36 protein-coding genes (1 of these 36 cut by a window edge) are annotated in these 41319 nt (G+C 37.6%); 28 read left to right on the forward strand and 8 right to left on the reverse strand.

Going from position 1 to position 41319, the window contains the following annotated elements:
* Nucleotides 1–424, forward strand: the 3' portion of a protein-coding gene (sdhA, locus tag NZ923_08690) for a succinate dehydrogenase flavoprotein subunit (protein MCS7230094.1). Its footprint begins 1334 nt before the window's first position; the window shows 424 of its 1758 coding nt (coding positions 1335–1758); its start codon lies off the left edge, out of view; its stop codon occupies nucleotides 422–424.
* Between the two features lie 20 nt (nucleotides 425–444).
* On the forward strand, nucleotides 445–1170 hold the full coding sequence (locus NZ923_08695) for a succinate dehydrogenase iron-sulfur subunit (GenBank protein MCS7230095.1): 726 nt from the start codon (nucleotides 445–447) through the stop codon (nucleotides 1168–1170).
* A 31-nt stretch (nucleotides 1171–1201) separates the two neighbouring features.
* Here NZ923_08695 and NZ923_08700 read toward each other — a convergent pair whose 3' ends face one another.
* Nucleotides 1202–1489: a DUF971 domain-containing protein gene (locus tag NZ923_08700; protein ID MCS7230096.1), complete on the reverse strand. Its 288-nt coding sequence runs from the start codon at nucleotides 1487–1489 to the stop codon at nucleotides 1202–1204.
* 72 nt (nucleotides 1490–1561) lie between these two features.
* Here NZ923_08700 and NZ923_08705 point away from each other — a divergent pair, with 72 nt between their 5' ends.
* The 8 genes from NZ923_08705 to nikR all read left to right on the forward strand — a co-directional run bounded on the left by NZ923_08705 (nucleotide 1562) and on the right by nikR (nucleotide 9647).
* Nucleotides 1562–2794: a radical SAM protein gene (locus NZ923_08705; protein MCS7230097.1), complete on the forward strand. Its 1233-nt coding sequence runs from the start codon at nucleotides 1562–1564 to the stop codon at nucleotides 2792–2794.
* A 14-nt stretch (nucleotides 2795–2808) separates the two neighbouring features.
* Nucleotides 2809–4362 (forward strand): DASS family sodium-coupled anion symporter, encoded by a 1554-nt coding sequence (locus tag NZ923_08710; GenBank protein ID MCS7230098.1) that lies wholly within the window; start codon nucleotides 2809–2811, stop codon nucleotides 4360–4362.
* Nucleotides 4363–4445: 83 nt separating this feature from the next.
* Nucleotides 4446–6449, forward strand: coding sequence for a sodium-translocating pyrophosphatase (locus tag NZ923_08715; GenBank protein ID MCS7230099.1), 2004 nt, complete (start codon nucleotides 4446–4448; stop codon nucleotides 6447–6449).
* 67 nt (nucleotides 6450–6516) lie between these two features.
* On the forward strand, nucleotides 6517–6966 hold the full coding sequence (gene dut / locus NZ923_08720) for a dUTP diphosphatase (protein ID MCS7230100.1): 450 nt from the start codon (nucleotides 6517–6519) through the stop codon (nucleotides 6964–6966).
* Nucleotides 6963–7724 carry a polysaccharide deacetylase family protein gene (locus NZ923_08725; protein ID MCS7230101.1) on the forward strand — a complete coding sequence of 254 codons (762 nt, stop codon included), beginning with the start codon at nucleotides 6963–6965 and terminating at the stop codon, nucleotides 7722–7724. Before dut ends, NZ923_08725 begins: the two co-directional genes overlap by 4 nt.
* The gene (gene rsmI, locus NZ923_08730) at nucleotides 7724–8437 is read left to right on the forward strand and encodes a 16S rRNA (cytidine(1402)-2'-O)-methyltransferase (GenBank protein ID MCS7230102.1); all 714 of its coding nucleotides are present in this window, start codon (nucleotides 7724–7726) and stop codon (nucleotides 8435–8437) included. Before NZ923_08725 ends, rsmI begins: the two co-directional genes overlap by 1 nt.
* 15 nt (nucleotides 8438–8452) lie before the next feature.
* Complete coding sequence (locus NZ923_08735; GenBank protein ID MCS7230103.1) at nucleotides 8453–9250, forward strand: inositol monophosphatase; 798 nt, start codon at nucleotides 8453–8455, stop codon at nucleotides 9248–9250.
* Nucleotides 9237–9647, forward strand: coding sequence for a nickel-responsive transcriptional regulator NikR (nikR, locus tag NZ923_08740; GenBank protein MCS7230104.1), 411 nt, complete (start codon nucleotides 9237–9239; stop codon nucleotides 9645–9647). Before NZ923_08735 ends, nikR begins: the two co-directional genes overlap by 14 nt.
* A 163-nt stretch (nucleotides 9648–9810) precedes the next feature.
* Here the strand turns inward: nikR and queF are convergent, their stop codons facing one another.
* Nucleotides 9811–10206, reverse strand: coding sequence for a preQ(1) synthase (gene queF, locus NZ923_08745; protein ID MCS7230105.1), 396 nt, complete (start codon nucleotides 10204–10206; stop codon nucleotides 9811–9813).
* Nucleotides 10207–10331: 125 nt separating this feature from the next.
* Between queF and sppA the strand changes: the two genes are divergently transcribed.
* From sppA to NZ923_08760, 3 genes are read left to right on the forward strand one after another with little or no spacing between them, the layout of a single operon-like run.
* Nucleotides 10332–12698: a signal peptide peptidase SppA gene (gene sppA / locus NZ923_08750; GenBank protein MCS7230106.1), complete on the forward strand. Its 2367-nt coding sequence runs from the start codon at nucleotides 10332–10334 to the stop codon at nucleotides 12696–12698.
* A gap of 2 nt (nucleotides 12699–12700) precedes the next feature.
* A complete protein-coding gene (locus NZ923_08755; protein MCS7230107.1) occupies nucleotides 12701–14290 on the forward strand; it encodes a Gfo/Idh/MocA family oxidoreductase in 1590 nt (529 codons plus the stop codon).
* Nucleotides 14291–14323: 33 nt separating this feature from the next.
* Nucleotides 14324–15163 carry an NAD+ synthase gene (locus tag NZ923_08760; GenBank protein MCS7230108.1) on the forward strand — a complete coding sequence of 280 codons (840 nt, stop codon included), beginning with the start codon at nucleotides 14324–14326 and terminating at the stop codon, nucleotides 15161–15163.
* Here NZ923_08760 and NZ923_08765 read toward each other — a convergent pair.
* The 6 genes from NZ923_08765 to NZ923_08790 form a co-directional block, all read right to left on the reverse strand.
* Nucleotides 15135–16085: a hypothetical protein gene (locus tag NZ923_08765; protein ID MCS7230109.1), complete on the reverse strand. Its 951-nt coding sequence runs from the start codon at nucleotides 16083–16085 to the stop codon at nucleotides 15135–15137. The two genes, NZ923_08760 and NZ923_08765, sit on opposite strands and share 29 nt — an antisense overlap.
* A complete protein-coding gene (locus NZ923_08770; GenBank protein ID MCS7230110.1) occupies nucleotides 16082–16591 on the reverse strand; it encodes an FMN-binding protein in 510 nt (169 codons plus the stop codon). The genes NZ923_08765 and NZ923_08770 overlap by 4 nt, the downstream gene beginning before the upstream one ends.
* A 67-nt stretch (nucleotides 16592–16658) precedes the next feature.
* Nucleotides 16659–18023 carry a hypothetical protein gene (locus tag NZ923_08775; GenBank protein ID MCS7230111.1) on the reverse strand — a complete coding sequence of 455 codons (1365 nt, stop codon included), beginning with the start codon at nucleotides 18021–18023 and terminating at the stop codon, nucleotides 16659–16661.
* Nucleotides 18020–18958 carry an FAD:protein FMN transferase gene (locus tag NZ923_08780; protein ID MCS7230112.1) on the reverse strand — a complete coding sequence of 313 codons (939 nt, stop codon included), beginning with the start codon at nucleotides 18956–18958 and terminating at the stop codon, nucleotides 18020–18022. Before NZ923_08780 ends, NZ923_08775 begins: the two co-directional genes overlap by 4 nt.
* Nucleotides 18959–19133: 175 nt before the next feature.
* Complete coding sequence (locus tag NZ923_08785) at nucleotides 19134–20261, reverse strand: c-type cytochrome (protein ID MCS7230113.1); 1128 nt, start codon at nucleotides 20259–20261, stop codon at nucleotides 19134–19136.
* A gap of 20 nt (nucleotides 20262–20281) precedes the next feature.
* The gene (locus tag NZ923_08790) at nucleotides 20282–20707 is read right to left on the reverse strand and encodes a hypothetical protein (GenBank protein MCS7230114.1); all 426 of its coding nucleotides are present in this window, start codon (nucleotides 20705–20707) and stop codon (nucleotides 20282–20284) included.
* A gap of 153 nt (nucleotides 20708–20860) precedes the next feature.
* Here NZ923_08790 and NZ923_08795 point away from each other — a divergent pair, with 153 nt between their 5' ends.
* From NZ923_08795 to NZ923_08865, 15 genes are all read left to right on the forward strand, one after another.
* Complete coding sequence (locus tag NZ923_08795) at nucleotides 20861–21529, forward strand: response regulator transcription factor (protein MCS7230115.1); 669 nt, start codon at nucleotides 20861–20863, stop codon at nucleotides 21527–21529.
* A 15-nt stretch (nucleotides 21530–21544) separates the two neighbouring features.
* Nucleotides 21545–22945: an ATP-binding protein gene (locus NZ923_08800; protein ID MCS7230116.1), complete on the forward strand. Its 1401-nt coding sequence runs from the start codon at nucleotides 21545–21547 to the stop codon at nucleotides 22943–22945.
* A gap of 140 nt (nucleotides 22946–23085) precedes the next feature.
* The gene (gene larC, locus NZ923_08805; protein ID MCS7230117.1) at nucleotides 23086–24252 is read left to right on the forward strand and encodes a nickel pincer cofactor biosynthesis protein LarC; all 1167 of its coding nucleotides are present in this window, start codon (nucleotides 23086–23088) and stop codon (nucleotides 24250–24252) included.
* A 144-nt stretch (nucleotides 24253–24396) separates the two neighbouring features.
* Nucleotides 24397–26895, forward strand: coding sequence for a primosomal protein N' (priA, locus tag NZ923_08810; GenBank protein MCS7230118.1), 2499 nt, complete (start codon nucleotides 24397–24399; stop codon nucleotides 26893–26895).
* Entirely contained in the window at nucleotides 26873–28621 is a 1749-nt protein-coding gene (locus NZ923_08815; GenBank protein ID MCS7230119.1) for a BamA/TamA family outer membrane protein, read from the forward strand. The genes priA and NZ923_08815 overlap by 23 nt, the downstream gene beginning before the upstream one ends.
* Nucleotides 28611–29456 (forward strand): geranylgeranylglycerol-phosphate geranylgeranyltransferase, encoded by an 846-nt coding sequence (locus tag NZ923_08820; GenBank protein ID MCS7230120.1) that lies wholly within the window; start codon nucleotides 28611–28613, stop codon nucleotides 29454–29456. The genes NZ923_08815 and NZ923_08820 overlap by 11 nt, the downstream gene beginning before the upstream one ends.
* Complete coding sequence (locus NZ923_08825; protein MCS7230121.1) at nucleotides 29456–30160, forward strand: ribonuclease HII; 705 nt, start codon at nucleotides 29456–29458, stop codon at nucleotides 30158–30160. Before NZ923_08820 ends, NZ923_08825 begins: the two co-directional genes overlap by 1 nt.
* On the forward strand, nucleotides 30129–30482 hold the full coding sequence (locus NZ923_08830; GenBank protein ID MCS7230122.1) for a YraN family protein: 354 nt from the start codon (nucleotides 30129–30131) through the stop codon (nucleotides 30480–30482). Before NZ923_08825 ends, NZ923_08830 begins: the two co-directional genes overlap by 32 nt.
* Before the next feature lie 18 nt (nucleotides 30483–30500).
* On the forward strand, nucleotides 30501–32273 hold the full coding sequence (locus NZ923_08835; GenBank protein ID MCS7230123.1) for a carbon starvation protein A: 1773 nt from the start codon (nucleotides 30501–30503) through the stop codon (nucleotides 32271–32273).
* 100 nt (nucleotides 32274–32373) lie between these two features.
* Nucleotides 32374–36171: a hypothetical protein gene (locus NZ923_08840; GenBank protein ID MCS7230124.1), complete on the forward strand. Its 3798-nt coding sequence runs from the start codon at nucleotides 32374–32376 to the stop codon at nucleotides 36169–36171.
* Between the two features lie 90 nt (nucleotides 36172–36261).
* Nucleotides 36262–36906 (forward strand): glycerol-3-phosphate acyltransferase, encoded by a 645-nt coding sequence (locus NZ923_08845; GenBank protein MCS7230125.1) that lies wholly within the window; start codon nucleotides 36262–36264, stop codon nucleotides 36904–36906.
* A gap of 4 nt (nucleotides 36907–36910) precedes the next feature.
* On the forward strand, nucleotides 36911–38119 hold the full coding sequence (locus NZ923_08850; GenBank protein MCS7230126.1) for a trypsin-like peptidase domain-containing protein: 1209 nt from the start codon (nucleotides 36911–36913) through the stop codon (nucleotides 38117–38119).
* A gap of 14 nt (nucleotides 38120–38133) precedes the next feature.
* A complete protein-coding gene (gene purB / locus NZ923_08855) occupies nucleotides 38134–39453 on the forward strand; it encodes an adenylosuccinate lyase (GenBank protein MCS7230127.1) in 1320 nt (439 codons plus the stop codon).
* A 37-nt stretch (nucleotides 39454–39490) separates the two neighbouring features.
* Nucleotides 39491–40462 (forward strand): DNA adenine methylase, encoded by a 972-nt coding sequence (locus tag NZ923_08860; protein MCS7230128.1) that lies wholly within the window; start codon nucleotides 39491–39493, stop codon nucleotides 40460–40462.
* Between the two features lie 4 nt (nucleotides 40463–40466).
* Nucleotides 40467–41243 (forward strand): hypothetical protein, encoded by a 777-nt coding sequence (locus NZ923_08865; protein MCS7230129.1) that lies wholly within the window; start codon nucleotides 40467–40469, stop codon nucleotides 41241–41243.
* Nucleotides 41244–41319: the final 76 nt, after the last annotated feature.

A 41319-nucleotide genomic window follows, 5' to 3' on the forward strand; every position in this document is an offset into this window, starting at 1 on the left:
GATCTTGAACAGCAACGGAAAGGAGCGCGTTTCAAGGATAAGAAAGGAACTTCAAGATGTGATGATGGATAAGGTCTCCGTCTTTAGAACAGGCGAAAGCATAAAAGAAGCAATTGAGAAAATAAAAGAGTTAAAGGAACGATACAACGAAATTAGAATTGATGACAAGGGTAAAAAATTTAACACTGATTTAATTGAAGCAATTGAACTTGGCAATTTGCTTGATACAGCTGAGACAATCGCTTACAGCGCCTTGAACAGAACCGAAAGCAGAGGTGCACACTACCGCGAAGATTATCCAAATCGCGATGACCAGAACTGGTTAAAGCATACGCTTATTTACAAAAATGGCGAAAAAGAGCCAATTATAAAATACAAGCCCGTCGTAATAACGAAAATTCCACCTATGGAGAGAAAATATTAAAATCATAACGAGGTTTAAAAATGAAGGTAACCTTCAGAATTTTCAGATTTAATCCTGAAACGGACGAAAAACCTTATTACAAAGATTATGAAGTTGAAGCGGATCCCAAAGATCGCGTCGTTGATGTCCTCCACTACATAAAAAATGAAATTGATGGAACTTTGACATTTCGTCGCTCTTGTCTTCATGGGATTTGTGGTTCAGATGGGATGAGGATAAACGGGAAAAATATGCTTGCTTGTTCAATTCTTTTACAAGACCTTGGTTATTCAGACAAGGATAAAACTTATAAAAAGCCGATAGTCGTTGAACCATTGCCAGGAATGCCAATTATAAAGGATCTCGTTACTGATTTTACAGATTTCTGGAAAAAATACGAAGCTGTTAAACCGTATCTTATTACCAAAACTCCTCCACCTGAAAGAGAGCGATTGCAAAGGCCTGAAGATGCTGAGCTTCTTATGGAAGCATCAAAATGTATTCTTTGCGCTTGTTGCACTACAAGCTGTCCGTCAACTTGGTCAAACGATAATTATCTTGGACCTGCTGCGCTCCTGAAAGCATATAGATTTATCTTTGATACAAGAGATGAAGCAACTGATGAACGACTTGACATAATTGACACTCCTGATGGCATATGGCGCTGTCATACTATCTTTCATTGCGTTCAAGCATGTCCAAAAGAGATTAACATCACTTGGCACATTTCTCAACTTAAGAAAAAGCTTGTGGAAAGGGAAATTTGAAATTCTTGGGGGCGGTCTCAACCGCCCTTTTTTATTCCTCTTTTAACTCTCGCAAATAATCAAAACTATAAATTCCTGTGTTGTGCCCATCTCCCCAAGTTATTTGAATTGCGTAGTTTCCAACTTGATTTATCTCTTTGATTTCATACTGCCCTGAGACAGGTAACTTGAAAAATGTTTCTTCCTCTCTTTCTGTTGAGCAAGTGGCGCAAGGACAACTATCGCGCAAAAATTTTAACGACAAGACATTTTCATAGCCATCGTTCCATGTGAATTTAAGTTTGTCCTCTATTCTTTCAATCTTAACCGGATAAAGCATTTGGCGAAAAGTTGAATTTGTTTTTAAATTTCAAGTGAAAAATACCAATTAAAAACTCAATTTTCAACACGAGTGGAAAAGATAGGCGAAAATGTTGTCAAAACATACATCAGGGATGTTGGGGATGTTTACTTTAACCTACAAAAGTATTCAACTACGATTTCGGAGGAGCACAAGTTTATCTATTATTTTGATGCGGAAGGCAGGTTTATGGGTGGATTTTTTGATGGCATAAGCTACAGACGAGGGCTTGACAATAGATTGATGAAAAAATTTTTTGATAAGGACGGATTTAAAGTAAAGGTTTTTGCCGATAAGGTTGAAAAAAGAAAAGTCATTGAAGATGTAATTCAAAGAGTTAACAAAATAAGATCTGGACTGAGCGAGTGCGAAAGAATGGATGAGATTTTGGAAAGGATAGATGGAATTTTGCGATGGAATTTTGATGAGCTTGAAAAAGATGGGGTTAGATTTTTAACAGTTTATAAACCGATCAGCATTCTCCCGCCCGATCAGTATTTTTCGCTCGTGATTCAACTTGCGGAGGGTTGTTCATGGAATAGATGCACATTTTGCAGTTTTTATCAAGATAGAAAGTTTAGGGTGAAATCGCCAGATGAGCTCGTGGGGCACATCGTAAAAATTAAAGAATTCTTCGGTAAATCAATTGGCTTGAGGAAATCAATCTTTCTTGGGGATGCGAACGCTCTTGTGATCCCGCAGAAGCGACTGGTTGAGTTAATAAAAATCGTCCACGATGAGTTTCCGATCGGGCAATTTAAGAAAGAGCATGGCTATGTTTTTGATGGAATCTATTCTTTTCTTGATATTTTCGGGGCGGAAAGAAAAAGCTATGACGAATATATTGAACTTAAAGAGTTGCTTGTTAAAAGAATTTACATTGGGCTTGAGACGGGGGATGAAACTTTATTTAAATATCTTAACAAGCCAGGATCGCCGAGCGAATGTATTGATGTCGTTTCAACGATAAAAAAAGCTGGGATAAATGTCGGCATCATAATTCTTGCAGGCGCTGGTGGTAAAAAATTTTATAATCAACATGTCAAAAACACTGTTGAAACAATTGTTAAAATGCCGATCGGAAATGGGGATATAATTTATCTTTCTCCGCTTGTGCTTGACGAAGCAGATGAATATGTGAAAATAATGGCAGAGATTGGTTCAGAGATGCTGAACAAGTTTGAGATATCAAACCAAATTCGGGAGATCAAAGAAGGGCTCAAGGGTTTAAACAAGATTGGAGTTAGAGTGACGCTTTATGACATTCAGGAATTTATTTACTAAAAATGGAGGCAAAAATGGATTTTGACAAAATAAGGGGGAATGTTGGATTTTTTCTCGGATTGTTCGTCTTTATATTAATTTTGCTTATGCCAGTTCCGCAGACATTTATTCATTATGCAAGTAATAAACTTAACACTTCCGATTTGACTCCGGAAGTTCTAAAAGTTTCATATAGCATGAAAGTCACTCTTGCGCTTTTGTTTCTGATGATAATTTGGTGGATAACCGAGGCGGTTCCGATCCCTATCACAGCTCTTTTGCCAGGGATCATTTTACCGATTTTTCAAACTTACGGTGTTCAAGATGGGAAGCTAATTGAGCTTAACGGAAAGAATGTTTTTCTAAATTACGCAAATCCTGTGATCTTTCTTTTTCTTGCTGGATTTCTAATAGCTGGTGCTTTGCAGAAGTGGGGGATTGATAGAAGAATTGCGCTTTGGATTTTAACGCGCGGAGACATCGCAAAAAGCCCAAACAAAATTTTATTCGGATTGATATTAGCAAGTGCTCTTGTTTCAATGTGGGTTTCCAATACAGCAACGACAGCAATGATGTTGCCAATCGGTTTAGGTATATTGAGCAAGCTAAATGTTGATCTCGGTTCAAATTTTGGGAAAACAATTATGTTTGGAATAGCTTACGCTTCTTCAATCGGCGGTGTTGGGACGATAGTTGGGACGCCACCGAATGGAATCGCCGTGTCAATACTTGCAAATGAAAAAGTAGCACGGATAAGCTTTCTTGATTGGATGATTTTCGGTGTGCCATTTGTCATATTTGCGTTGCCTGTTTTATGGTTCGTGCTGAAAATAGTTTTTAAGTTTGATATTTCAATAAGTGGCGAGGTGAAGAAAAGTTTAATTAGCGAGAGAAATAAACTTGGAAACTTGACCAAAGCTGAAAAATTGACACTTTTTGGTTTTTTGTTTACAGTTTTACTTTGGGTGACGAATCCATTTTGGCGTTTCATACCTTTCTTTGGAGATAAGCTTAGATGGTTTGATGAGTATTTAATTGCAGTTTTCGGTAGCGTTCTATTATTTGTTTTGCCTGTTGATCTATCAAAGAGAAAATTTGTTCTTGATTGGGGCGATTCAAAATATGTTGAATGGGGGACTTTGCTTTTGTTCGGCGGTGGGATCGCTTTGTCCGATGCTATGTTTAAAACTGGCCTCGCAACTGTGATATCTACTGAATTTGTGAAGCTTTTTGGACATCCATCACCAGTTTTACTCGTTCCGATTGTTGTCATTTTGGTTGATTTTTTAACCGAGGTGACATCAAATACAGCGGTGACATCAATGATGGTCCCGATATTGATTTCAATATGTTCCGAACTTAATGTGAATCCTTTAATTCTTGTCTTACCTGCGACTGTTGCGTCATCTATGGCTTTCATGCTTCCGGTCGCAACTCCTCCAAATGCAATAGTTTATGGTACAAGATATGTTTCTTTGAAAGATATGCTAAAGGTCGGGTTTATACTTGATTTAGTTATGTGGTTCTACATTACGGTTTTTTTCTATGTTGCTGGCGCGATCGGTTTGGTTAACATTCGTTTGGGATGATTTGAAAATTTGTGAAGTTATTTTTAAATTTGTTTCAGTTTTTTCCTCAGGATTTCCCAAAACAAAAATGGAGGTCTATTTTCATGATTTCTACAAGCTTAGCGATTTTTGTCCCTGTTGTTGGATTTTTAGGAGTTTTATACGCTCTTTATCTATTTTTCTACATCAAGAGGCAGCCAGCAGGGAATCAAACGATGCAGGACATCGCTGAGTTGATTCAAAAGGGCGCTTCCGCTTTTCTTAAAAGAGAATATTCTACTTTGGCAATTTTCATATTGATTATGTTTGTCATTTTGTGGGCTGTGATAAAACTTGAAACAGCGATCGCTTTCGTAAGTGGTGCAATTTGTTCAATGCTTGCTGGATTTATCGGTATGACAGCAGCAACAAGGGCAAATGTAAGAACTGCTCAAGCTGCGACTCAAGGACAGAATAAAGCTCTTGTTGTCTCGTTTACCGGCGGTGCTGTTATGGGATTAACAGTTGCAAGCATTGGACTTCTTGGGCTTGGGATTTTCTATCTTTTGTATAAAGATCCGACGATAATAAGTGGTTTCGGAATGGGTGCAAGCTCAATAGCACTTTTCGCAAGGGTCGGCGGTGGAATCTACACAAAAAGCGCTGATGTCGGAGCAGATCTTGTTGGAAAAGTTGAAGTCGGAATCCCTGAAGATGATCCGAGAAATCCAGCTGTGATCGCAGATAATGTCGGTGATAATGTTGGCGATGTTGCTGGAATGGGTGCTGACTTGTTTGAATCTTATGTTGGTTCAGTTATAGCGACGATCGCAATCGGTGCCACGCTTGCAGTGCCAGATAAGGAAAGCTGGATGATATTACCGCTTCTTGTTATAATGTTTGGAACAATTGCTTCTTTCCTTGCTTCGCTTTCAATTAGAGTTTTTCAGAACATTGATCCTCAAAAAGCATTGAGATATTCAACATTTGTTGCAGAAGGCTTGCTTATTGTGTTTTCGTATTTCATCGTTAAAAATCTCGTCGGGACATTAAATCCTTTCTGGGCGATCCTCTCAGGTGTATTTGCTGGAATTGCCATTGGACTTTTAAGTGAATACTATACTTCGGGCTCACCTATAAAATCAATTGCTCAATCAGCTACAACCGGTGCAGCAACGAATATAATTACTGGAATAGCTGTTGGTTTCAAGAGCACAACCTATCCAGTTCTTGCAATTGCAATCGCAATTCTTATCTCGTATGTATCTGCGGGAATTTACGGAATAGCGATTTCAGCTGTTGGAATGTTGGCAACGATTGGAATAACTATGTCGGTTGATGCTTATGGTCCGATAGCGGACAACGCTGGTGGAATTGCGGAAATGTCCCATCTTGGTCCTGAAGTGAGAAAGATAACAGATAAGCTTGATGCGCTCGGAAATACAACTGCTGCAATTGGAAAAGGTTTCGCAATTGGTTCAGCTGCTTTGACAGCGCTTGCTCTTTTCACTGCTTATTCTCAAACAGTTGGACTTGAGAAGATTGATTTAACACATGCGAACACTGTTATTGGTCTTTTAATCGGAGCAGGGATGCCATTTCTATTTGCTGCTTTGACGATGGAAGCCGTCGGAAAAGCCGCTTTTAAAATAGTTGAGGAAGTAAGAAGGCAATTTCGTGAAATCCCTGGGCTTCTTGAAGGAAAAGCAAAGCCAGATACAGCTACCTGTGTTGACATAGCAACTGCTGGCGCACTGAAGGAGATGATTTTGCCTGGAATCCTTGCGATTATTGTCCCAGTTTTAACTGGCATAATTCTTGGACCAGAAGCACTTGGTGGATTGCTCGCTGGAGCAATTGCAAGTGGTGTAATGGTTGCGCTCTTTATGGCAAATGGAGGTGGAGCATGGGATAACGCAAAGAAATACATTGAAGCTGGAAACTTCGGAGGCAAAGGTTCACCAGCACATAAAGCAGCTGTCGTTGGTGATACGGTTGGAGATCCATTCAAAGATACAAGCGGTCCGTCAATGAACATACTCATAAAACTTATGTCAATCGTTTCGCTTGTCTTCGGTGTTTATCTCAAGGGATTGCATGAAAATTGGTTCGCTCAACTATTTAAGTAAAAATCAACAAGGGACGCTTTCAGGCGTCCCTTTTTAAATTTTTATGTGAATTTTTATGTGATAAAAAATGGAAACGGTGAAAATCAAAATAACGCGCCTTCGCCAAAACCACGATTTACCTTTACCTAAATACGCAACCGAAGGTTCCGCAGGAATGGATCTTTACGCAGATGTTGACTCTGAAGTTGTGCTTAAACCTGGAGAAATAGCACTCATCCCAACTGGAATTGCGATTGAGCTTCCGTTTGGATATGAAGCCCAAATAAGACCAAGAAGTGGGCTTGCAATAAACCATGGAATAACTCTACTTAATACGCCAGGGACAATTGATTCGGACTATCGCGGTGAGATAAAAATAATTCTTGTAAATCTCGGAAAAAAAGAGTTCACCATCAAGCGTGGCGATAGAATCGCTCAAATGGTCATCTCAAAATATGCTAAGGTTGAATGGGAAGAGGTAAGAGAACTTAACTCAACAAAAAGAGGCGCTGGTGGCTTCGGTCATACGGGAATATGAACATACCGATTTTAACATACCATAAAGTTGATACAAAGTTTGAACTCGGCATAACGAGAGTCACTCCAAAGCAGTTTGAAAAACACATAAAATTTCTATACGAAAGAGGTTATAAATCCCTCACCGTCTCCGAAGCGAGAAATTTAAAAACAAACGATGAAAAATTCATCTGCATAACTTTTGATGATGGTTATAAAAATGTCTTTGACTTTGCATTTCCAATTTTGAAGAAATACGACTTTAAGGCGACCGTTTTTGTAATTTCAAACTTCGTTGGAAAGATTAACACTTGGGATTTCGGTTTCGGGATAAGATTTGAACATCTTAACTGGGATGAGCTTAAAATTTTATCCGAACATGGTTGGGAAATAGGCTCACATTCCGCAAGCCATATATCTTTAAATCTCGTTGATGATGAGAGGATTAAACTTGAGCTTGAATCCTCAAAATATGAGATTGAGAAAAATCTCGGGATAGTTGTTAAATCTTTCGCTCCGCCGTTTAGCAGATACAACAAGAGGATAGTGGATCTTGCGTTAAAGTGTGGTTATGAAGGTGTTTACGCTTTAACGAACGGAGAAAAACTTGACGGTGTTTATCACCGATTTGCGGTTTACGCAATTGATTCAATTTCATCTATCATCCGAAAGATTAATTCTTCGGAATTTGAGCGATTTAAGTTAAATTTGATCAATTCATTTGCCGAGATCACTTTGACGATAAATTACATGAAAAACAAAATCAAGAAACTGATCTAATGGAAGTACCTTTGAAAGGAACGCTTTACCTTGTGGCGACGCCGATAGGAAACCCGGAAGATATAACGCTTAGAGCATTGAAAGTGTTGAAGGAAGTTGACATCATCGTTTGCGAAGAATTGAAGGAGGGAAGAAAGATCTTGGCTAATTATCAAATAGAGCCAAAAGAACTTGATACATTGAACGAACACAACGAGGCAACGAAGGTTGATAAAATCATAAACGATTTAAATTCTGGTAAAAATGTCGCTTTGATTTCGGATGCCGGGACGCCTGTATTTTCAGATCCCGGTTCGCTTCTCGTGAAGAAAGCAATCAAAGAAGGTATCAAAATTGTTCCAATTCCCGGCGCATCTGCGCTTCTTCTTGCTTTAATTGTATCCGGCTTTAACATTGAAAAATTTATCTATTATGGATGGTTATCACAAAAAAGGGAAAGAAGAAGGGAAGAGCTGCGAAAATTGAAAGGTGAGCAAAGAACCGTTGTTATATTTGAAACACCTTACAGAATCATACCTGTGCTTGAGGACATCGGAGCAGTCCTCGGAGTTGAAAGAAAAATTTGCGTCGCTTATAATTTAACAATGCCAGATGAGGAAATAATCAGAGGCAATGTTATTGAGGTTATGAACTATTTCGCAGAGAGGAAGAAAAAGGGCGAGTGTGTGATCGTAATAGCTGGATCTGAAGAGAGCAAGAAAATTGATTTTTAAAACAAAATTCAAATTATGATGAATTACCTAAGTAGCGCAATAGAGATCGCAAAGGAAGCTGGGAAGTTTTTAAAAATGAACATCGGAAAGGTCAAAAACATTGAAAGAAAAAAAGAAGAAATAAACCTCGTCACGGAGATTGATAAAGCGTCGGAAAGAAAAATAATTCAATACATCAAGAGCAAGTTTCCACATCATGATATACTTTCGGAGGAAAGCGGTGCATCAGTTGAAAAATCTGATTACAAATGGATAATTGACCCTCTTGACGGGACGACGAATTACACTCACTCTTTCCCCGTCTTCTGTGTGTCAATTGCGCTTGAATATAAAGGTGAAGTCATACTTGGAGTTGTTTATGACCCGAACTTTGATGAACTCTTTTACGCTGAAAAAGGTAAGGGTGCGTTTTTAAATGGAAAGAGAATCTCCGTTTCTAAAACCGATGTTCTGATAAAAAGTATGCTTGCAACTGGATTTCCCTACAATGTCAAGGAAAATCCAGATAATTGTATTGAACATTTTGTTAACTTCTTAATGAGTGCGCAAGCGATAAGACGACTTGGTTCAGCTGCTCTTGACCTTGTCTATGTTGCTTGCGGGCGACTTGATGGATTTTGGGAAGTTGATCTGAATCCGTGGGATGTCGCAGCTGGAAAAATAATAGTTGAAGAAGCTGGGGGCAAGGTGACAGATTTCTATGGAAATAAGTTCAACATCTATACTAAGGGGATTGTTGCAAGCAATGGAATAATACACGAACAAATGCTTGAAGTCATAAAAAAAGGACTTAACAAAAATGAAAGAAAATAAGTATGTCGTTAGGTTTGGGGTCTCAATGGAAAACGAACTTCTTGAAAAGTTTGATAAACTAATCCAACAGAAAGGATACACCAATAGATCAGAAGCAATAAGAGACCTCATAAGGGAAAAGCTCGTTGAGCAAGCAATTGAGAAAAACAAAATTTGCTTTGGAATTTTCTCTTTTGTGTATGATCACAGAAAGCGAGAGCTTGAGGAAAAGTTGACCGATTTTCAGCACGAACATTTCAATATGATAATTTCAACAACTCACATTCACATTGACCAAAACCATTGCCTTGAGGTTGTGATAATGAAAGGGAAGTCAGAAGACCTGAAGAAGATAACGGATAAAGTGTTGAGTTTTAAAGGAGTTGAAAATGGCAAGCTCGTTTTAACAACGGTCTAAAGAACAGCGTTGTAAAAGGATCCATCCAATTGAGAAAGTTCGTGGCGAAATCTTATTTAAATAAAACGCTCCTTTGCCCTTATCTCTTTTTCGCCTTACATTATCTTTTGCACGTCATTTGATAAAAGAGCGTAGCATTTTTTTAAATCCGTTGGCGGAGAAATTACTTGACTAATTCTTTATCTTTTGATGAAACTGTAATTATCGTCTTGACATTTCCTCTCACATTCCAATCACCGATAACTTCAAGAAACCTTGGCTTTAGAAGCTTCTCAAGGTCATCGTAAATTTTGTTCGTTGCTGATTCGTGCGAGATGTATTCGTTTCTGTATTTGTTCAGATAAAGTTTGAGAGAGCGAAGCTCAACTATGTATTTGTCGGGTATGTATGTTATCTTTATCGTTGCGAAATCTGGATAGCCAGATCTTGGGCAAAGACAGGTGAATTCAGGGAATGTTATCTCAATTTTGTAATCTCTATCGGGGTAGGGATTTTCCCAAGTTTCAAGTTGTGCGTTTAGAATCGCTTCCTCGCCGTATTTGAGTTTCTTGTCCTCCATGGTTCATGCAAGTTTGTTTTTTATTCCCGTAAAATCTAATCAAAAATTTGCGCATTTAAAAAATTGAATATCTTTTTTTCTTTGCTTAATTTTGAATTAACAAAAATAAAAAAACGGATTCCGAAATGAAAGCCAAACTTTTCGCCCTTCTAATTTTAACCACCGCGATCTCACTTGCCCAGAGTTTATATGTTCCAAGTTTTGAAAGATATCTTTTCACAGCGACGGCTGATGGTTCCGAATTCCTGCGTATGAACCCAGCAAGCATGGGTTTTCCGCATAAGGCAAATTTCTCACTTTATCTTTCTTCTGGTGAAAAATTCTCCTTCAAAAACTATGATGCTGGATTTTTCTTTCAATCAATGCGTTTTGGATTTGCTCTTAAAAGAGCGAAAATTCAAAATCAAACATCAACTTTGATCTCAACATCAACTGGGTTCGGACAAGAGAATTTCACTGTTGGAGTTGGACTTGACTATTTCAAGATAAACGATCAAAAATTTAGATCTTCAATAAATGTTGGAGCCATAGCCCGACCTTTTAATTTTATTTCGTTATCTTTTGTCGCTTACAACTTAACAGGAAGATATTTTCAAGACACGCCACTTGAAAAGTCATATACCGCTGGCATCGGGGTTCGCCCGCTTGGAACTGATTTCCTTACGATCTCATCCGATGTTTTCATCAAGGAAAAACAAAGAGTTAAAAACTTTAAAGTTGGAGCTGAACTTAAAATAATCAATGGTTTCAATCTCTTCGGCATTCTTGATAATTCAAAAATTTACTCAGATAAGCAAACCTTCATCGTCGGTTTTTCTTTAAATCTTCAAAACGCTGGAATTAAAATCTTTACTGACTTTGATAATTCAAAAACGAAAGCAACTGGTTCAACTTTTTATTCTACCGAAGTTATGCCGACCTTCACATATCCTGTAAAGAAAATTGCAGAGGTTGAGATCCGTGGCGTCATACCTGATTATAAAGAACAACGCTCAATTTTATCAAGGCCGAGAAAAAATGTGCACGACATCATTGAAGAAATTGAAAAGGCAGAAAAAGATAGAGACATAAACGGGCTTTTGCTTAAAATTTATCAGTTCAGTGGCGAAGTTAAACTTTATGAGCTTGAAGGATTAACTCAAGAAATTGTCCAAGCGGTTATAAAAGTCAAAAAGGCAGGCAAACCTGTTGTCGCTTATCTCGGTGGTGAAATGGCTGGTGTAAATGAACTTTATTTAGCAAGTGTTGCAGATAAAATCGTCATTGCCCCTGAATGTATGATCGTTGGCTACGGAGCAGTGATTGATGTCTCAAGATTGAAAAGTTTCTTTGAAAGGTTTGGCGTTGAATGGGATGCCATGACAGCAGGCGAATATAAATCAACTTTTCACTCAATCTATACTGATTCAGCGACCCCAAATCAAGCTGAACTAATTAAAGGGCTTGTTGATGAAATTCATAAACAAATGATAGAGCAAATTTCAAAGTCAAGAAATATAAATTTCACCGAAGATCTCGTAAATGAAATTTCTGGTGGTTTGATACCGCCGAGGGCTAAGGAGATCGGGATCGTTGATGAGATCGGCTTTTATAATGAGGCGAAAAAATTGATAAATAAACTTGCCAACAACCGAGATGATGAAAAAGTTAATTTGACAAAGCTTGACAAAAGGAAATACTGGGATAGAACTTGGGGCATTACGCCGAAAATCGCAGTGATTGGTGTCCACGGCGCAATTATAACTGGTGAAAGTCAACCTCCTTTGCCTTTGCCATTTTTTGGCGAAAGAGCGACGGGATCTGAAACAGTTGTCAAACAAATTAATTCAGCTGCGAAAGATAAAAGCGTAAAAGCGATAATTTTAAGAGTTAATAGCGGTGGTGGCTCTGCGCTCGCTTCAAACGAAATTTACACCGCACTTAAAGAGGCAAGGAAAAAGAAACCTGTCGTTGTATCATTTGGAAATGTCGCAGCAAGCGGTGGTTATTATGTCGCTTGTAGCTCGGACAAGATCTTCGCAAATCCAGCAACATTGACAGGAAGCATCGGCGTTGTCTATTCAAAACCAGTTCTTGAGAAACTTTATGAAAATTTGAAGATAAAAATTGAGACATATAAAAAAGGCGACTACGCAGATATGTTCTCTACGACAAGGCATTGGACCGAAATTGAAAGAAAGGGCATTGAAAACGCACTTCAATATACTTATCTTGGTTTCAAGCAAAAGGTCGCAGAAAATAGAAATATGACTCTTGACGAAGTTGAAAAGTTAGCACAAGGTAAAGTTTACACTGGAACTCAAGCGCTGAATCTTAAGCTCGTTGATGAACTTGGCGGTTTGAGAAACGCGATTGACTTCTCAAGGGAAAAAGCAAATATAAAAGGAAAATACGAGGTCAAGTTTTATCCAGTCCCGACGCTTTTCGGAATGCAAGAAGGATTTATCAGTTTGATGTTAAGAAATTTGTTTTTAAATAAATTATTTGAGTGACGATGGAAAAATTTGTCGCGGTTATCGGCTCAGGAAGTTGGGGAAAAAACCTTGTGCGAAATTTTTTTGAAATTGGAGTTTTAAAAACCGTCTGCGACATAAACGAGTCAAATTTTGACGATCTAAAAAATAAGTTCCCAGCTAATTATACCAACTCAATTGATGATGTTATAAATGATCCAGAGATCAAAGCAGTTGCGATAGCAACACCTTCGGAGACACATTTTGAACTTGCAAAGTTGTTTCTACTTTCTGGACGAGATGTTTTCATTGAAAAACCACTTGCCTTGAGAATTGAGGACGCAGTTGAGCTCGTGAAAATTTCTGAAGAGAGAAACTTAATTTTGATGGTTGATCATGTCCTTCAGTATCATCCCGCAGTTGAAAAGTTGAAAGATTTAATTCGCCTTGGTGAAATAGGCGAGATAAAATATATTTACTCAAACAGATTGAATTTCGGTAAGTTTAGAAAAGAAGAAAATACGCTATGGAGCTTTGCACCGCATGATGTCTCGCTTATACTTTCAATCATCGGAGAAATGCCAGAAAAAATTTCGGCAGTTGGAAAAAATTATCTTTTCCCCGACATCTCTGATAAAGAACTTAACTCAAAAATTCCCTGCGATGTCACTTTAACGCATCTTGAATTTAAAAATGGTGTAAAAGTTCATATCTTTGTAAGTTGGCTTCATCCATACAAGGAACAGAAGCTCGTTGTAATTGGGACTAAAAAGATGGCTGTCTTTGACGATACAGAGCCGGAAAACAAACTTACACTTTATTCACATAAAATTGAATGGCAAGGTGCTCTACCGATCGCAAGAAAAGCGAACGCTGAAATAGTCCAAATTCCAAATGAAGAACCTTTGAAAAAAGCTTGTCTTCATTTCGTTGAATGTTTTAAAAAAAGGACCAAACCTTTAACAGATGGTTATGAGTCATTGCGTGTTCTCAAAGTCCTTGATCTTGCAAGCAAATCATTAAAAAATAATGGAGTTTTTTTAAAAGTGAATGAAAAATTTTATGCGCACGAAACCGCAGTAATTGACGAACCTTGTGAAATTGGAGAAGGGACAAAGATATGGCATTTCTCACACATAATGAAAGGTGCAAAAATTGGGAAAAACTGCATAATTGGACAAAACTGCTTCATTGGATCAAGAGCTGTGATCGGAAACGGAGTTAAACTTCAAAATAATGTCTCTGTATATGACCTCGTTACTCTTGAAGATCATGTCTTTGTTGGACCATCCGCTGTTTTCACAAACGATTTGAATCCAAGAGCAAAATATCCCAAAGGTGGTAAGTGGATCCCAACACTTGTCAAAGAAGGTGCAACGATCGGAGCAAACGCGACGATTCTATGCGGTATAACAATCGGTAAATGGGCGATGATTGGTGCAGGTGCCGTTGTCACTAAAAATGTTCCTGATTATGCGATCGTGACAGGTGTTCCAGCAAAAATAACAGGTTGGATATGTGAATGTGGCGAGAAATTGAACTTCAAAAAAAGTAGGGCAATATGCAAAAAGTGCGGAAGAACTTACGAGAAAAGAAAAAATAAAGTAGCTGAAATTCAAAAGCATTCATAGATAAAGCAAATTCAAAACAAAAAAGAAGCGAAAATGGAAATACTTGAAAAGGCAAAGGATTTGAAACTTAACATGAAAATAGTCAGAAAGATTCTCGTTGACTTCATTAAAAAAGAGACAACGAGGTTTGGACTTAAAAAAGGGATTTTAGGAGTTTCTGGTGGTGTTGATTCCGCTGTTTCGGCTTATCTTAGTGCGGAAGCTCTTGGCCCTGAAAATGTCATCGGTGTTATAATGCCATATAAAACAAGTTCCCCTGATAGCGTTGAAGACGCAAAACTTGTAATTTCAAATCTCGGAATAAAAAGCGAATTCGTTGATATAACGCCTATGTGTGAACCTTATTTTGAGAAGTTTCCAGATATGGACAACATCAGGCGTGGTAATGTTATGGCGCGAATGCGAATGATCGTGCTTTACGATTTATCCGCTCGGGAAAAAGCTCTTGTTATCGGGACGAGCAACAAGACAGAACTTCTGCTTGGATATGGAACTCTCTACGGGGACATGGCAAGCGCTATAAATCCACTTGGTGATCTTTATAAAACGCAGGTGTGGCAACTTGCTGAAGAGCTCGGCGTACCAAAGAAAATAATTGAGAAAAAACCGACAGCGGATTTATGGATCGGTCAAACAGATGAAGATGAGATCGGATTTCCTTATAAAATTGTGGATAAACTTTTATATTTCATGGTTGACGAGCGAAGGACGGATGAAGAACTTCTTGAACTTGGTTTTGATAAAGATATGATTGAACGAGTTAGAATTATGGTTCAAAGAAACCAATTCAAACGAAGACCGCCGATAATTGCGAAGATTTCATATAGAACGATAAACATTGATTTCAGATACGCCCGCGATTGGGGAAGTTAGATTTTGAAAACATCAATTTGTAAATCAAAATCACAGAGGAAAAAATAAGCAGAAATTGGAGCATAAAAAAAGAAAACAATTTAACTCCAGCAATTTCTCGTCCAAGCAGGACTATCAAAATTCCGCTGAAGTTGTCAACAATAGCGAAAGCAAAAAGTAGAACCGTTAAAGTTGTGTTAAATTTATCGTTAACAACATAAACAAAATGAATAAGCGTAATTAGATACAGAGCCATCGGAATTAAATGTAAATAAGCAACTTCAAAGAGCCCTTTGATTGATTTCGGTTTTATAAATTTTTCAGCGTTTCCAAGGTAATAATCAACGACACTTGAGATTGTGAATCCAATTTTCTCGGCAAACAGGATGAAATTTAAACCGACGAAGAAGATATTGAAAACTGCAAACAGAAAAATTAAAAGCACAAGAAATTTTGAATTTCCGTTATCTTGCCGATTTCTGGAATTTTTGAACCATATGATCAACAGAGAGAGTAAAATCACCGCTTGAAAAAGCAAAAACAAAAGCATTTTCAAAATCCCATATCCATTTCCAAGCGAAACGACAATATAATCAGATAGAGAATATAAAAGCCCCAAGGATGCGAAACTCAAAATCAGCCCCATCTTTAGCTTTTCATCAACTGTTGAATAAATGAGCAAGGCAGCGATACAAAGAAAAAGAAGCGAAAAAATAAAAAGATTTATATGAGTTTCTTCGGAAATATGAGCAATTGAGATCTCATCTGGGAAATCTGGTTCACCGAAAAAATAGGTTTCAATTTTTTCAACGGAGTAGCCAAATTTTAAGCCAAAATTAACAAAAGCGCTTATCCAAAATAGGAAAACGAAAGCTGTGAAAAGCAAAATGGCAGTGTGAATCGGTCTGGAATTTTTCATATTTCCAGTCCAGAAAAACTTCATTTGGCTTCTCCGAAAATTATTTTCCACAGAGCTATAACCTTCCTTGCGTTGTCAGTTATTGCTTTGGCAGTAAGAGTTGCACCTGTCATATTTGGAACATCTCTTCTCAACTTCAAAAGATCTTTCCCAAGTGTTTTACCTTTGAGATATTTTAACCAGTTCTCATCCGCCATATATTCTGGTGGTTCTTTGAATGAAAGAATTTGAATCAATTCTATTTCACCTCGTTCATTTAAAACATACAAGACGACTTCAGGATGAGTTCTCACGATGTGGACATCAACATAAGCGTATGCTCTAATTTTTGAGTTTGATTTAACAAGATAAAAGGTGATAAGTCGTGTATCAATTTCCACTCCGGATAAATTTTTGACCTTTTCAGCTTGTAAATCTGAAATAACGATGTTTTTAATTTCAATTTTTGAGTCGGGATAAATTTCGCTTAAAACTTTTTCTGGTTTTTTGCTTTGTGCTACTATGAACAAGATAAGCAAAAACAGTCTCATCCTTATGCTCAATTAATTTTTAAAAGATCCGCCCCGGGCTAAAGACCCGGGGAGAACCTCAATGGCGTTAGAATATAAATCCAACACCTATGTTAAATTGATCAATTTTCCATTCATCCTTGCCCGTACCTTTACCAGCAGGAAGATTGGATGTGGTGTTACGAATTTGGTAATCTGCTTTTATGACAACTTGCGGATGCGGCTTAAAGTCAAGACCGATTGTTAGAACGCTTCTATCTTTTGATGGGGATGGGCTTCCTGTGAAAACTTCTCGGTTGAGATTATATCTTTCATATCTCACGAATGGAGAAAAGGAAATTATTGATTCGGGATAAATTACAGGTATTAGATTATATCCTGCTTCTGCATACCATCCGTAAACTCTTTTGGCTCTCCCAGCCCTATTTATGTAAGCATCATTACCGCTTGCACTGCCGTATGCAAACAAAGCTTTCGTGGATAGATAACCAAGTTGAAAACTCGCTTCGGTTGTCAAAAGCAGAAATTTCGCTTCTTCAGTTCCTCTTTCGCTTGCTCCGCCTTTATCGCTCCCACCGCCATAATAAAGTGAAGCGGAGAGGATTAAGTTCTTCACACTTTGAAAACTGAGCCCAAAAGCTCCAGCAAACTTATCAAAATTTATCGTGCCACCTCTTTGTCTTCCGCTGGCGATCCAATCGCTTATCAAATCCGTTCTCAAACCGTTTATAAGTCCAGCTTTGTAAGAAAATCCATTTGTTAGCTCACCATAAACCATCACCCCTAATTCTCTCCAAACAGTTGGGACTATAAATCTTTCAACATCAGGTCGCAATGTTCCGAAGTAAACAGTTGGCTCGTGATATTCGTTCATCCCGCTAGCTGGGATTAGAAATAAACCTGTTCTTATGTTAAATTTTGATGTCAAAATAAAATCAACATATAAAAACTCAACATAAACATCGGGGTTTCTGCTCCCGATATTCCCAAATCCAGCATGTTCAATCTCAAGTTCGGAGTTTACGATTATGTTATCCGTAAATTTATATCCGATATAAGGCACAAACCTTAACACATCACCTCTGTCTGTTTTTGATGGGTCAAGATAGTTTTCATAAGTTATCTCACCATAGCCAGCGATTGAAAGCCCCTTTGGTGTATAATAGATTTTTGAGGCTGCCGGACCAAGCCCAAAGTAGGATTTCAACTCAATTTCTGGCATCGCCACTTCAAGGCGAAGTCGTCTTATTTCTTCTTTTAACGCTTCAATTTCTTGAATTATTTGTTCTTTTTGTTTTTCAGCGGTTTGAATTTTTGATATCTCAATCTCTAAGTGCTTGATTCTTTCTTCAAGTTGCTTGATTTTTTCTTCTGGTGATTGGGCAAGTGAAAAATTTAACGAGATTAATAAAATGCTTATGACGATGATTGATTTTTGAAGTATTTTATTCATTTTTTCACCTTGCCGTTTGTTTTTGAAATATATTGAGCGCCACCCTTGAAAATTATTATATCAAAGAAATCTCTGAATTTCTCATTCATGAAAACCGAACCATCCGCATAAAGAATCAATGTTCCGACATCTTTATTTTCGCTTAAAAATTTCATTCTTAAGTTTTCCGGCATGGCGAAAAGAGCTGTAGCATAGGCATCAGCAAATGTTGAATTTTCATGTGCTACTGTTACTTGAGTGACTTTATCATCTTGCGTCTCAATATGTTTTTGTAAGTAGTTTCCCGATGTTGAAAGTGCTACATCTTTTGAATTAACCATTTGAACGAGAACATCATCGTTTAAAGGATTTTTAATTGCAAGCGTTCTTTTATGTCCCCAAACTTTCATATCTCCACCGATTGATATAAATCCCGATTTCGCTTTCAAATTTTCATGGACTTTTTGAATTGCGAATCCTTTTCCAATTCCACCGAGATCAATTGCCATACCTTTCTTTGCCAACATTATGCTATCGCCAGAAATGACAATATCGTTGAAATTAATAAGTTTATAAGCGCTATCCTCGGAAAATTTTTTCAATCTCTTTGAATTAATCGTCAACGCTCCGACGGTGATATCAAAAATTCCCCAAGTTCTTTTTGAAATAAGAACTGCTTCCTTTATCACCTCAAGAGCAATATCGGATATCTTTATGAACTTGTATCCTGCATTTGAGTTTATTTTTGAGATCTCGGAGGAATCAATATAGTCGGAAAGTTTCGCTTCAATTTCCTTTAGGTATTTATATGCTGTGTGGTTTAGGTTCTGGGGCGATAGTTCAATGTAGGCATATGTTCCCATAAGATGATAGCTAGCTCCTTGCGAAAAGACGCTCTCAGATGAAATTTGTGTTAGCAAAGTTAGAATAAGAACAAAATGCGCGATCTTGCTCATCACGATTCTTTATTTAGATTTAATCTAAATTAAATATAATAAAGCGAAGAAAAAAAGTCAAGCTTACGGTTTGACGCAACAAAGGCAGGGTTTAATCAGAGTGATGAAAATTTGGAAGATTTTTTGCTTGAGCGAAAATAAAGCAGTTGATGTAGTTTAAAAAAACAACATTCTTTCACCAGCCGCTTAAGATCCCACCGTCAACATACTCCCAAAGTAGAAAGGCGACATAGCGATATTTAAATGTTCTATCACCATAGATTGGAATTTCCCTTCCAATTGATAAAGCGAGATGACCTCGCTTTGTGAGAGCGATGTAAACTTTTGGAATTATTGAAATTGTGTGTTCATTTGTGCCGAATGTTTTAACTCCAGCGAGCTCAATGCCAGGGAAAAAGCCTCTTTTGCCTTCCGGAATTACAAGCGTTGTTGAAAGAGCGTAAAATAACTCGGGATTTGCCTTGTTTCTTTCAATTGGTGTTTCAATTTTAACACTACCTTGGAGCTCAATTTTATCGCCGATTCCCTTACCAATTGCAATATATGGATTCAGAAGAACAGTTCCTTTACCGAAGCCCTTTGACTCGTTTCCGGTTGGAAGTGAAATTTCAAATCCACCTGTTAAGATTGATAAATTCTTATAATTGTCGTAAAACGCATACTTCAATCCAAGCTCAAGATCACCTATGCCAGTTTCATTTTTAGCTGATGAACTTAAATTTTGTAGTGGAAGTTTGATCTCGTATTGAAACCTTGTCCCGAACCTATTTGCATAGTATAGAACGACTTTTGTATCGGTAATTTTTAGGTTATTTTCGGTTTTGTAGGTATATGTTGGAATCAAAAGAAATTCTTGTTCTGGATATGCTTTTGTTACATAGTGAGACCTGATGAAGTTAACTTCGCCCTGGGGATATTTCCTTTGATCTATAAAAGATTTTATGTGTTCAATTATCTCGTAGATTTGTTGATCGGTAAATGCGTCACCAAAAGCTGGCATTATTCGTGATAGTCCTCTGCTTGCGCCTCCGTATTTTATCACTGCATACCAATCTCTTCGTGGTTCTCTTGAGTTGAAATATCCATCCGTAAAGTCAGGAGGTGAGGTATCCCAATTTTGCTTTAATTCCTCGGATATATTACCGGTTCCATCTATCCCGTGACATTTCACACAAAATGCTTCATAAATTTGTTTTCCGTTCATCGTTTTTACTATCTCAAGATCAATTGCTTGTTCCGTTGTATCTTGCTGTGCGAAGACGAATCCAGTAGCAAGAGCGAGGATAAAAACAATTTTTTTCATTTCAGAATCTTTCTATATTTTTAGTAAAGTATTCCAACACCGTGTTTATAGACAAGTTCTCCACCTTTAATTCCTGTTTGGATTAAGAAAAACAATCCAATTAGTGAAATTGCAAAGACGATCAGATTTGTTTTGAAGTTAAATTTTCCAGTTCGGATCAAAACCACCTTAAGGATCATAGCGATGAGGAAGGTAATCCCCGTAAGTTTTGCAAATGTCTCATGTGATTCAATTAAGTCCTTGAGTTGAGAAACTTCTTCAAAATTTTCCGCAGCGGCTTCACCTGATAATAGTGATGGAACTACGGAAATTAAGCCGAGAAAAAGAATGAGAAGGGCAGAATTTTTGAGCCAGTCCTTTTGGAAAATCATCCAAAGTATATCAAAAAGAATATAACTCGTTAGAAGGGCGATCGGGAAATGAACGAAAATCGGGTGGAGAGGCATAGTTTTTAACCTTTTTGTTTTAAATTTATGAAAAAACTCGCTAAAAAACTGATTAGAATTCGTTAATTTATCCCTGCAAAAGCTTGTTTGTAAATTTTGACGGAATTAACTTTGTATAGTTTCATAAAGTAGCAACAAAGTTTAAGATAGCGTATGAGGTTACTTTTGATTGAGGATGAAAAAGAATTGACAAAAGCATTGAAGAAAGGTTTGAAAGAAGCTGGTTATAGTGTTGATGTGGCTTATGATGGGGAATCGGGTATTTCAATGGCTATTTCGGGGCAGTATGACTGTATAATTCTTGATTTGAAGTTGCCGAAAAAGGATGGTCTTGAGGTTTGTAAAGAAATAAGAAGAAATAAAATTTCGGTCCCAATTTTAATGCTGACCGTGGTTGATGCGGTTGATGTCAAAGTCAAATGCTTGGATGCCGGTGCGGATGATTATCTTACTAAACCGTTCTCATATTCAGAACTGCTTGCGCGGATAAGAGCTTTGACGAGGCGTGCGAAGACAGTTTCTTCTACAATTCAAATCGCCGATCTCGTTATAAATCCGATAAGCAGAACTGTCACAAGGGGTGGGAAAAAAATTTATCTTTCCCCTAAGGAATACGATCTTTTATATTATCTTGCGGTAAACCAAGGAAGGGTTGTTTCAAGAATGGAGATAGGTGAAAATGTTTGGGGAATAAATTTTGACACTGGGACAAATTACATTGATGTTTACATTAATTATCTGCGCAAGAAGATTGATAGCGGTTTTGAAAAGAAATTGATTCACACAGTTCGCGGCGTCGGCTATGTTTTAAAATTTGAATAAAACAGGTGAAGCGATATGAATTACAAATCGTTGAAATTTAGGTTAAACTTGTGGTATTTATTTGTTTTTACGCTTACTGTCTTGCTGGCTGAGATAGGAATTTACATATATCTTGATAAATCGCTTCACAGGGAGATTGACATCCTGCTTCACAGAGAAGCAAAGGAGCTTATTGAAAAGATAAAATTTGGCGCAGAAGGCTTTTCTTTTGTTGATTCTACCGAATTTTATGAGGTAAAACATTTTTACCTCAATGAGGCATCGGTTTTCTTTAGAGTATTTGATAAGGATTTGAACATCGTCGCTATATCGGAAAATTTAAAAAGAGCTGGTTTTTTATTGCCTAATCCCAATAAAGAGAAACTTGGTTGTGCGAATGAAGTGTTAATAGATGGGAAAAGGTTGAGAATTTTTTATCATCCGATTTATTTTAATGGTGAATTTTACGGAATCGTTGAGATATCAAAGTTTGAGGGCGCTGTTCAGACAGCGATGGGATTTCTGAAAACTTCTATTGTAATTGCAATTGTGCTTGCGCTTTTGATCGCATCATATGGTGGGAATTTGATCGTCTCAAGGTTGATTAGTCCTCTTGAGCAAGTGATAGAAAGGGCTGATAAAATAACGGCGGAAAGTTTAACCGATAGGATCGTATTAAATGACAGCAAATATCCAGATGAAGTTGTGAAACTCGTAAACACGCTTAACAGATTGCTTGAGAGATTGGAGAGGTCATTTAACCAAATTTCTCAATTCACATCTGATGTAGCGCACGAGCTTTTAACACCGCTTACAGTTATAAAAGATGAAATTGAAGTCACATTGATGAGGAAAAGACGAACAAGTGAATACATAAATACTTTAAACGCAATTCAACGGCAAACCGACAGAGCAATTTCAATAATAAAGTCAATGCTTTATCTTGCAAAGGCAGATGCTGGGATCGTGAAAGCAAACTTTGATAAAATTTGTGTCTCGGATTTGATTCGTGAATTGGTTCTATTTTTCAATTTCAAGGCGAAGCAGAAAAATGTAAAAGTAAAATTTGACTGTAGCAGTGATGTCTTCTTGACGACGGATGACAGGCTTTTGTTTGAAGCGTTAAAAAATATAGTAGATAATGCAATTGAGTATACAAACTCTGGCGGTAAAGTTGAGATAATTTGCGAGCGTGAGAATGGGAAAGTTAAGATCTCTGTTTCTGATACTGGGATTGGTATAAGCGAGGATGATTTGCCTCGTATTTTTGATAGGTTTTATCGGGGCAAGAATGCGTTTGAGATAAATCCATCTGGGACGGGACTTGGGCTTTCGCTTACGAAAGCTATAATTGATATACTTGCTGGGGAAATTGAGGTCTACAGTCAACTCGGGAAAGGAACCAAATTTGTAATTTATTTGCCAGATAGATCTTAATTTTGCAGTTAATAACTTGGCTTTCTCATGCCTGATTTTAAGCTAAGATATCTTTTGCTCACCACGGATATTCGTTTTCAACTCTCGTCTTGATTATGTTATTTTGAGCGATTAAATTTTATCAAAAAATCTTTTGGGAAATGAAAATTGCTTATTTTGATGCGATTTCGGGTGTAAGTGGAGATATGGTTGTGGGAGCATTGATTGATGCTGGAATTGATTTTGAGGAATTTAAAGGAGAAATTTTGAAATTGAACTTGGGAAATTTTGATGTTGGCGTTAAAAAGGTTTTAAGAAGTGGGATAAGTGCAACGAAGTTTGATGTGATCGTAGAAAGAAAAGAGCATGAACATCGCCATCTTTCTGATATTTTTGAGATAATTGATAAAAGCGATTTGTCTGAATTTGTCAAAGGAACAGCGAAGAAAATTTTTCACACACTTGCTCAAGCTGAAGCGAAAATTCATAATGTATCAATTGATGAAGTGCACTTCCATGAGGTTGGAGCTGTTGATTCAATAGTTGATATAGTTGGGACTGCGATCTGCATTGAGAAATTGGGAATAGAGAAAATTTACGCTTCAAGAATTCCGCTTGGCTCTGGGACATCTGTAAATACGGAACACGGAAGAATACCTGTGCCAACACCAGCAACGATTGAGATGCTTAAAAATTTCCCGATCGTCCTTACCGATGTACCATTTGAATTAACAACTCCAACAGGTTCGGCAATAATTGCAACACTTGCTGAATATGGACTTGAAAAAGAAACAATCAAGGTTCATTCTATCGGATATGGCGCAGGTTATTACGAGCTTCCAGACCAAGTAAATCTTCTGCGGGTTATTGTCGGTGAGATAGAAGAAAAATATGGTGAGGAAAAGCTTCTTCTCGTTGAAACGAACATAGATGATATGAATCCAGAACTTTATCCATATGTAATTGAAAAACTCCTGGCTTCCGGTGCAAACGACGCTTATTTAGTTCCAATATATATGAAAAAAGGACGACCTGGAATTTTGCTTTCGGCTCTTGTTTCGGAATTCAAACTTGAAGATGTGTTAAAAATTATCTTCACGCAGACGACGACACTTGGAGTTAGAATTATTGAGATAAGACGCAAAAAATTACCGAGGGAGCAAAAAGAAATTGACACACCATTTGGAAAAGTAAAGTTTAAACTTGTTTTCGTCAATGACTCAAAGCGACTTGTCCCAGAGTTTGAAGAGTGCAAGAGAATCGCTGAGGAAAGAAATATCCCGTTAATTCAAGTTTACAAAATTCTTGAATCGCTCGTTTCGGTTTAGGGATTTATTTTTTGTAAGTGATCTTTCTGCGAAGTTTAAATAGTTTTTGATGTTTCAAGAGATTTGCTCTCTTAACTGTAGAGGTTAGTTTTGTTGTTTTATCGTTGCTGTAAATGGGTGTAAACTAAAAAATTGAAAAAATTTATGAAGAACCTTTATGTAAATGTTGCGCTTCCTGTTCCTGTAAATAAACTTTTCACTTACATTGTCCCTGATGAATTGAGAGAAGATATTGCGATTGGCAAAAGGGTTATAGTTCCATTTGGTGAGCAGGAATTGACAGGTATAATCGTTGATATCTTGGGACAAAGCGGATGGCACAAGTTAAAAGAGATAAAAGATGTTCTTGATCCAGTTCCTGTTTTTTCTGATGAGATGTTGAAGCTTACGAAATGGGTTGCTGATTACTATCTTACAAGTTGGGGCGAGGTTTTGAAAACGGCTCTTCCGGCTGGGACAATCCTTGAAAGCAAAAGAATCGTTAAACTTCGTCGTCAACCTGAGCCAGATGTCTTGTCAAACATGGAGAAAAGCTCGCCTAAACGAGCGGAGGTTTTGAAATTTCTTTTGAAAACGAACTCGCCTATCGCTATAAAAGCTTTGAAAAGTAAGTTTAACTTCAAAAACATCTACTCAATTCTTCATGCGTTGGAGTCGCTTGGTTATGTTGAAATTGAAAAGCATCTCCCGGAACAAAAGGCAAAGACGAAATTTGAAAAATTTATCTCAATCTCAAAGCCGTATGCTGAGAATTTAAAGAAACTTGCTCAAGTTATTTCTGAAATTGAAAAGAAATCGCCAAAACAAGTTGAGGTTTTGTTGTTTTTAATTGATCGGTTTAGAAAAGGAAAAAACGAAGTTTTGCTTTCAGAGGTTTTAAAAATAACTGGTGCAGGAGCACATACAATAAAAAAGCTCGTTGAAAGAGGACTGATTGAGATCAATGAGAGGGAAGTTGTGAGAAAATTTGAATATGAATTTGATGAGCCGGATAAAAAGGTTGAGTTAAATGAACATCAAAGTAAGGCATTTGCTGAGATAAAAAAGGCGATAACTTCGGGGGAATTCAAAACATTTTTGCTTTACGGCGTAACCGGAAGCGGCAAAACTCAAATTTACATTGAGGCAGTAAACGAAGTAATAAATCTTGGTAAAACCGCAATAGTTCTCGTCCCTGAGATCTCGCTTACGCCACAAATTGTAAATCGTTTTAAGAAGAACTTCGGAGATATAGTTGGAGTTTTACATAGCAAGATGTCAATAGGTGAAAGATATGATTCATGGAGGATGATAAAAGATGGAGCTTACAAAATTGTGATCGGTCCAAGGTCGGCTATTTTTGCACCGCTTGATAGAATTGGTTTAATAGTTGTTGATGAAGAACAAGAAAGCTCATATAAACAATTTGACACTTCTCCAAGATATAACGCAAGGGATGTTGCTATAATGAGGGGCAAATTGAACGATGCCGTCGTCATTCTTGGTTCTGCAACGCCATCGCTTGAGTCGTACTACAACGCGAAAACCGGAAAATATCATTTGCTTGTTTTGCCTGAACGAGTTGACAACGCAAAGATGCCGAGAATTGAAATCGTTGATATGATAAAGGAGAGAAAAGAACACGGAAATAAAACCTCAATCTCAAATCTTTTGGCGCAAAAAATTGAGGAGAGAGCGCGAAGAAAGGAAGGCGTAATAATTTTTCAGAATAGGAGAGGGTATTCAACTTATATTGAATGTCAAGATTGTGGCTATGTTGAGATGTGCGATAATTGTAGCGTTACTTTGATTTATCATAAGGCGCAGAATCATTTGAGATGTCATTATTGTGGTTTCGTTAAAAATGTCCCCGAGAAGTGTCGTAAATGTGGTGGGATTAAACTAAAATTGAAAGGAGTTGGAACGCAAAGGGTTGAAGATGAAATAAGCCAAATCTTCTCTGATGTGAAGGTCATACGAATGGATCTTGACACGACGATGGGGAAGAGATCCTACGATAAAATCATGCAAAAGTTTGCCAACGGTGAAGCTGATATTTTGTTGGGAACGCAGATGGTTGCTAAAGGTCTTGATTTCTCAAGGGTGACTCTCGTAGGTGTTATTTCTGCTGACATACCGATGCTTATTCCGGATTTTAGATCAAGTGAGAGAACATTTCAACTTTTAACGCAGGTTGCCGGTAGAGCTGGAAGAAGTGGGAAAGAAGGGGAAGTGATAATTCAAACTTTTCAACCGGATCATTACATCTTTGATTATGTGGTTAAACATAAGACGCTTGAATTTTACGAGAGGGAATTGAGGATAAGGAAAGATTTGAATTATCCACCGTTCACTCGGCTCGTGTTGATAGAGTTCAAGGGGAAAAACGAGAAAAATGTTGAACTTGCATCGGATGAGTTCGCAAAAGAGTTGAGGACAAGAATCCACCAGCCGATCCAAATCCTTGGTCCTGCGCCAGCTGCGATACCAAAGTTAAATCAAAATTACAGATACCACATAATAATGAAAATTCCGAAACATGTTGATAAAACTGGCGAAGGGGTTGCAGAGATAATATGGCAGTTGAAAGAAAAGTTTGAAACAAAATTAAATTCAAAAGGCGTGAAATTAATAATTGATGTTGATCCGCAAAGCACTATTTGAAATTTCCCTTCTTCTTCTCGTTTCCAATTTGCTTGCATCTCAAGCAATTGAAGTTGAAGTTTACGGCAACGAAAATCTGTCATCAAGGGAAATAAAACGCAAGGTTCAAGAAATCATTCGTGATGGTGAAATTTCGTATGAAAAAATTGAGGCGTTGAAGAGCGAGATTCTAAATCTTTACATTGAAAACGGTTTCTATTTTGCAAGGATTGACTCAATAAAAAGCAATGGGGTTTTGAAAATTTATCTTACCGAGGGGGAGCGGGCGAAGTTTGGAAAAGTGGAGATATCGGGCAATCAATTTTTTTCTACCGACGATATACTTAAAATTTCTGGTTTTAAACGAGGGGAGATATTTTTGCCAGAGATTTTAAAAAGCAGGATCGGAAAAATTCTTGATGCATATTCAAACGCTGGATATCCTCTTGCTAAAATTGAGGTCTCGGATTTGGATTTTGACGAAGAAGGATTTGCTAATTTTAAACTTAACATAACCGAAGGGAAACTGATAAAAATTGATCAGATAAGGATTGAAGGAAACAAATTAACCAAGGAAGATCTGATACTTCGGGAGATGAGAATCAAAAAGGGGGAGATCTATCGTGAAGGAAAGTTGAGTCAGGTAAAGAAACGATTGATGAAAATTGGATTGTTTGAGTCAGTTGAAGAACCAATAATTTTTTTCTCCGATACGATAGCGGGAATTTTAATCAGAGTTAAAGAGGCGAAAACGAATTTTTTTGATGGCGTGGTTGGTTATGTTCCGAAAACCGAAACCACTGCGGGATATTTTACTGGATATATAAACATAACTTTGAAAAATCTTTTCGGCACGGGGCGAAGATTTGGAGTAAGATGGAACGCGGAAACGCGTGAAACGCAGGAATTTGAGCTTAACTACTTGGAGCCATATGTTCTAAATTTTCCATTGAGCGCAGAGATTTATTTTTATCAACGGAAGCAAGATTCAAGTTATGTTGTCAGGGAGCCAAAGTTAAATTTTTCAGCTGAGTTGACAAGCTCTGAAAAACTCTCTGAAATTCTAAAAGCATCGCTTTATATTTCAAGAAAAGTTGTTATACCAACAGCGACAGAATTTATTGGTTATCAAATTTTTGAAAGCGTGAGCTTAAACGCAGGCTTTGGAATTTTGTATGATTCAAGGGACAATGCGGATTTTCCGAGGTCTGGTGTTTATTTTTCAAGTTTGTATGAGCTTGGCAGCAAAAGAATTCTCGGCCCAGAAAAATTATTAACTTCCGAGATGAGGCGGAGGGTTAATATAAACAAATTCCATTTTTCGCTTGACTTTTATCTGAATTTTGAAAAAATTTTGAAAAGTGTCCTCGTTCCGAGATTTAATGCTGTGATAATTTATGGTGATGGGCTTGATGAAAGTGATGTGTTTAGGTTCGGCGGGATGAAGACATTGCGCGGATACAGGGAGAGGGAGTTTCTTGCGACGCGAGCAATATGGCTAAATTTGGAAGATAGATTCATGTTGGGTGATGATTTCAACATATTTTTGTTTTTTGATGTGGGTTATATTTATCGTCCGGTGATTTTGCCGAGAATAACCAGCTCGTTTGAAGCGATAAGGTATGGATACGGAGTTGGGATTAGGTTAAAGACAGGCATTGGAAAATTGAATTTGGTTTACGGTCTTGGCAAGGGTGATTCTTTTAGAACAGGAAAAATACATGTGGGAGTTGAAAGTGAATTTTAGAAAAGCAACTGGGATAGTTAAGATAATTCGTCCGTCTAATGTTTTGATTGCGGGGTTGACGATATTTTTTGGTGTTTTAATTTTTGGAAAGGGACTTCCTGATTTGTTTAAACTTGCACTGCTTGCAGGAATCGCTGGGGCTTTGATTGACGCTGGTGGGAATGTTATAAATGATTATTTTGATGTTGAGATTGACAAGGTGAACAAACCGAATAGACCTATACCATCAGGATTGATAAGCAGAGGATTTGCCTTGTTGATTTATTTTGTTTTGACGACCGCGGGTTTATTTTTCGCTTCTTTTTTAAATGAGGTTGCTTTTGGGATTGCGTTTTTCTCTGTCTTTGTGATTTTTCTTTATAGTTATAAGTTAAAAGGTGTTCCTCTTGTTGGAAACTTTACAGTTGCTTTTATGACTGGACTTGCGTTCGTGTTCGCTGGGAGCGTGGTTGGAAATTTTAGGGATTCTATATTTCCTTTCGTTTTTGCATTTTTGATAAATTTCGGGCGCGAGATCGTAAAGGACATTGAAGATATTGAAGGTGATAGCAAGGCTGGTATTAGGACATTTCCAATAGTTAGTGGGGTTGAAAGGGCGGTTTTTATCTCGGTTCTTGTTTTCATTGTTTTGATCTTGGCAACTTTTGTTCCGTATCTTGTCGGAATTTACAATCATTTTTATGCTTTGATAATTTTGGGCGTTGATGTTGGTTTGATCTTCGTGATAATTTCGTTGATAAAGGATAAGAGCAGGCAAAATTTGAACAGATTAAGCAACATTCTTAAATTTGAAATGTTGATCGGTTTATTCGCAATTTACTTTGGTAGTTTTTGATGATAGTTACACTGCGAGATGAGATGACAAAGATAGAAAATGAATTTTATGCTCAAGGTTATTCAATCATAGCTGGGGTTGATGAAGCTGGCTGTGGGCCGCTTGCTGGTCCTGTCGTTGCGTGTGCAATCATACTTCATAAAGATTATTTTAATCCATTGATTTACGATTCAAAGAAGGTTCCGGCGAAGTTAAGGGTAGAGCTCTTTAAAATGATCTCAGAAAATGCGATTGATATCGGAATTGGAATAGCGTCAAGTGATGAGATAGATAGGATTAACATAAGGGAAGCGACAAAGCTTGCGATGATCAGGGCATTGCTTGAGCTTGAGATAAAGCCTGAGGTTGTGTTGGTTGATGGAAATTTTTTTGATGTTAATTTTGATCTGTTAAATCACGATGGTGGGAAAAGCATCATAAAGAACATAGTCAAGGGAGACAAGAAATCAATTTCAATTGCGTCGGCGTCTATCATTGCTAAGGTCTTGAGAGATGAACTTATGGAGCATTATGATAAAATTTTTCCAAATTATGGCTTTTCAAAACATAAAGGTTATCCGACGAAAGAACATCTCTTGGCGATTGAGAAGTATGGGCTCACGAGGATCCACAGAAGATCTTATGCTCCTGTTCGTAAAATTCTTAAGAAATTAACACAGATTGAGCTATTTGATGAAAAAAGGTTTCAAAGGAAAGTTAGGTGAGGATATTGCTGTTAAATTTTTGAGTGGGAAAGGCTATAGAATCTTGAAGCGAAATTACAGATTCGGGCATGGAGAAATTGATATAATTGCAATGGATGGGGATGTGCTTGTTTTCGTTGAAGTTAGGACAAAGTTTTCGGAGGACTTTGGAACGCCGGAAGATACTGTTACAATTAGGAAGAGAGAACAGTTAAAAAAGATAGCATCTGCTTTTCTTCAAACGAACGATGTTAAGTTTTCGGAGTGTAGATTTGATTTCATTGGGATAATGTTTAAAGGTGGAAAGCCGAGGATAAATCACATTGAAAACGCATTTCATTAAAAAATTGGGAGGTGCGATATGAATCTTGCGTTAGCGATGCTTTTATCGGTAATCGGGCTGTTAATTGGTTTTTTTACATGGGGAAAATATGTTGCTCGCAAAGCTGGAGTGAATCCCAACATCCCAACACCTGCAGTTAGGATAAACGATGGGGTTGATTATGTTCCAACAAGACCGATCGTTTTGCTTGGACATCATTATGCTTCAATTGCAGCTGCTGGTCCGATCATTGGACCAACTCTTGCTTTGATTTACGGTTTCGTTCCGGTGTGGTTGTGGCTTTTGCTGGGTGTGATTTTCATCGGCGCAGTTCATGATTTCTCTGCTTTGTTTGTAAGCGTAAGGGAAAATGGACGATCAATAGCTCATATAGCGAGAAAGACGCTTGGGAATACAGGTTTTGCTTTTTTCCTTTCGTTTGCGATTTTGCTTATCATGCTTGTAAATGCTGCTTTTCTTCAACTTACAGCGATAGCTTTAACATCTTATTATCCGATTTCAAAGCTTGGGCTTTCGCCGGATCAAACGCTTTTGAAAACGACGATTATAAATGGCGAGCCACATGGAAAGATAGGTGGTATAGCGTCAACATCGGTTATAATTATAACATTGCTTGCTCCATTGGTTGGTTATCTGCTTTATAAAAAGCGTGTTAAGACATTGATTGCGAGTTTTGTTGCTTTGGCGATAGCTTTGATTTCAGTTATTGCTGGGTTTGAATATCCTGTGACGCTTGAACCAAAGGCGTGGATGATAATTATTCTTGTTTATTCTTTCATCGCATCTTGGATTCCTGTTTGGGTGATCTTGCAACCTCGTGATTTTACAAATGTTCATTTTTTATACATAGGTCTTGCTGGTTTGATATTAGGAATTTTAGGAAGTGGTTTTGCTGGAGTTAAGATTCAAGCTCCTGCTTTTAACATAAATTTGGAATCAATGCAAGCGCTTGGCCTTGTTTGGCCGTTTTTATTTGTGACAATTGCTTGTGGTGCTGTTTCGGGGGCTCATGCTTTGATAGCAACTGGGACGACATCAAAACAGCTTGCGAATGAAAAGCATGCGCATCTTATTGGATATGGTGCTATGCTTCTTGAATCATTGCTTGGGCTTTCGGTTGCGCTTGCGATACTTGGAGCTGTTGATTTTGAACATTACAAGGAATTAGTTTGGCCGATGCAAGACGGAAATCTTAGGCAAGGGAATGCTCCGCTTGCTTTTGCTGTAAGCGTTGGTAAAATACTTAACACAGGGCTTGGGATACCGATTTCATATGGAACTGTTTTTGGGATTTTGATGCTTGAGGGATTTTTGATAACGACAATAGATACATTGTTCAGGTTGATGAGATATTTCTTTGAAGAGCTGTGGAATGTTTTATTTGTTGTAAAACCTGCGATTTTAGGTTCAAGAGTTTTTAACTCAATTCTTGGGATAGTTCTAACTGCGTTGCTTGCTTTTTCAAATGGTTATCAAAAGATTTGGCCGATATTTGGCTCGGCTAATCAACTTTTAGCGGCGCTTACGCTTGTTGCAGTGACGGCATGGTTTGCGCAAAAATCAATAAAAGCATATTTCGCAGCGATTCCCGCTGGTTTTATGATTCTAACAACTATAACTTCGCTTTCAATTCTACTAAAAAGATACATAGAGTCAAAGAATTTGACATTGACGATAACTGATTTGCTTTTGTTGTTCCTTGCGCTTGGGGTGGTGTTTTTGACATTTAAATACTTTTTCAAACTTCGTTCCGAACTTGAAAAGGGAAAAATTTCAGAAGTTGTAAAGTGATGTTGAAATATGGGCAAGCGAGGGTTGGGAGATTTAATTTCTTGGCAAAATTTCGCTTCTGTTTGTATATTTAGTTAAAGAAAAATTTACAGGTGTGAGCTTGAAGAGATTAATTCTCACATTATTTTTCATCCTTGCTTTTAAACTAAATGGGCAAACGATAGAGGAAAATTTTTGGGTAACGAACGGAGTCGTCTGGGCTACCGCAAGGGATGGGAATTTGTTATATTTTGGGGGGACATTTACACAAGTTTATAGGCCGATAACAGCTGGCGCAGTTGTTGATAGAACCACTGGTGATGCAATTATATCTTTTCCGAGGATTTTGAGCGGGACAGGACCTGGAACAGTGCTTGCAGTTGTAAGCGATGGTGCAGGTGGATGGTTTGTGGGAGGAAACTTCACACAGGTTGGGAGTGTATCAAGGACGAACATAGTGCATATTCTACCAGATGGCTCTGTTAATTTATCTTTTCTACCAGCTGGAGCAAATGGAATTGTTAGAGCCCTTGCAAGAGTTGGGAATTACCTTTATGTTGGTGGAGATTTTACAAGTATAGGTGGCGTTGCAAGAAATAGAATTGCAAGAATTAACATAACAAGTGGCACTGTTGATAGTTGGTATCCAACGGGAGGTGCAAACGCAAGTGTATATTCAATTGTACCTTACGGAGGTATTGTCTATGTTGGTGGTTCCTTTATAACAATTGGGGGAGTTTCAAGAGGTCGGATTGCAGGAATTGATGCGAACACTGGAGCTGTGACTTCTTTTAATCCAGATGTCCAAAATGGCGTAGTTTTTACGATGGCTTTGTTTGAAACTTCTCAATTGATTGGATATAATATCCTGTATATCGGTGGGACATTTACGCAAATAGGTGGAACTACATACAACCGAATCGTTGCTCTCAATGCCTCAACTGGGGCTGTTGTATGGTATCCAACTGGTGGTGCAAATGCCGCTGTTAATTCAATTACACTCGTTTGGGGCGGGGCTTGGTATTTGATCGTTGGTGGTTCTTTTACGACAATCGCTGGGCAAACAAGAAACTATCTTTGTGCTTTTTCTTTAGTACCGCCAGCTGGAACATTAGATCCGTGGACTCCAAATCCGAGCTCCACAGTAAATTCAGTCTTTGCTATAGATAGCGAAGTGTATGTCGGCGGTGCTTTCACATCAGTAGCAGGTCAATCAAGAAATAGAGTAGCGAAATTTAACCTCGTTAACAATTCATTTGTGCTTACTTCTTGGGATGCATCAGCTCTTAACAACAGCGTCAGCGCAATATCTGGTTATGGTGGTAGAATCTATGTTGGTGGAAATTTTGGAGGTATAAACGCTCGTGCGAGAAATTATATTGCGAGCATTGATTTATCAACTGGAAATCTAACAAGTTGGAATCCTGGGGCTAATAACAATGTTTTAAGTATGCATATTGCTGGTGGCTATCTTTTTATTGGAGGGCAATTTACAAGTGTGGCTGGTCAATCCAGAACGAGATTAGCATCTTTCAATTTAAGTGATGGGACATTGACTTTGTGGAATCCGGCGGCAAATGGCGATGTGCGAGCTTTTGCATCTTCAGGATCAATTTTATATGTTGGTGGAGCTTTTACAAGCATAACACAGGGAGCTTCTAGGGCGCGAAATTACCTTGCATCATTTAACATATCAACTGGACAGTTGACATCATGGAATCCGTCTGCAAATGGTGTAATTTATGGGTTATTTGTAAGCGGGAATCATCTTTATGTTGCTGGTGAGTTTACCACAATTGATGGTCTTACGAGAAATCGTTTGGCGAAGTTTGATATTTCAACAGGCGAGCTATTAAGCTGGGCTCCAAGCGCAAATAATACGGTTTGGGCAGTTGTCGTTCAAGATTTGAGAGTTTATGTTGGTGGTTTTTTCACAACGATAGGCGGAACGACAAGAAATTACATAGCAGCTTTAGATGCAAACACGGGAGCTTTGTTGAGCTGGAATCCGAATGCAAATAACACTGTGTATTCGCTTGCAATTGTCGGAAACACCATTTACTGCGGTGGTGCGTTTACAAGTATCGGAGGCGCTGCAAGAAATTATCTCGCGGGAATTGATATAAATACAGGATCCGTTACTTCGTGGAATCCAGATGCAAATAATCTTGTATATACTCTGCTTCCAGTAGTTGAATCTGGTAGAATTTATGTCGGAGGACAATTTACTCAAATTATGGGCTATCTTAATCAATATCTCGCAAGTTTGACGATTCCTGATCTTGTGGATCAGCGACTTACAGTCGGATTTTCTATAAATTCAATATCTGTTCAAACATCTTCAACCGGTAATATCGTTTATGTTCGCCTTACTTGGCTTGATAGGACACCACCTGAACATGGTGTGCATCAGTTCACATTTGAAATTACAAGTACAAGCATTAGTATAAGTTCAGCGAGTGTTTCTATCCATCCATCAATCGCTGGAAGTTTTACGATCAGCAAAACCAACATTTCTGGTGGTGTTAGGGTAACGATAACTGGAAACACAGCTTCGTCGCTTCTTACTGATGCTGGAAGTTTTGAAGGCGCTTATCTTGTTGCTGTTTTAACTTTTGATGCTCCAACAACGGATGGAACTTACTATATTAACTTAAGAAATATCTCACCAGCAACGATTCGTCTCGTTGATCCTCCAAATACAGCCTCTTCATTTCCCATCACAGATGGTTATACAACTTTGCAAGTTATTTCATTCACACAATTTCCTATCACTGTTCCGCGCTTTCTCCCATCTGGGTATACTCAGCATAGAAAGTATGGTGATATAAATTGGGACGGAAACATTGATATTTCTGATATTACATCAATTGCTGATGTCGTCATTGAAAAATTTTCAACTGTTTCAGTAAATGATCCATTAACTGGGGTGAGATCTTTTTACGGAGGTGGAGCAAATCCAAATGGCTATGATGGTTCAAATCCAGATAGAGCTGATAGAAGAAGCGCTGATGTTTATGGGACTGGCGGAAATGGCGATCCGACGGATGGCGAAGGTGATGATATTTTAACGCAGTTAGATCTTGCGGTAATAGTTGATGCGGTTTCCCTTGGTGCTTGGCCAAATTATTCTGGCGTTATAAGCGCAGTGAGCGGGAAGCCAGCTTATAAAATGATTGAACAACAAAACATAGAAAATTTATTCGCGCTTGGAAAAATTTCTTCACACGCAAAGGGAATCATTAAGTTTGAAGTTTTTGATCCTGGGGATAAATTAGCCAAAGTTAGGATTAAGCTTGTTAATAATGAGGAAAAATTGCGCGGGATTCAAATAGAGTTCAAATCTTCTGGTTTGCCAAGGATTGAGGATGTGTGGAAAATGCCTGACGCAGCTGGTTTAAATCTTGCGTGGTCAAGAAATGAATTTAATAGAACAGTAATTTTACTCTATGCTGATGGTGGAAAATATCTAAAAACAGGTGAAAGTGTGCTTCTAACGCTCATCGTTCCGAAAGCAAAGATTGAACATTTGATTGAATCTAATCCTATTGTGATAGCAAGCGTTGAGAATATCAGCAAAATGATGATGTTTGATATCTCAAACACAAATTATGACTTTCCATCAGAATATAAACTTTTCCCAGCTTATCCAAATCCTTTCAACCTTGAAGCAAAGATAGAGTTTGATGTGCCAGAATATTCAAGTGTTAAGTTAATTGTTTGGGACGCTATGGGACGAAAGGTGAAAACTTTGATTGATGCTAAGCTTGATCCCGGGCGCAAGGTTGTTGAATGGGATGGAAGAGATGACTCTGGAAATATGGTTGGTTCAGGTGTATATTTTATTACGATGTTTGCAAACTCACTTGATGGGGACGGGAAATTTTGGGGGAGTCAAAAAGTTTTGCTATTGAAATGATTTTGTTATCTTTCTTTGTTTTATTAACTTTCAAATGAATCACACACAGGGCTTGAGTAGAAAATTGCGAAATAGAAATTTCTTCGGACAATGTTCAAATATCTAACTGCGTTTTTGATTGGTTATTTGTTTGGCTCTATCCCAACCGCTTTTATTCTTGTCAAGACATTTAAGAAAATAGATATTCGCAAAGTAGGAAGTGGAAATGTGGGGGCTTTGAACGCTTATGAGGTCACTGGTTCAGCTTTGATTGGAATTACGGTTTTAGTTGTTGATGTTTTAAAGGGGGCTCTTGCTGTGAAAGTTTGTCAAAGTTTGTTGGGAAACGATTCAATTTTAGTTCTTATTTCTGGATTTTCAGCAGTTTTAGGGCATAATTTTTCCTTTTGGATAAGTTTCTACGGCGGGCGTGGGCTTGCAACTTCGGTCGGTGTTTTTATCGTAATAAATCCATCTGTGGTTTTCATCTGGTGTGTTCTCTGGTTAATTGCGTATGCAAAGATCCGAAATGTTCACGCTGGAAATATATGGGCAACTATCTTCACGCCTTTGGTGATCTTGCCAGTTGTAAAATTATTTAACTCCTTCAGTCGTTTGAATCTAAACGATGAAAATTTCCTCGTTTTTGTTATCTTAATCTCGCTGTTGATCTTCATCAAACATCTTAAACCACTTGCTCAACTTATCAAGGATTGGAAAGTTTTAAAAAATAAATTCCGTCAAAGCGATGTTTAAAGGTATGAAGAAAAAGGTTATCTTCTTTGGCTTTATAGCTGTCTTGATCGTCGGAATGATTGCGGGTTATTCTCTTAATTCTTTGGTTGCGAAGATCAACCAAAGGGACCTTTACGAAATTTCATCTTCCAGCGACAAGGTATATCAAGAATCAAATCGTTCTGACAACTCTCACTATGATGTCGTTCAAGATCTTTACGATGCAAGGCACAATGCTATCACAAAAGCAATAGCAAAGGCAAGTCCAGCTGTGGTCGGTATAAATGTCACGGCAATTGAAGAGTATACCGATCCATTTTTTAGATTTTTTGAAGACGATCCCTTCTTTAGATACTTTTTTGGAGATAGGTTTAAATATCGTGTCCCTGTGAGAAGCTTGGGTTCTGGGTTTATAATTTCGCCTGATGGTTATGTTGTAACGAATGAGCATGTCGTCGGAAATGCTAAAGAAATAATCGTCACGCTTTCAACAGGTGAAAAGTATAAAGCAAAACTTGTCGGTAAAGATCCTGTGTCTGATATCGCTGTATTGAAGATTGATGTCAAAGAAAGATTGCCTTACCTTGTCCTTGGGAATTCCGACGATGTCATAATCGGTGAGTGGGCAATTGCTATGGGAAATCCATTTGGGTTGTTTGAGCTTGGAAACAAACCGACGGTTACGGTTGGTGTTATAAGTGCTGTCAAGATGAATCTTCATTCTGTTGAGGGGAGAATTTATAGAGATATGATTCAAACAGACGCAGCTATAAATAGTGGGAATAGCGGTGGACCTTTGTTGAATGCACTTGGTGAGGTTATCGGTATTAACACAGTTATTTATACGCCGAATCAGGGGAATGTCGGGGTTGGCTTCGCAATTCCGATAAACAGAGCAAAAACTATAATTGACGACTTAATCAAGAAAGGGAAGGTTGATCGTGATTTTAGAATTGGGATGAAAGTTCAAACTTTAGATGAAAATCTCGCAAGATATTTCAAACTTCCGAGAGTGGAAGGCGTAATAGTAACTGATGTGGCATCTGGTAGCCCAGCTCAAAGAGCTGGATTTAAAGAAGGTGATTTAATTGTAGAAGTAAATGGTGAGCCGATAAAAGATGATCAAAGCTTGATTGAGATAATAAAAATAGCGAAGGTTGGAGATGTTTTGAATTTCAAGGTCATACGAGATGGGAAAGAGATCAACATCAAAATGAAACTTGAAAAATCATAAGTGGAGGCAAAATTATGATACCGAGATACACAAGACCAGAATTGGAGAAAATATGGTCGGATGAAAACAAATTCAGCATTTGGCTTCAGATTGAAATCCTTGCAGTTGAAGCGCATTCAAAACTTGGGCTTGTGCCTGAATCAGCTGTTGAAGAAATAAAAAGTAAAGCGAAGTTTGATGTTAAGCGAATTCTTGAAATTGAAGAGAAAGTCAAACACGATGTTGTCGCCTTCCTTACAAATGTATCTGAAAATGTCGGTGAAGCTTCAAAGTATATCCATTTCGGCATGACTTCATCTGATGTCCTTGATACATGTCTTGCAGTCCAGATGAAGCAAGCTGGGGAAATAATACTTGACGACCTTGAGAAGTTAGCGGAAGTTTTAAGAAAGAAAGCAATTGAACATAAATATACCTTGATGATAGGTAGAACTCACGGGGTGCATGCGGAGCCAATTACTCTTGGATTTAAATTTGCTCTGTGGTTTGAGGAGACGAAAAGAAACATTGAAAGAATGAAGAAAGCAATTGAAAACATATCTTATGGTAAAATTGCAGGTGCAGTTGGGACTTATGACAATGTTGATCCGTTTGTTGAGAAATATGTTTGTGAAAAGCTTGGTTTAAAAGTTGAACCAGTTTCAACGCAGATAATTCAGCGAGATCGGCATGCGGAATATCTTACGACGCTTGCAGTCATAGCATCATCGCTTGAGAAGTTCGCAACAGAGATAAGACACTTGCAGAGAACCGAGGTTTTGGAAGCGGAAGAGTATTTTTCAGAAGGACAAAAAGGTTCATCGGCAATGCCACATAAACGAAATCCCGTAAGATGTGAAAGGGTTTCTGGGCTTGCGAGAGTTGTAAGAGCAAATGCTTTAGCAGCACTTGAGAATATAGCACTTTGGCACGAAAGAGATATCTCTCATTCCTCGGTTGAGAGAATAATCATACCAGATAGCACAACACTTGTTGATTTTATGCTGACTGAGATGATTGATATAATTGACAAGCTTCTCATTTATCCTGATAGGATGGAGAAGAACTTGAACTTGACAAATGGTTTAATTTTCTCGCAGAAGGTTTTGCTTGCTTTGATTGAGAAGGGATTGACAAGGGAGAAGGCATATGATGTTGTTCAAAGAAATGCTATGCGAAGTTGGAGGACGGGCGAAAATTTTGCGCAACTTTTGAAAAGCGATCCAGATGTTTCAAAGTATATGAGCAATGACGAAATTGACAAAATCTTTGATTACAAAAGCGTGCTTGCTAAAATTGATTACATTTTTGAGAAGATCGGGATTGAAACTTTAGAAGTTTACAAGCGTAAGTGATTCAAATTAAAATAAAAAAGTGTTGTATCATTGAACAATGAAATTTAATGAAAAACAGATTGCCCCTACATTTCAGTTGAGTTTATTTCATGATTCGCCTTATATGAGTCAAAAGTTGAAATTTCTTAATTTGTTAAGAAGTCCATCAGGAGGATATAGAAGATATTTAGGTTCACCTTTAAGATATGCTGGTGGTAAGAGCTGGGCTGTTGGTTATGTGATAGAACGATTACCTGAGGACATTCCAAGGTTGATTTCGCCTTTTTTAGGTGGCGCTTCGATTGAGATTGCAGTTGCTAAAGAGCTTGAGATTGAGGTTCTAGGGTTTGATATATTTGATATTTTGATAAATTATTGGAAAATTCAAATTGAATGCCCATATGAGTTATACTTAGAACTGTCAAAATTAAGCCCGACAAAATCAGTATATAACAAAGTTAAAGAGGAGCTAAAAAAACACTGGAACGGCGAAAAAGTATTGCCACCATTAATATTAGCGGCTTATTATTATTTTAATCATAATCTTTCTTATGGTCCTGGATTTTTAGGTTGGATGTCCAGTGTTTATGCAAACGAAAAAACTTATCGTAATCTTTTAGAAAGGGTTAGAAATTTTAATGTTAAAAAACTGAAAGTTGGGTGTGCTTCGTTTGAAGAAGTAATACCGAAATTTAAATATGATTTCCTATACTGCGATCCGCCATACTATTTAGGGGAGGATAGCACTCTTTTTAGAGGATTATATCCACAGAGGAATTTTCCCGTTCATCACGATGGTTTTAATCATAAGTTGTTGCGCGATCTTTTAATGGAGCATAAGGGCGGTTTTATTTTATCTTATAATGATTCACCAACTATAAGAAGATGGTATAAAAATTTTGAAATTATTGAGTTGCCTATACGCTACACTATGGGTCAGGGGGAAACAAGAATAGGTCTAAACCGAAAAATGAAAAACGCTAATCATGTTAAACAAGCTAAAGAACTGCTAATAATAAAGAAAGTATAATATCATGTACAAGAAGAAAGCAATGAATTCCATAAAGGCAAGAGATGTGAAAATGAGAGGACATGCTGATGCTCGCGAGTTCGCAGAATTATTAGGTATTGGCAGGGAATTTAAAAGTGATCTCAGAGCTAAGAAAGATGTCATTGATTTGGAGGGTTATTCATATTCAGTAAAAAGTGGAGAGAAAAAATGGCAAATTTTCCTATATGGAAAAACAAGATTTGAGGAAGATCCTGAATTTCAAGTGATGAGTGAAATTGGTTATTTATTTCTTCAATGTATAGAGAGTTTCCCGAAAGATAGAGAAAATTACTTAAAAAATAAAGTTGAGTGTAAGTTAAAACTACAAAAGCCAATGCAAGAACTATGTAAAAAATTACAGGATAAAACAATTCTTCGTGCTTTTCTTAACAAGAGTATCTTTAATAGTGGCGAGGTTGATTTTTTAGTTGTGAAAGACCAGAACAAATTTCATGTGTTTTGGAAAGAAGATGTTGTTAATGTTTTGACTAAGCATTATTCCGTTGTAAATTCAAAAGCGAGAACTCAAAATCAATTTGATGCTCAGAAGGTTGTATTTAAAGTTGAAGGGAAAACTCACGGTGAAATAGAGATGAGAAATGATAGCAATGTCCATTATAGAGAAGTTAAGTTTTGGTTGGACAAAAATTTAACCTTTGATCTGCTTAAATCTAAAATTAATAAAGTTGAAAATCTGACAGATAGAGTGATCCTCTACGGCAAAGCAATAAATAAACTGCTTAAAATATATCAAAGGTAAAAAAATAAAAAGGACATTAACATGGCTGAAGTATTCAAAAACTATATCAACGGGAAATGGGTAGATGCAAAGTCGG

The sequence above is a fragment of the Candidatus Kryptonium sp. genome, assembly GCA_025060635.1.
Classification (GTDB): Bacteria; Bacteroidota; Ignavibacteria; order Kryptoniales; family Kryptoniaceae; genus Kryptonium.

Coding starts and splice junctions, on each gene's coding strand:
- larC (MCS7230117.1), top strand. CDS start 23,086: ATGAAAATTGCTTATTTTGATGCGATTTCGGGTGTAAGTGGAGATATG.
- NZ923_08700 (MCS7230096.1), bottom strand. CDS start 1,489: ATGCTTTATCCGGTTAAGATTGAAAGAATAGAGGACAAACTTAAATTC.
- NZ923_08760 (MCS7230108.1), top strand. CDS start 14,324: ATGGAAATACTTGAAAAGGCAAAGGATTTGAAACTTAACATGAAAATA.
- NZ923_08715 (MCS7230099.1), top strand. CDS start 4,446: ATGATTTCTACAAGCTTAGCGATTTTTGTCCCTGTTGTTGGATTTTTA.
- NZ923_08710 (MCS7230098.1), top strand. CDS start 2,809: ATGGATTTTGACAAAATAAGGGGGAATGTTGGATTTTTTCTCGGATTG.
- NZ923_08860 (MCS7230128.1), top strand. CDS start 39,491: ATGAAATTTAATGAAAAACAGATTGCCCCTACATTTCAGTTGAGTTTA.
- NZ923_08850 (MCS7230126.1), top strand. CDS start 36,911: ATGAAGAAAAAGGTTATCTTCTTTGGCTTTATAGCTGTCTTGATCGTC.
- NZ923_08800 (MCS7230116.1), top strand. CDS start 21,545: ATGAATTACAAATCGTTGAAATTTAGGTTAAACTTGTGGTATTTATTT.
- NZ923_08765 (MCS7230109.1), bottom strand. CDS start 16,085: ATGAAGTTTTTCTGGACTGGAAATATGAAAAATTCCAGACCGATTCAC.
- NZ923_08775 (MCS7230111.1), bottom strand. CDS start 18,023: ATGAATAAAATACTTCAAAAATCAATCATCGTCATAAGCATTTTATTA.
- NZ923_08785 (MCS7230113.1), bottom strand. CDS start 20,261: ATGAAAAAAATTGTTTTTATCCTCGCTCTTGCTACTGGATTCGTCTTC.
- priA (MCS7230118.1), top strand. CDS start 24,397: ATGAAGAACCTTTATGTAAATGTTGCGCTTCCTGTTCCTGTAAATAAA.
- NZ923_08830 (MCS7230122.1), top strand. CDS start 30,129: ATGAAAAAAGGTTTCAAAGGAAAGTTAGGTGAGGATATTGCTGTTAAA.
- NZ923_08735 (MCS7230103.1), top strand. CDS start 8,453: ATGATGAATTACCTAAGTAGCGCAATAGAGATCGCAAAGGAAGCTGGG.
- dut (MCS7230100.1), top strand. CDS start 6,517: ATGGAAACGGTGAAAATCAAAATAACGCGCCTTCGCCAAAACCACGAT.
- sppA (MCS7230106.1), top strand. CDS start 10,332: ATGAAAGCCAAACTTTTCGCCCTTCTAATTTTAACCACCGCGATCTCA.
- NZ923_08825 (MCS7230121.1), top strand. CDS start 29,456: ATGATAGTTACACTGCGAGATGAGATGACAAAGATAGAAAATGAATTT.
- NZ923_08770 (MCS7230110.1), bottom strand. CDS start 16,591: ATGAGACTGTTTTTGCTTATCTTGTTCATAGTAGCACAAAGCAAAAAA.
- nikR (MCS7230104.1), top strand. CDS start 9,237: ATGAAAGAAAATAAGTATGTCGTTAGGTTTGGGGTCTCAATGGAAAAC.
- NZ923_08695 (MCS7230095.1), top strand. CDS start 445: ATGAAGGTAACCTTCAGAATTTTCAGATTTAATCCTGAAACGGACGAA.
- rsmI (MCS7230102.1), top strand. CDS start 7,724: ATGGAAGTACCTTTGAAAGGAACGCTTTACCTTGTGGCGACGCCGATA.
- NZ923_08725 (MCS7230101.1), top strand. CDS start 6,963: ATGAACATACCGATTTTAACATACCATAAAGTTGATACAAAGTTTGAA.
- NZ923_08790 (MCS7230114.1), bottom strand. CDS start 20,707: ATGCCTCTCCACCCGATTTTCGTTCATTTCCCGATCGCCCTTCTAACG.
- NZ923_08865 (MCS7230129.1), top strand. CDS start 40,467: ATGTACAAGAAGAAAGCAATGAATTCCATAAAGGCAAGAGATGTGAAA.
- queF (MCS7230105.1), bottom strand. CDS start 10,206: ATGGAGGACAAGAAACTCAAATACGGCGAGGAAGCGATTCTAAACGCA.
- NZ923_08780 (MCS7230112.1), bottom strand. CDS start 18,958: ATGAGCAAGATCGCGCATTTTGTTCTTATTCTAACTTTGCTAACACAA.
- NZ923_08845 (MCS7230125.1), top strand. CDS start 36,262: ATGTTCAAATATCTAACTGCGTTTTTGATTGGTTATTTGTTTGGCTCT.
- NZ923_08835 (MCS7230123.1), top strand. CDS start 30,501: ATGAATCTTGCGTTAGCGATGCTTTTATCGGTAATCGGGCTGTTAATT.
- NZ923_08795 (MCS7230115.1), top strand. CDS start 20,861: ATGAGGTTACTTTTGATTGAGGATGAAAAAGAATTGACAAAAGCATTG.
- NZ923_08755 (MCS7230107.1), top strand. CDS start 12,701: ATGGAAAAATTTGTCGCGGTTATCGGCTCAGGAAGTTGGGGAAAAAAC.
- purB (MCS7230127.1), top strand. CDS start 38,134: ATGATACCGAGATACACAAGACCAGAATTGGAGAAAATATGGTCGGAT.